The sequence below is a fragment of the Citrobacter amalonaticus Y19 genome, from assembly GCF_000981805.1.
Lineage (GTDB): Bacteria > Pseudomonadota > Gammaproteobacteria > Enterobacterales > Enterobacteriaceae > Citrobacter_A > Citrobacter_A amalonaticus_C.
Genome location: NZ_CP011132.1, coordinates 288357 through 346027 on the forward strand (window position 1 = coordinate 288357; position 57671 = coordinate 346027).

Consider the following 57671-nt stretch of genomic DNA (forward strand, 5'->3'; position numbering starts at 1 on the left):
CGTAAGCCTACGAAATAAAATTAATGACAACAGAAACTGGCCAAACGATGAAAGCAACAGTACAGTCAGCGAAATATCAGGTGATAAAGTCGGCATTGTTAGATGAAATCAGGAATGGCGTTTTTAAACCTGGTGAGAAATTCTATAGCGAATCAGAATTAAAAGAGCGCTATTCTGTCAGTTCTGCTACTGTAATTCGTGCTATCCACGAAATGGTCAATGAAGGTTATTTAATTCGCTATCAGGGCAAAGGAACTTTTGTTTCAAAAGCCAAGCGCAATGAGACAATTATTTTCTCAGAATCAGATAATGATTTAAAAGGGATACAGTCGGTTAAAGTCATCGACTGTGTTCTGGAGGACGATCCGAGTATTAAAGAAAAACTCGGATTGGGCCAGGAAGAAAGATATTACCGTATTGCCCGGTTGAAATTTGACAGTAACATACCTTACGCGTTGCAAATTTCCCATATTCCGGCCCGCTATTTTTCCAGTAAGCTGACAGTGAAGAATTCGGCACTCAGTTCTATCTATGAGGCCTTTAAGGTTAACAATGGTCTTGATATGTATACAATGCCCTATCGACAGACGATCTGCGCCCCGAGTGTGGCCGCGCCAGAGGTACTGGAGGCTCTTAAGCTTGACGCTCATCAGCCCGTTATCTTGATGAAGCGCTTTACCTTTGATGAGCAAGGTCTGGTCATTGAATATATTGAAACCTGGAAACGACTCGAGTCATTTTATATTGAAATAAGAACGCCAGATAAGGGAGCAGGATGAATCAACTATTATTAATCTCTCATGGGAGATTCGCCAGCGGTGCCAGACAAGCCACTGAATTGATTCTCGGAGTGCAGCCTAACCTCCATGTTGTTGAGTTAGAGGGTGATAAAGGGATAACGATATTTAAACAGGAACTTTTCGATAAAATAGCCTCGCTCAACGCAATAGACTCAAACATTATTATTCTCTCTGATTTAAAAAGTGGCTCACCGTATAACTCGGCGATGGAAATTATTGTCCGCAACAATCTCTGGGATAACGTTACGCTATTGTCCGGAATGAATTTGAATTTAATTCTTGAAATAGCAATGACCATCGATGAACAACATGATTCAGCCTCGCTGAATGAAATAATAACCACGGCGCGTGATGGTATTTACCATTTACAGCAAGCGGCGCTTACTGCGCCAACAGACGATGGAGACGAGTAAAAAATGGAGCATATTGCAGTCTGGCAGATAGCGTTACTGACGCTCTATTCAGGGCTGGCGATTTACGATGGCAATAACACCACGCTTGGGTTAGTCAAACCAAGCATGGCCGGTTTTTTTGCCGGGCTCATTATGGGCGATATGACCACAGGTCTTATCGTCGGCGGCACCCTGAATCTGCTGGTACTGGGCGTCGGTAACTTCGGCGGCGCATCCATCCCGGACTACATGACCGGCGCGGTACTGGGTACCACTTTCGCCATCATGAGCGGCCAGGGTGCGGCGTTTGGCGCCACCATCGCGGTGCCAATTGGTCTCTTAATGGTGCAGTTGGATATTCTCGCTCGCTTCACCAACACCTTTATTCACCATAAGGCAGATGCGCTGATTGAGGCAGGGCAGGTGAAGGCGGCGGCAAGAATGAACCTGCTGGGCCAGGTGCCGATTTCGCTGTCTCGTATGCTGCCGGTGCTGCTGGCGCTGATCCTCGGGGCCACCTTCGTTAATGACGTGGTGACCTGGATCCCGGAATCTATTATGAACGGTTTGAAAGTGGCTGGCGGAGTACTGCCTGCACTGGGGATCGCCATCCTGCTGCGTTATTTACCGATTAAAAAGAACATCTCTTTCCTGATTCTGGGCTTCTTTTTGGCGGCCTATCTGAAAGTGCCGGTATTGGGTGCCGCGCTACTGGGTCTGGCGATTGCGCTCTATGTCTTCAATTCAGAAAAGCAGGCTGCGCAACCTACCGAATCCCCTGCAAATGGAGCAATGGGTGATGAATAAAGTCTTAAAACGCGTGTTCTGGCGCTGGTTCTTGTTCGGTCAGTCTGGCTGGAACTACGAAAAAATGCAGGGTCTGGGCTATCTGTATAGCATCTACCCGTTCCTTGAGAAGAAGTATACAAAGCCTGAAGAGCAGAAAGAGGCCGCCAGGGTACATAGTCAGTTCTTTAATACCAACAACACCATGGCACCGGGGATCCTCGGGGTGAATATCGCGCTGGAAGAACAGACCGGGCTTGCGGGTAAAGATGCGGTTGCCGGGATTAAAACTGGCCTGATGGGGCCGCTGGCGGGCATCGGCGACACGCTGTTCTTTGTCATTCCGACCACGATCATTGGCTCTGTGGCCTCTTACCTCGCGCTGCAAGGCAATCCGGTAGGGCTTATCCTCTGGCTGCTGTTTTCCCTGGTCCGCATGCTGTTTATGCGTTTTAGCATCAGCAAAGGATATCAGGAAGGGGTAAACCTGCTGGGGTCGCTGACCAACAGCCTCAACAAAATTACCCGCGCCGCCAATATTCTTGGGCTGACGGTCATCGGGGCATTGATTCCCGCGGTAGTGAAGGCAAATCTCAATTTCGAATTCAGCTATGGCGAGGTGTCGCTCAAGCTACAGGACATTGCCAACCAGATTATGCCAGGGCTTATCCCCCTGCTGGTCGTGGCATTCACCTACTGGCTGCTGGGGCTAAAAAAGATGAACTCAACGCGGGTCATTTTTGTGCTGATCGCGTTAGGCATCGTTGGCTACAACCTGAAGATTCTCGGTTAAGTAACACATTGATTTAAGGAAGTTATTATGAAAGGCATTGTTCACATCCGCGTCGATGACCGACTGATTCACGGCCAGGTGGCTACCCGTTGGGTCAGCCATTTTAACGCCAATCGCATCATGGTGATTGACGATGCCGTGGCCGCGAACGACGTTGAGAAAATGCTGCTGCGTAGCGCCGCGCCGGAAGGCTGTAACACCTCCATTCTTTCCTTTGAGAAAGCCAGCGCAAATATCCTCGCTGGTAACTATGACGGTCAGCGAGTGCTGGTACTGCTGAAAACACCGGAGCTGGCGCTGAAACTGGTGAACTGTGGCATCGCGGTCACCCAACTCAACATCGGCAATATGTCGAACAAAGACGATCGCCGACAGATTAAGCGCTCGGTCAGCGTCAATGATGTTGAGATTGCCGCCATCAATACCCTGTTGGCAAAGGGTGTGGCGGTTACGGCGCAGATGACGCCGGAAGAGTCGAATACCAGTATCACCGAGTTTTTAAAAGCCGATAAGGGATAAGGGATAAGGAATGTCGCCACATCAGCAGCAGTATTATCAGCACGTGTTAGCGACTCTGGACCAGGTATTTCAGACCCAGAGCGCCGCTATTGAGGAGGCCGCGGCGTTATTCGCCGGGTGCGTCAAAGCCAATGGCATTATTCACGGTTTTGGCTCCGGCCACTCGTTTGCCGCCGCAGTCGAACTTGCCGGTCGCGCTGGCGGTCTGGTCAACACCAAAGCTATCGACCAGTTCTATGGCCCAACCGGCTGGTTCGATTCGCTTAAGGGGATTGGCGATATTTTCTCCGGGCTACTGGATCTGCGTGAGTCAGACTGCTTTGTGATTATCTCCAACTCCGGCACTAAGCCGCTGCACGTTGAACTGGCGCGCAAGGTGAAAGAGCAGGGACTGAAGCTGATGGTTATCACCAGCAACAACGGTGAATTGACGTCAGCCCGCGAAAGCATTCGTGACTTTGCCGACGTTGTGCTCGATAACGCCTGCCCGGCGGGTGACTGCACGCTGAGCATGAATAACGGCAATATTATGACCGGTCCGGTGTCGTCGCTCTCTGCGGCCTTCATCATTAATAACGTGGTGATCCGCTGCATCGAAATACTGCTGGAGCAGGACATTGCGCCGCCGGTGATGCGCAGCATCAATCTGCCGGGCGGCAAAGAATACAACGATTCACTGATGCGCCAGTACAAAGAGCGCGTGTTTACGCTCTAGGAGGAAATCATGAAAAACACTCAGTCGACGCGCAGCGTATCGCTACCGTTTCCTGCCCTTACTCTCGACGCCTGTCGCGACGAGCTGATGGCATGCGCGCATCGTATTACGCGCAATATCGCGGTCTATGGCGAGAAGTTTCCCTCCGCCTGCAGCCAGAATAACCGCTATGTGCTGAAAGAGAACAACGACTGGACCAACGGTTTCTGGACCGGAATGCAGGCCATCGCCTGGGAGTTCAGCGGCGAAACGGCGTATCTCGAGGGCGTTGAGCGCAACGTGGCGAGTTTCAAGGCGCGCCTGGCGGCGCACCACGTTCTGGATCACCACGATATCGGCTTCCTCTACAGCCTGTCAGCGGTTGCCCACTGGAAGCTGACGAAGCGTGACGCGTTAACGCCGTTTATCCTGGCGGCGGCAGACCTGCTGGTGAACCGTTTTCACGATAGCGCGGGTTTTATCCAGGCCTGGGGAATGCTTAACGACCCGCAGGAGTATCGCCTTATCATCGATTCCCTGATTAATCTCCCCTTGCTGCACGTGGCGGCGCGGATCAGCGGTGAGTCACGTTACCGTGAGGTCGCTGAGCGCCATTATGCCGCGGTCATCAATACTATCTTTCGCGAAGACGGCTCCACCTTCCATACCTTCTATTTTGATCCGAAGAGCGGAGCCCCTTCGCACGGGAAAACCTTCCAGGGCTATAGCGATCACTCCTGCTGGGCGCGCGGTCAGGCGTGGGCAATCCTCGGGATCCCTCTTCACTGGTCGGCCACCGGAGAAACTGACCACTATGCGCTGTGGCAGCAGGCCTGCGACTACTTCTTCCGCCATCTCCCCGAAGACGGCGTTCCCGCCTGGGATTTACTGCTCGCCGGGGATCCGGATGCGCCAAAAGACAGTTCGGCGCTGGCGATCGCCATCTGCGGCCTGCTGGAAGCGCACAAGCACTTCCCGGAGGCTGGCTACGAAAAACTGGCGCGTCAATTGTTGCAGGCACTCATGACAGGCGCTTCCGCTCGGGATGATGACGCCTGCGAAGGATTACTCAAACACGGTGTTTACGCATATGCCCTCGGTAAAGGCATTGATGAATGTACTCTCTGGGGCGATTACTTTTATATGGAAGCGTTATACCGAATCTACCAACCGCAATGGTCAGGATACTGGTTATGACAATGATTGATAGCTATCTGGATATCGTCCAAAAAAAACTTAATAACATCGCCCAACAGCAAAGCCATAAAATCACCGCCGCCGCCGAAAAACTGGCAAAGGTCATTAACCAGGGGGGCGTGATTTATATTTTCGGCTGCGGTCACTCCCATATCTTTGCTGAGGATGTATTTTATCGCGCCGGTGGTATTGCCCCCGTTCGTCCTATATTTATCGAGCCATTAATGTTGCATGAGGGCGCGGCGGCTTCATCGTATTATGAAAAACAGAATGACTATATTGCCAAATATCTCGAAAAATATGACCTGACGGATAAAGACGCATTAATTATTATCTCTACGTCCGGGATTAACCCGGCCCCGGTAGATGCGGCGCTTTGGGCGAAACAGTGTGGTGCATTTACCCTGGCGCTGACCAGTTTCCTGTATGCGAAAACCCAGCCGTCGAAGCACAAAGCCGGCCTTAAACTGCGGGATTGCGTAGAGATGGCGATAGACAACGAGGTGCCGATTGGGGACGCTGTGCTGTCGATCCCCGGTCACGCAACGCCGTTCGCGCCGGTTTCGTCAATGACGGGACTCTTTATTATGCACACCCTGTTTGCCGAAGTTATCGCGAACCTTGGGCGCGAAGAGAAATGTCTACCGGTATTTTTAAGCGGAAATATTGCTAACGCTGCTCAGCATAATGAAAGACTGCTGGAGAAATACGGCACACAAATTCCGGAACTCACGAATAATAATAATTTTAAATAAATAGTACATCCCTCACCCTACAATATAGAATTTAATAAGGTATATAATAATGATAGGTCATAAACTCAGAATATCTCTGTGTGCACCGCTGTTGCTTTTTATTGCCCCCCATGCCTTTGCGGAAGAGGAAACAGATTATGAAGCGCCTTCTCAGTTTGAGAAAGCGTTTTATGATGAAGGCAAATTAAACCTCAATACCTCGTTATATATTCGTCACCGTGCAGTGAAAAGCCCGAACTCCGGGAAATACGGACTCGGTCCGGCCGGGATCCAAAACCAGACCGGGAACGTCGCGATTAGCTACATTTCTGGCTATTACAAGGATGTGATTGGTTTTGACTTCTGGGGCAATGCCAACATCAAACTCGGACATACCGTCGGACAGTCTGAAATTCTCTATTACGACTATGAATGTGGCCGGACAGGTGAGTTCAGCCCGTGTGAAAAGTCCTACATGAGTGTGTCGGTTGCGGCGCTGAAGCTGAATCTTGGCGAGGAAGGCACAAACTTTAAGCTGGCGGCGGGCTATACCCCTATCAATTCCGGTACCGTCAAAAGCAGTTGGGGTCTTAACCCTCACGCGTTCCGTGGCTTTGACAGCGCCTTAACCCTCGACAAGCTGAAACTGACCTATGCCTGGGCTGACCGATTCAAGAACGACTGGAGCCGTGATTTTAAACCGATGACCACGACCTGGCACCAGAATAACGCCGATGGTCTTAATGACAACGGCACTACCATCAAAGCCGGCAAGATCATCGATTACATTCATACGGTGGGAGTGGTCTACAACTTCAGCAATACCGTACTCGATGTGGGATATGGTGAAGGTAAAGACTATCGCCGCAACTGGCAGGCGCTGGTTGAACGTAACGACACTCTGGCGGAAGACGTCTCACTACAAAGTAAGCTCTTCTACCAGGGGGCGCGCTATATCGAAGAGTTGTCGAAGATTAAGGATCCTTCGACGGAATACTACGTAGGGATTGGTTTTAACCTGAGCCACAACAACACCGTGTGGTCTCTCGGTTACAGCCAGAACTACGCGCCACATACCGGAGATTACAACTTCCGTTTAACCCCGTGGGCGAATTCAGATAAACGTGACTATCAGCCAACGCTGTCGCAACTTGAAGACTTCAACGTGTCGGGTGCCCGAGCGATCCGTGTGGGCGTGAGCTATAACTTCGCTGACTTTAATTTGCCGGAGTTAACCCTCGGCGGCGCCGGAACCTACGGCTGGCACGTCGTCACCGATGTCAGCAAGACGGGATCGGCGAGAAAGTATGACGGGAAGATGACGTCGTTCGACCTCTCCGCACGCTATCAGGTGACCGACGGTATCGCAAAAGGGCTTTCATTTACCCTTCTACCGGCGCTGTTCCGCGCGACGGACAGTAACTATAAAACCGACCGGAACGACGTGAAGTTTATCGTCGGTTACAGCATGACGATATTTTGAGGTTATCCCCGTCTGAATAGTTAATGTCCGTTGTCCAGATGACGCTAACATTGCAAGAGACAGGTTTTGCGGTGTTGGCGTCACGCGTGGACCCGGTGCGCGAGCACAAAAGGCTGCGCGCGCCGATGCGTATTTTAAAGAAAGGGGTTTTCAGACGCTGAATTATCGTGCATGCCACACGGTATTCGTTCTCATTCATAAGAGAAGGCCGCAAAAGTGCTGCGGCCCCGGGTGTCAGGCTGCCAGCTCAGGCATTTTCTCCTTCACAAAATGTAAAACTTTCTCTGCGTCCAGCGACGCATAGGGCAAACTTTCAATCACGGCGATTGGACGCGTGTTTCCGACAATGTCATAAATCTCAGAGAGCTTGTATTGAATATGCGGCGCAATGAGGAAACCGTCGAAAGCGGGAGCGACACTGGCGAAATTATCCAGTCCCACCGCGCTAATTATGAGAGGATCGCCGCGGCTTTCTGCCAGTACATGCATTTTTTTGGCAAGTGAATTTGCCGTATTCCCGAACAAACAACATATCAGAAGCTTTTTCATGTTTTTGACCTCCTGAAAACGGTTCCTAGAATAGGGCTGGTCATGCTCAAAAAATGAGCGCTATATCTTATTTGCATCATAAATATATTCCAGCGTTGGCAGCACAAAGCGGAAGTCTCTTCCACCGTTCAGGAAGTGTTGACTACACTTAAGCGGGTCTGAGTTCCTGACGGCTTCGGGATTCATGAATCAGGCTCATAAGGCCATGCCAGTGGATATCCTTAACGTCACTTCGTCTTAACGTTATTCTGCGCTAAGCATCGGCGCGTGATGAAAACGAAGCTCACGTACTGTTTCATTTCCCTTCATGCCACATGACCCATCATCCGGAGAAATTTCATGACGCTTAATGTAAAAGGTTACGCTGCGTTTGCTGCGAAAGAAGATTTGGTTCCTCATCATTTTGTTCGCCGCGATCCGCGTGACAATGATGTGGTTATCGAGATTTTGTATAGCGGAGTCTGTCACTCGGACATTCATAATGCGTTCAACGACTGGGGCGGCGCAAAATACCCGATGGTGCCGGGTCATGAGATTATTGGTCGCATTACGCATGTGGGCAAAGCCGTGACGAAATTCCGCGTCGGCGATTACGCTGGCGTGGGGTGTATGGTTGATTCCTGTCAGCATTGCAAACCTTGCGAGCAAGGGCTGGAACAGTATTGCGAAGAAGGAAGTACGCTGACCTATAACGATATTGATCGACACGATCAGATGCCGACCTACGGTGGCTATTCCGATAAGATCGTGGTGACGGAAAAATTCGTCATCAAAATTCCCGAGACGCTGGATCTGAAAGGCGCTGCGCCGCTGCTTTGCGCCGGTATTACCACCTGGTCGCCGCTTCGCCACTGGAAGGTGGGGCCGGGCAGTCAGGTTGCGGTGGTGGGATTGGGCGGTCTGGGCCATATGGCGATTAAACTGGCGAAAGCGCTGGGCGCGGAGGTGACGTTATTCAGTCGCTCCCCAAACAAAGAAGCGGATGCCCGTCGGCTGGGCGCTGCGCATATTGTGATTTCAACCGATGAAAAGCAAATGCAGGGCGTCTACAACCAGTTTGATTTAATTATTGATACCGTTCCGTATGTTCACGATCTGAAACCCTATATTCCTACGCTGGCACTGAATGGCACCCTCGTGCTGGTGGGGTATCTGGGCGATTTGGATCCTGTGCTGAACAGTACGCCGTTGATTCTGGGGCGGAAATCAGTGGCAGGATCGGTGATCGGCGGTATCGCCGAAACGCAGGAGATGATCGATTTCTGCGCCGAGCATCAGATCACGTCGGATATTGAACTTATTACAATCCAGGATATTAATGTCGCCTTGCAGCGAATGCTGAAAAGCGATGTGAAATATCGCTTCGTGATTGATATCGCCTCGCTGAATGCGTGACCAAAATGGCGGTACACAGTACCGCCTGTTTGATTATTCACGCCGTCAATCGGCGCATCAGTCGTTGTCGGGTTTCATGGTCAATAAAGCTGGCTTCCAGTGCGTGTTCGTTACAGCGATAGAAATCCGCTTCCGTCCAGCCAAACGTCTCATGTAATAGCTGATACTCATTATTTAGCGTGGTATTGGCGACCGTACGGGCGTCTGTATTCACATTCAGCCTAATCCCCATCTCTTTCAAATCGTTAATTGGATGACTTTCCAGCGTATCGAATACGTCGCAGACCACGTTACAACTCGGGCAGATCTCAAGCAGAATGTTTTCATCCCTGAGCCGTTCAATCACCCGCGGGTCTTCAATACACCGCACGCCGTGCCCGATTCGTGATACCTGCAGGCGGGTCAACGTCTCGTCAATACTCTCTGCGCCCCGCGCCTCGCCAGCATGGGCGATAACGCCGCCGCCTGCTTCCCTGATCTTCTGAAAGGCATGAATATGATTATCCAGAGGAAAGCGGGCTTCATCCGCCGCTAAATCGAGCCCGACAACGCCGCGCCCCAGGAAATCTAACACCAGATTTGCCGTTTGTTCGCTTCCCGCGCGATTAAAATGACGTAGCGTACACAGCAGCAAATTCGCGTCGATGTTGTAGCGCAAAGAGGCGCGTTGCATCGCGGCAACCACCGTTTCGACGACCTCTTCGCTGCGTAATCCCATTTCCAGGTGCAACAATGGCGCGAAACGGATTTCAGCATAGATGACATTATCTGCCGCCAGTTGTTTAAAGAGATCCTCGACGGCCTGGGCGATCGCCGCTCTGGTTTGTAAGATTTCAATCTGGGGAGCCACTTTGCGTAAGAAATGAGCAAGATCGCCACACTTCGACGGGGCAATAAAGATCCTGGTAAAGTCATCCTGCGTGATTCCTGGGCAAACTTGTTTTATATAATGAAAGCTCAGGCAGGTATCCAGGTGAACATGAAGTTCGACCTTCTTAATATTATTCGGGGAGAATGTCATCAGAAAACCTCGCATCCATTACGACAATAAGGAATAAAGTTTTTGCTTGAACATGCCCGATTTTAGGCGGGTGATAATTCTGGCATTGACGGGCAGACCGGTCAGTTGCGTCGAATCGATAACGAAGTGTCCGTAAGATTTATCACTTTTGTATTCGATCCACGTATGAGCCTCAAAAGAGGAATCAATAATTTCCGGATACAGCGCCACGGCCATCGTGGTGGGATCGGGCAAATCAAAGCCGATTTTGTTCATACGATTCGCATTGAACGCCATTAGCGTCTTGTTGCAACGAACGGAAAATCGGCCTAACTCGCTGAGCTCATTTAAAAACACAATATCTTCCTGATTGATAAAAGCCTCGCCCATACTAATTTCCCAGCCCACCACGGTTAACGGCAGTCCCGATTCAAGCACCAGGTGTACCGCTTCGGCATCCACGTAGAAATTAAATTCCGCTAAAGGGGTGATATTGCCCGGGGTGAGCCCGGCACCGCCCATCACATAAACATGTTTTATTTTTTGCACCAGTTCAGGCTCTTTTAAAATCGCCATGGCGAGATTGGTCAAAGGACCCAGCGTGACAATTTCCAGTTGACCATCAAAGCGGGAGGCAAATTCAATGATCGCATCGACGGCATGCATTTTTTCAACTCTCAGAGAGGGCTCGGGAAGTGCCATATCACCCATCCCATCCTCACCATGAATATGGTGCGAGTAATAACGTTCCCGGAACAGAGGTTTTGTCATGCCCGCGTAAACAGGGGGAAAATAAGTATCGCTTTTCTCCACGCAGATCAGTGCATTTTTGACACACTGGGGTAAGGGGCAATTACCCGCGACGGTGGTAATCGCTTCAACCTGAATATGAGAGGCTCTTAATGCCATCAAAAGGGCTACCGCATCGTCAGAGGCGGTGTCGGTATCTATCAGAAAATGTCTCATTGCAGTCACTCCGTTGATTATGTCCAGTCACGTTAAAATGCGCAGAGTTGGCGATAACAAAAAGGACATATGTCCTTTTTGTTATCGCCGCGTTCACTTTATTGTGCTATCCCATGAAAGGGAGACAGGAAAAGGGCGGAGGGGAAGATGAAAAATGTCAGCGACAGCGCCTTAAAAGAGCGCTTTATTTTAGCGCACGGGTTATCTGCCGTACTCAACGCTTCGCTGTTAGCCGCATTGCGTCTGATTAAAATTGACGCCGGGGAATATCTGACGACGCAAAGTACGCATTTGACACATCTCTTTTTCCTGGTTGACGGTAAGCTGCAAGTCGAACGCCAGAATCCAAACGGGGCTCACGCGGTCTATTCTTTTGAAACCGCTTTTTCGGTGATCGGTGAACTCGAACTTTTCTCAACAAAACAAAGTAAAGCCCTCAGTGCCGTCCAGGCATTATCGGACTCTCTGTTACTTTCCCTTCCGGTTGAGGTAGTAAGAGAGAACGCGATGCGCGATCCTGCGTTTCTTCTTTTTATGTGTCAGAATTTAAGTCATAAATTACTTAATATTTCACTGCTGCATTCGGTTGGTGCGATTTCGGTGGAATCTAAATTGCGTCAATTCTTATTATTTAAAACGCAAAACGAAGGCGAAATGATTCAACTGGAGAACAGGGAGTCGCTCGCCGCCATGTTGGGCGTTTCTGTCAGACAACTCAATCGCGCGCTGATAAAACTTGCGCAGCAGGAGATTATCCAATACAAAAATAAGTCCCTGAGGATTATCGATCCTGTCCGCTTATCCGATTTTCCTGCCGACAAGATCTGAACCGGGACTGGGGAACGTATTCCCGAGAGGATGAGATAATACTTTCGCTGTGAAGGAAGGCTGGAAGGATATCTCAGCCAATATACACATTACGATGAGATCAACGGATGAATCTTCTTGAACTGACTCTCCTGAGTGGACAACACGACAATCATGAAACGGGCGGCAAGATCCCGTGGAATGATCCGGACTTCAGCCGCAGAATGCTGGAAAACCATTTGTCCCAGGAGCACGACTGGGCCAGTCGTAAACTCTCTGTTATCGAGCAACAGGTTGACTGGATCGCCTGTCAACTTCCCGTGGGCGCAAAGATACTTGATCTGGGATGCGGACCCGGCTTTTACACGCAACGCCTCGCACAGCGCGGGTTTGATTGCACTGGCGTTGATTTTTCTCCGGCCTCTGTTCAGTGGGCGCGGGAACAGGCGCAGCGCGCAGGGCTGGACATTGATTATCAGGAACAGGATGTCCGCGACTACCAGCCCGGCGACACTTTTGACTTCATCATGATGACCTTCGGTGAAATCAATGTCTTCAGCATTGAGGATGCGCAACGGCTGGTGGCGCGCTGTCAGGCCTGGCTGAAACCAGGAGGCTTGCTGCTGATTGAGGTGCATACGTTTGATGAAGTCAAAAGGCAGGGGACGGCACAACCGTCCTGGCAGCGCTGTTCGCAGGGGCTGTTTCTCGCCGAACCGCATCTGTTGCTGAGCGAAAATAGCTGGAATGAGGAAATGCAAACCAGCACCACGACGTTCTGGGCGCTCAAGGCCGACGCCAGCGTCGTGCATTTTTGCAGCCAGACGCGCGCCTGGCGGGACGAAGAGTATCTGCAGTTGCTGGCGCAGTGCGGTTTTCACACCATAACCCGCGTTGCCGCTGACGACTGGCCGGTCAGTGACACCTTTGCCGGGAAGCTCTATGCGCTGATGGCCCGTCGCGAAACGGCGTAAACGGCAATCTGTCCGCTTTGTTTTCAGAGAAACCTGATGCCCGATGGCTCACGCTGTCGGGCATTTTTTTAGACCGGGGAGCCTTACAATGCGGGAAGTGATTCACTATCATGCCTGAATCCCGCTACCTGTCAGGATCCGTCCATGCTTAAAGAAAACTTCAATGAACTGCAGATCTTTCTGGTTGTCGCCAGAGAGCGGAGTTTTACCAAAGCCGCTGCGAAGATTGGCGTTTCACAATCGGCCCTCAGTCATGCCATGAAAGCGCTGGAGGAGCGTTTGAATCTGCGCCTTTTGACCCGCACCACCCGCAGCGTGGCGCCAACCGCCGCGGGTGAGAGAATTATTGCCTGCCTGGAACCCCGCATTGCCGACCTTGAACAGGAACTGGAAGCACTCATTCAACTGAACGGGACGACCTCGGGTCATATCCGCTTGTCCGCCGGGGAGCACGCGACGCGCAGTTTGCTGTGGCCGAGGCTGAAGCCCTTTCTTAAGGACTGGCCGCAAATTAGCGTCGAGCTGGTGGTCGATAACGGTTTTGTGGATATCGTCGAAGGCCGTTTCGACGCCGGGGTGCGTCTGGGTGAAAGCGTCGATAAAGATATGGTCGCGGTAAAAATCGGCCCGGATATGCGCATGGCGGTGGTGGGATCGCCAGACTATTTTGCTGAGCGCCCGGTGCCAGAAACGCCGCATGAATTGCAGAATCACCGGTGTATCAATATGCGCCTGCCAACCGCGGGCGGCCTGTACCACTGGGAATTTGAGCGGGACGGCAAGCCGCTGCGCGTCAGGGTGGACGGACAGTTGACGCTAAACTTGCTCACCGAACGTATCGATGCCGCGCTGTCCGGGTTTGGCCTCACCTGCGTGCCGGAAGATTCTGTCGCAGAGTACGTCAAATCCGGCGCGCTGGTGCAGGTTTTGCAGACATGGTGCCCTGAATTTCCGGGCTACTATCTTTACTACCCCAGCCGCAAACAGCATCCGCCTGCCTTCGCACGCATGATCGAGGCATTACGCTACCCCTGAGCCGTCAGGGGAGCTGGGCGTAGGCTTCCTCACTGACCGGCTCCAGCCATTCGTTTGAGGCTCCTTGCGCGGGCACCTCGACGGCAAGATGGGCAAACCAACTGTCTGCCGCCGCGCCGTGCCAGTGTTTTACGCCGGGGGGGATATTCACGACGTCTCCGGCGACCAGCGGCTGCGCCGGTTTATTCCACTCCTGATACCAGCCGCGCCCGCCGGTCACCAGCAGAATTTGTCCGCCCTTGTGGTGAATATGCCAGTGATTGCGACAGCCGGGTTCAAATACCACGTTGCCAATGTTGACCCCCTGTGTGGACAACATATTCAGGTAACTGGTCCCCTGAAAATAGCGCGCATACGCTTCGTTTTTCGGCCCTTTCGGGAAAATGCCATTACCTTCAAATTGTGCGTTCATGATTTCTCCGGGGTTGTCAGGTTAGCGGTCAGCGCCATTACGGCGCTGGCGTTCGTCGGGACAGGAAGATTGAGACGCAGTGTAGCGTTTTCGCACCCGGCGATAATGGTCGTCAGCGGGATAGCCACTATGAATATCATTCATAAATCTCAATCAGTAAAAAAAATGACAGAAAGATACGGGGCGACCATTTTCGTGCTTTTGGTGATAATATTTAAAGGTAAAGCATTGTTTATTAATGAATTGATGAGGAATAATTTGCACGCTTTCAATGTCAATCATTATCCTTTGCGATCAAACATAAAATCTACAAAACTAGACATCTATCGAGTTTTCATCTTAAAGTCCTGATGTTGGCACTAGACAAAACTGTCTTATGGTTATCAAATGGTTAAATAATATTTCACTGGATGTGAATGATCGGCCAGATATATGAATGGTCGGCGGGTAATTCAGTGGCTACAAGCAAGACAACACACCATTTCGGGAGAAATTATGCATTCCTCTGTTAATAAAAACGAAAGCCGAACGTTCTTCGGCCATCCTTATCCGCTGGGCTCACTGTTCTTCACGGAGATGTGGGAGCGGTTTTCGTTTTACGGCATTCGTCCGTTACTGATCCTGTTCATGGCCGCGACCGTCTATGACGGCGGCATGGGACTGGCGCGTGAAAATGCGTCCGCTATCGTCGGTATTTTTGCCGGCAGCATGTACCTGGCGGCATTGCCGGGTGGCTGGCTGGCGGACAACTGGCTCGGGCAACAGCGCGCGGTGTGGTACGGCTCGATTCTGATCGCGCTCGGCCATCTGTCTATTGCCCTGTCGGCCTGGATGGGTGACAACCTGTTCTTCATCGGCCTGATGTTTATCGTGCTGGGGTCGGGTCTGTTCAAAACCTGTATCTCAGTCATGGTGGGCACGCTTTACAAGAAAGGCGACGCCCGTCGTGACGGCGGTTTCTCGCTGTTCTACATGGGCATTAACATGGGGTCATTCATCGCCCCGCTGATCTCCGGCTGGTTGATCAAATCTCACGGCTGGCACTGGGGCTTTGGTATCGGCGGGATCGGGATGCTGGTCGCGCTGGTCATCTTCCGCGTGTTTGCCGTTCCCTCCATGAAACGCTACGACAGCGAAGTGGGGCTTGATTCGACATGGAACAGCCCGGTGGCGAAGAAAAACGGCGTGGGTGGCTGGTTGCTGGCGCTGAGCGTCGGCGTCGCTATTATCGTGGCGCTGATTGCCCAGGGGGTGATCGTCATTAACCCGGTCGCCGTTGCCAGCATGTTGGTCTACGTTATTGCCGCTTCTGTGGCGCTCTACTTTATCTACCTGTTTGTGTTTGCGGGTCTGACCCGTAAAGAGCGTGCCAGACTGCTGGTCTGCTTTATTCTGCTGGTGTCTGCGGCCTTCTTCTGGTCCGCATTTGAGCAGAAACCAACCTCGTTCAACCTGTTCGCGAACGATTACACCAACCGCATGATCGGGGATTTTGAAATTCCTGCCGTCTGGTTCCAGTCGATCAACGCCCTGTTCATCATCCTGCTGGCACCGGTATTCAGCTGGGCCTGGCCAGCGCTGGCGCGCAAAAATGTGCGTCTGAGCAGTATCACCAAATTTGTTATCGGTATTTTGTGCGCGGCGGCGGGCTTTGGCCTGATGATGATGGCCGCGCAGAACGTGCTGAGCAACGGTGGGGCGGGCGTATCGCCGTTCTGGCTGGTGGGCAGCATTCTGATGCTGACGCTGGGCGAGTTGTGTCTGAGCCCGATTGGTCTGGCGACCATGACGCTGTTAGCGCCAGAAAGAATGCGGGGCCAGATGATGGGCCTGTGGTTCTGTGCCAGCGCATTGGGTAACCTGGCGGCGGGTCTGATTGGTGGGCACGTCAAGGCTGACCAACTGGATATGCTGCCCGACCTCTTCGCCCGCTGCTCCATTGCGCTGCTGATTTGTGCCGCTGTGCTTATCGTATTAATTGTTCCGGTTCGTCGGATGCTGGAAAACGCGCAGGTGAAAACTGAGCAGAAACCCGCCACCAATGGCTGATCGATAATTATCCGTCTCTCACTCCGCCGGCGTTAAATACGCCGGTTTTTTTCACAATAAGTAAACGTCCACCCTCGCCATCCTCAATAATCCATGTGATTATTTCTTATATTATTTAAGGATCTCATCGTTCGTTCTTTTTGTGGTTTAATATTCTAAATTTAAGATTATTTAAAGAGTTATGCGCTGAGCTTTCGTCATTTATCAGATTGAGCATCTGAATCACGCTTAAGACTATTTCATTTGAGAATATTATATATTGGAGAGAAAATAGCCAAATCGGAAATCATTTGTTTATTAAATGCTACTGACTGGATTATTTCAACCTTTTTAATTTAAGGGGCGTTTGTCTGTGTCTGTAAAGTCTAAAAAAACAAATATATTCTTTTAAGTAGGGAACGGCTTATTATGAAATACTCTCTGTCTTTCGGGTTTAAACCGAATAAAATCGCATTATTGTTAAGTACTATTCTTTCTGCGTCATCGCTTCCTGTTTATGCGGAAGCGGAACGCATTTCGATTACTGATTCGGTTCCTGTCGACAAACGTACCGTGCAGGTCGCCGATGGTGCTGATGTCTCTTACATTGGCGTCGGGGCGACAGGTGCCAGCGTCACGGTCAACGGTAAAATTGACATGGTCAGCCCGGCAGGCAATACCGGATCGAGCGTGTATGTTTCTGCCGGGGATCTGGATTTAGGTAAAGGTTCATCTATCGATTATTCTACGTTATCCAGTTCTGTCGCCGATGCCGTCAGAGTTTACGGTGGTAGCCTTAAGGCTGAAGATTTAACGATTAAACAGTCTGGCGTACCGACGATTGGTCTTTACGTCAATAACGCGGCGAATGTTGTGTTAACCGGCGACACCCTGTTTGATTTAACGATTACCACCCCGGTCACTGTTTCATCCAGCATTATGTCTTCAGCTATTGTCGCGTATAAAGACTCGACCCTCACCGCGGAAAACATCACCGTGAAATACGCGGATAACAAATCCCCCAGCGAAGTGGGGACGACTACCGTGGAAGCGCTGGAACTAGAGGGGCTGAGCACCAGGATCACGGGGAATGTGAATGTTGATTTGCAGTCCACCTCGGCGGTTTACCTGGAAGGGATGAACGTCAGCAGCAATGCCGATATTATGGGTACAACCCAAATCAAGATTACGACAGACGCAGCGGAAGATGGTGTTAAAGGCCTGGTGCTGGAGGATCATCGTGACTCCGTATCGCTGCCAGCCAGAGCGAATATAATCAACTTTAATGATGTCAATATTGATGTCACTGATAACGCAACGGAATACGATTTTGGCTTGATTACCGGGCTGTCGTCGTTGGGGGCACTGTCGGATATTACGATGGATAATCTTAACATTAAGGCGCGGGCGAAAGGTGATGCGACCGTCATTGGCGCACTGTTTCATGGAAGCGAAGAGGCCAGCGTCAGAATCAACAACCTGAATATCGCGGTTTCCGGGGATGATACAACCGATCTGTACGGTATTCAGGGCGTGAGTGTGGAGGACATGACCTTCAATACGCTGAATGTGCAGTCAGAGGGCGGTAACCGGGTTGAACTTGTGCGTAATGCGAATGCTAAAATCCTCGGTGATGTCACGCTGGGGAGTTTGCAGGGCGTGCAGAGTGCGCAGGGTAACTTACTCGCTATCTATGGTTCCATCGATATCAGCAACAACAATAAATTCCAGGCGTGGGGGGATATTCAGTCCGAGAGCAATCACATCGTCAATATTAACACCGGCGATAACTCCTACCTTTACGGCAAAACGAAGAAGGTATCCAGCGGCATTATCGATCTGGCATTCAACGGCAGCCACAGTCGTTGGGATATGACTGGCGACTCCAGCCTGACAAATCTGACGCTGAACAACGCGACGCTGAACTTTATGGCGCCAGTCACGAGTACCAGTCAGCTGACGCGTGCTGCCACAACGTTCAAAACCCTGACCGTGAGCGGCGATTATACCGGGACTAACGGTAACATCGTGATGAACAGCCAACTGGGCGATGATACTTCTCCAACTGACCGCCTGGTTATTGCGGGTAACACCTCCGGCACCACTAACGTGAAGGTATTGAACGCGGGTGGGGCAGGTGGTCTCACGACGGAGGGTATTGAACTGATTAGTGTAGGCGGCAACTCCGACGGTGAGTTCACACAGAGCGGGCGTATTATTGCGGGTGCGTATGATTACACCCTGCAACGTGGTGAAGGCACGCAGGCGAGAAACTGGTTCCTGAGCAGTGCGCTGTCTCCGGAACCGCCAGAGCAGCCAGATCCGGTGGTTCCGGTAACGCCTGTTGACCCGGTTGATCCCGTAGACCCGCAGGATCCGGTCGAACCACACGCTCCGGTTCAGCCGCAGTCTCCGACCCCAACGCCGCGTGAACACGCGGTGCGTCCGGAAGCCGGTCTGTACGGTATGAACCTGCAGGCGGCGAATACGATGTTCAACACCCGTTTACAGGATCGTCTGGGCGAAACGCATTATGTTGACGCACTGACCGGCGAGCAGAAGGTGACCAGCCTGTGGCTGCGTAACGTGGGCGGGCATACCCGTCAGCACGACAGCAGCGACCAGTTGAACCTGCAGGCCAACCGCTATGTCATGCAACTCGGCGGCGATATTGCGCAGTGGTCTTCCGACAACACCGACCGCTACCATCTGGGGGTGATGGCGGGCTATGCCAACCAGAAAGCCCGTGCTGAAAATCAGCGTAACGGCAACCGTGCGCGCAGCGCCATCGACGGTTACAGCGTTGGCCTGTACGGCACCTGGCTTCAGGACAACGCGACCCATGAAGGCGCGTATGTCGATACCTGGGCACAGTACAGCTGGTTTGATAACACCCTTTCCGGCGACGGTGTGGAGTCAGAAGAGTATGACGCTAAAGGTTTCACCGCCTCTGTGGAATCCGGCTACACCTGGAAACTGGCGGACATCAGCGAGCGTAACGCGCTGTACATCCAGCCTAAAGCACAGGCCACCTGGATGGGCGTGAAGGCCGACGAGCACAAAGAAGTTAACGGTACCCGCGTGGAAGGTAACGGTGATGGCAACATCCAGACCCGCGTCGGCGTGCGTCTGTTCGGCAAGGGCCACAACCCGCTCGACGACGGTAAAGACCGCACCTTCCAGCCGTTTGTGGAAGCCAACTGGATCCACAACAGCAAAGACTTTGGCGTCTCAATGAACGGTGAAAACGTGGATCTGCAAGGAGCGCGCAATATTGGCGAAGTGAAAGCCGGTGTTGAAGGCCAGTTGACGAAGAACGTCGCCCTGTGGGGTAACGTCGCTCAGCAGGTTGGCAACAATGGCTACAGCGATACCTCCGCGATGATCGGAATTAAAGCAACGTTCTGATGTGAATTGCCGGATGGCGGCTGTGCCTTATCCGGCCTACAAGTGGTAAGTGTAGGCCGGATAAGCGCCAGCACCATCCGGCAATCAATAACACTTAAATAACGACTCCTCTTCATCCCCGGTAAAGTTCGGTTGCGGCAGACAGGTGTAAGCCCCCCAGTCATCCGCACGTATGGAGACGCTACTGATGCCCTGTACTCCCCACTCGGCTGAAGAATAATGCGTCTGGTCCTTTGCCCTGTCATGGTTGTCAGGGTGAGGGAGATTACCGCGCAAAACCATTATTGATACAGATCTGCCCGCTGGTGCGCAGGGTAAAGGCGATCGTTTCGGGATATTGACGGTAATAGTTATGCTCTTCTTCCAGTCCTTTTTCCTGCGCCAGTTTTACCGTCTCCAGTGAACAAGTACGGTATATTAAATCTTTTTCCATCAGTTTCTGTTTTTCAAGTTGTTGTGCGGGAGAAAGTGCCAACCATTTATCTGAAAGCGAATAATCGAAGACCACGCGCGGACCTTTTGCCTGAATGTTTTGCGCCGTAATGTACTCATCAATTTTCACACTGGATTGGCCGCGCATTTTTTTCTTTTCTTCTGTTGCGGCATATTTTGCCAGCGCGTCACTGTCCATACCGGCGATTTTTTCCTTATAGACTGCCACATAGCCCGCTGGCTGCTGGTAATGGTTGCTGTAAGCTTTACGCATATCGCTGTCGCTCATCGTACAACCGGTGAGAATAAGTGGTAATAAAAGGAGTGATCTGTTTTTTAACATCGGATTATTCCCATTTTGCTATTTTTATAAATAGTAAATCCCATTTCTCTCTGTGTTGAATTTATTTAAAAGAGAGTGGCTGTCTTTTGTGGTAATAATCTTTTACCGCAAAGGGGATGGCGGAGGCAAATACTGACCCCTGAAACTACTTTATTTCAGGGGGGAGGGATTTAGCGATGGGTAATGCCTTCGTAGATTAGCCGTAACGCCAGCAGGCCAATAATTGCCCCGATAATTCGACTGGCGACGCGCTGTATTCTGCCGTAGCTCCGGCGCACAGCGGGCAATGAAAAGGCCTGACTCAAAAAGACGCGCCAGATAACCGAAGAGAGTACGATCCCAGCCCAGGCCATCATCCTTGCCCACATGGGCGTGTCGGCACTCAACGTGACGGAGAAGATACTGATAAAAAACAGCACGGTTTGTGGATTCGACAGATCGGTCAATAAGCCGCGACGAAAGAACACCGTCCACGGCGCGCTGACGGGTTGCTGAAGCGTCGGCATTTGCGGCGTGGCCTGGTGACGAATGCTGTTCCAGGCGAACCACAGCAGATACGCGCCGCCGCCAATTTTGATCAGCGAAAATATCGCCTCGCACTGGGTAATTAACGTCGCCATGCCGAACAGTCCCAGCCCGGAATAAACGGCATCACCTGACGCGACGCCCAGACCGGTTAATACGCCTGCGCGCCGTCCGGAGGCCAGACTGGTTTGCACGACCACAAACAGATTAGCGCCTGGGTTGAAGAAGGTTAAGACAAACAGGCCGACGGTGAGGAAAACCGCGTGCAGAGGTTCCATAAACCACATTTCCCTGAACTGGATAAAGTAACTCCATCTTATTTATCACAAAACCAGGGGGATGCGAATGGGATCACAAAGGGAGAGGCGGGGAAGAAAACCACCCGTGTCGCCACGGGTGGTAGAGAGTCAGAAACTATATTTGATGCCTAACATGCCTTGCGTATCGCTGTAGCCATTGTCGCCAATCTGCTGGGCGACGTTACCCCACAGTTGTAGGCGCTGGTTAAGCTGGCCTTCAACGCCCACTTTCAGTTCGCCAATGTTGCGGGTGCCTTTCACTTCATTGCGAATGTCATCCATCTGCACGCTGTAGTTGTGCGTGTTGTAGATCCAGTTGGCTTCGACAAACGGCTGGAAGGTGCGGTCTTTCCCGTCATCAATCGCGTTATGCCCCTGCAGGTACGCTTTGACGCCCAGGCGCGTTTGCAGATTGCCGTCGGTTTTATCCACCACTCGGGTGCCGTTTTTCTCGATGTGCGTATCGGCCTGTACGTCCATCCAGGTCAGCTGCGCTTTGGGTTGAATGTACAGCGCATTACGCTCGCTGAACTCAGCCAGTTTCCAGGTGTAGCCCGTTTCGACAGAGGCGGTGATACCGTCTGAGTCATATTTTTCAGACGCCAGTCCCTGTCCGGAAACCGTGTTGTCAAACCAGTTGTAGAGCAGCCAGCCATCAACATAAGCACCGGTTTTATCGGTGTCGTTGGCATACCAGGTGCCGTACAGACCCGCGCTGTAGCCGCTGATTTCCCCACGAGAGCTGTATCCGGTCAGGCTGGAGTGGCTGCGGCTCTTGCTGTTGGCGTAACCGGCCATCAGACCCAGATGCCAGCGATCCAGACCGTCGGTGCTCCACTGTGCAATGTCGCCGCCCAGTTGCATCACATAACGGTTGCTCTGGGTGCTTACCTGCCCGGAACGCTCTTTAAAGCGGTTATGGCCGCCGATATGGCGCATCCACAGGCTGGTGACCTTTTGTTCGCCGGTTAACGCGTCGGTATACTGCGTTTCGCCGAGGCGATCGTGGAGGCGGGTGGTAAACAGCGTATTGGCGGCAAGGGTGTTTGCCAGATAGCTGCCGGTTTCCGGGCGGTACTGGTGCGGGCCTTCCGGTGTTGGAGGCACGGGAACAACGGGGTCTTCCGGGCCGCCCGGCGGGGTGGGGGGAACCGGGTCTGGCAATGCCACACTGGTCAGAAACCAGTTCTGGTTATCCCGTTTCACAAGGTCGTAGTCATATGCGCCCGCCACGATACGGCCTTCTTTCACAAAGGTGCCGTTAGATACGCCTTCAACGTCGACAATGCGGATGCCTTCAATCGTCGAGGCACCGCTGCCGCCAGCGTTGCTGACGCTGACGCGCGTGGTGCCGTGGGTATCGCCCTTCACAATCAGCTTATCGGTCGCGGAAAGGTCGTCACCCAGCACGGTGCGTAAGGCCAGCAGGCCGTTGTTACCGGTGTAATCGCCGTTAATCGTCAACGTGGTCGGGGTAAAGGCCGCTTTCACCCGCGACGGGGAAGAGAGGATCGCTATGCCTGCCAGTTCCAGCGAGTTCAGGGTTTGCGAATAGCCATTAAGATCCAGTTGCGCACCGCTGTCCACGCGGTAATCCGATCTTGCACTCAGCGTATTTTCTACCCCTGCGCGTAGTGTGCCGTTCGCGACGTGGGTCGGACCCTGGTAGCTGTTGGCACCTGTCAGCGTGGTCGTCCCCGAGCCGAAATGGTTTACTTCGCCAACGCCTGTGATTCTGGCCGAGAGCTCAAAGTCGTCGCTGTTGTGATTAAAGTTGAGTTCTGCCGTGTTAAGACCGCTGTTGTTGCCAAGGTAGATCCACGGCAGGTCCAGCGTTCCCGCAGCCTGTTGCGCTTCTCCTTTTGCACCGCCGATATTCAGGATGCCGGTGCTGCCTTGTCCCACCGCCAGCCAGATAAAGCTACCCGAGCTGACCGTTGCGCCATTGCTGACGGTCAGAATACCGGTGGCGTCATTGACTTCAGTGCTGTTGAAGCCGCCGAGATAAATGCCCTCTGTCACATCCAGCAGCGAGTTTTCACCGTCTACCAGGGTGACGCCATAGCCATTACGACTGGTGCTGCTCGTATTGCCGACGTAGCCGATGTTCATGTGTTCGCTTAAGGAGAGGGTGCCGCCGCGGGTAATCACCAGGTTGCCGCGCCCCTGATCGCCGACCACGCTCCAGGCGGATGAGACTGACGAATTTGCGCCGTCGATAGTCACCGTTCCCTGTGCGCTTGCGGCATATTCCCCAATGCGGAGTTCATCAATGCCGCTGATTTTACTGCCGTTACTCACCAGCAGGGTTCCTGAACCATCATGGGTCCCGAGCACCAGATTCAGATTGCCCAGCGTCCAGGTTGCGCCATTTGTCAGCGTCACGCTGCCGTTCGCGCCATTACCGATCATACCGGCGGAGGTGGCGATATCCCGGCCATCGATCAGCAGGGAACCGTCAGAGTTATCACCTACCCAGAGACTGCGGAAGTTATCCCATGCGGGATCGGTATTTTCCGTCGCAGAAAGCGTAATACTCTGACCATTATTAATAATGACGGTATCATCCACACCTGTTGGTGGAGATATATTATTTTGGGCTATCGCTGTGGGTGTTAAGGCAATTGAAATAGCAATGGCTAATAGTGAACCTGGTGGATGCACCGTATTTATTTTCATATATTGACTCTTCCTTAAGATTCAAATATTACTTCGTCGCATGGGCAAAAAAGGCCAGTCCTGAATATCAGGCTATTCGTGAATTTGCTCATGCAGATAAGGTGTTGACGATTATTAATGCTATTTGTCGCAGAGGAAATGGCGTAATCGTTTTGCCATCGGTTTGTATGAGATATTGATAGGCAGGGGCTATTAACTGTCGTTTATCGGCTGGAAAGGTGCGGTCAGTTGCTAATTATTTGATTATCAATATTTATTGGTTTCGGATTTTCCTCCAGGAATTATGCGAATTTAAAGCAAAAAACAATAAGATAGACGAGGTTTTTGATAAGTTGGTCTGAATGGATGCGCAGGTTTAACGTCAGTCCGGGTATTTGTTAAACGTTTTTAATTACGTGCGTAAATAATCTTTTTTGGGGTTTTTCATTTTGATTAATTATCATTGCTTTGATTAATGTCAATTTTCATATTGGTATTAATCTGAAGGTTTTTCTGTTGGTATTAAGATTATTATCAATATCTCTGGCGGTTTTTAATAATAATCTTAATTGAACGGGTTCTTAACAGACTCATTTCTGTCTGGTCGACACTTTGTGATTTATTAAAAACAGAGACAGTGTTGTCTGCGTATTTATAGTAAACAGACTGACTTAACTTTACAGTAGAATGTGAAAACCGTACTGATCAGGTTGAAACCACAAAAGCAACATATCCTGGAAAGGGTTCTGGATTTTTCCTGGAAGCTGAACTAGTTATTAAACATCCTTGAACCGGAGCGTGGATTCAGGGGTGATGATAGCGTCATAACATAACCTGGAGCTTTCTATGAAAACTGGATATAAAGTTTTGATTGGTGCGTTGGCTTTTGTGGCGACAAATGCGTTTGCAGCGGAGCTGTTAACAAAGGCTGAGTTTGAGAAGGTGGAATCGCAGTACACCCTGATTGGTAACATCAATACCAGTAATGAAACGTCTACTCAGGACGCGAAAGAAGATCTGCTCAAAAAAGCAGAGGAGAAAGGTGCGGATGTGGTCGTGCTGACCTCTGGTCAAACCGACAACAAAATTCATGGCACTGCCAATATCTACAAGAAAAAATAATGCGTGATGTTGCTGGATGATGACGTGAACCGGTCTACAGGGTCATAAATCTGTGTAGGCCGGATAAGCGCAGCGTCATCCGGCAATTCAGGTTTTCATTCTGCGCCAGAACGTCGTTCTGCTGATCCCAAGAAAACGTGCCGCAGCCGCTTTATCACCGTTAAACTGCGCCAGTACCTGCTGCGGCGTGGCTGAAGGGGCAGGGAATGACGGCGTTTCGATCTCCGCCAGTTCCGGCAACAACTGCCGTAATAAGTGCTCATCCAGTTGTGGCATAGGCTCAACGCTTAAAAACAGCGCCAGCCGTTCCATCATGTTACGTAATTCGCGAATATTCCCCGGCCAGTGATAGTGCAACAGAACGCGGGCGCTCTGCGCCAGTCCGGCGCGTACCGACTCGGTAAATGGCACACAGAGCGCGGCCAGCGACTGTTTTAAAAACCCTTCCGCCAGCGACAGGATATCTGCGGGGCGCTCGCGCAGAGCCGGCAGCGACAGACGTAAAATGCTCAGGCGATAAAACAGATCGCGACGAAACAACCCTCGTTTCATCTCGTCTTCCAGATTGCAGTGGGTGGCGCTGATCACCCGTACCGTCACCGGAATGGGGTGATGTCCGCCGACCCGTGTGACCTCTTTTTCTTCCAGTACGCGCAGCAGTCGGGTTTGCAGCGGCAGCGGCATTTCGCCGATCTCATCGAGAAACAGCGTCCCGCCGTGGGCGATTTCAAATAGCCCGGCACGGCCGCCGCGTCGTGACCCGGTAAAGGCGCCTTCCTCATAACCGAACAACTCCGCTTCAAGTAAAGATTCGGTAATCGCCCCACAGTTTACCGCGACGAACGGATGTGCAGACTTGTCGCCACGCGTGCCCGGACGCGCACAACACTCCCGGTGAATGGCCTGGGCCGCCAGTTCCTTCCCGGTGCCGGTTTCCCCCTGAATCAGGACAGAGGCGGGCGAGCGGGCATACAGCATAATGGTATGGCGCACCTGTTCCATCTGCGCGGATTCGCCGCGAATGTCCCCCAATTCATAGCGGGTACGCAGCGCCTGATCGGATGCATAATGACCGTGACGACGCTGGGTGTGGCGGGTCATGTCCAGCGCATCGCTGAACGCCTGGCGCACCGTGGCGGCGGAATAGATAAAGATACCGGTCATTCCGGCCTCTTCCGCCAGATCGGTTATTAGCCCCGCGCCGACCACCGCCTCAATGCCGCTGGCTTTCAGTTCGTTGATCTGTCCACGCGCATCTTCTTCAGTGATATAGCTGCGCTGTTCCAGTTGCAGGCTGAAGGTTTTTTGAAAGGCCATCAGCGCCGGTAGTGTCTCCTGGTAGGTCACCACGCCAATGGATGCGGTCAGTTTGCCGGCCTTTGCCAGCGCGTGCAGGACGTCAAAACCGCTGGGTTTGATCAGGATCACCGGAATCGACAGGCGGCTTTTCAGATACGCGCCGTTAGATCCGGCGGCGATGATCGCATCACAGCGTTCGGTCGCCAGCTTTTTACGAATGTAGGTGACCGCCTTTTCAAAACCGAGCTGGATTGGGGTGATGGTCGCCAGGTGATCGAATTCGAGGCTGATGTCGCGAAACAGATCGAACAGTCGCGTCACCGAGACCGTCCAGATAACCGGTTTGTCATCATTCACCCGTGGGGGAAGATTTGTCGTCGCCATAGCCAACCCAAAATAAAAGGACAGAGTATTGGGTGTAGCCTTGTTTCATAATTGTTGCAATGAAACAGCGACACGCGTTTCATGAAACGTTAGCTGACACGCTTATTTTCGCGCATCGCGGCACGATGAATTTTATCGTATTGTTATATAATGGATTATTGAAAATAACCTCTGGCAAACCGCCTTTGGCATAGCCCTTGCTTTATGTGAATCAACGGTAAGTAACAAGTTGATAACACGAGGATGGACTATGTCTCTGGATTCTCCGGGTCAGGCGTTTCGCGCTGCACTCACCAAAGAAAACCCCTTACAAATTGTCGGCGCCATCAACGCCAACCATGCGCTGCTGGCTCAGCGCGCCGGGTATCAGGCGATTTATCTCTCTGGCGGCGGCGTCGCGGCTGGTTCGCTGGGACTGCCGGATCTGGGGATCTCCACCCTGGACGATGTATTGACCGACATTCGCCGCATCACCGACGTCTGTCCGCTGCCGCTGCTGGTGGATGCCGATATTGGCTTTGGCTCTTCGGCATTTAACGTCGCGCGCACCGTGAAGTCGATGATCAAAGCCGGCGCAGCGGCGCTACACATTGAAGATCAGATCGGCGCCAAGCGCTGCGGCCATCGTCCGAATAAAGCGATCGTGTCGAAAGACGAGATGGTCGATCGCATTCGTGCGGCAGTAGATGCCCGTACCGATCCCAACTTTGTTGTCATGGCGCGTACCGATGCCCTGGCGGTGGAAGGGTTAGACGCGGCGATCGATCGTGCGCAGGCCTATGTCGACGCCGGGGCCGACATGCTGTTCCCGGAGGCGATCACAGAGCTTTCGATGTACCGCCAGTTTGCCGACGCGGTCCAGGTTCCCATTCTCGCCAATATCACCGAATTTGGCGCCACGCCGTTGTTCACGACCGACGAACTGCGCAGCGCTAATGTGGCAATGGCGCTCTATCCGCTCTCGGCATTCCGCGCCATGAACCGGGCCGCCGAAAAGGTCTACAACGTGCTGCGCCAGGAAGGGACGCAAAAGAGCGTCATCGACATTATGCAGACCCGCAACGAACTGTACGAAAGCATCAATTACTACCAGTACGAAGAGAAGTTGGATGCCCTGAACCTGAAACCGTAGGCCGGATAAACGCAGTGCCATCCGGCAGTGCCTGATGGCGGCTACGCCTTATCAGGCCTGGACGAAAACCCTCAGTACCCTACATATGACAATAATGACGAGGACAACATGAGCGACACAACGATCCTGCAAAATAATACCCATGTCATTAAGCCGAAAAAATCCGTCGCGCTGTCCGGCGTACCGGCGGGCAATACCGCGCTGTGCACCGTCGGTAAAAGCGGCAACGATCTCCACTATCGCGGCTACGATATTCTCGATCTCGCCCAACAGTGCGAATTTGAAGAAGTGGCGCATCTGCTGATTCACGGAAAACTCCCGACCCGTGACGAACTTCAGGCATACAAAATCAAACTCAAAGCGCTGCGCGGATTACCGGCCAACGTCCGTACCGTGCTGGAAGCGCTGCCTGCGGCGTCGCACCCGATGGACGTCATGCGCACCGGCGTATCGGCACTGGGTTGTACGCTGCCGGAAAAAGAAGGGCATACCGTTTCCGGCGCGCGCGATATCGCCGACAAGCTACTGGCCTCGCTCAGTTCCATTCTTCTTTACTGGTATCACTACAGCCACAACGGCGAGCGTATCCAGCCGGAAACTGATGACGACTCCATCGGCGGCCATTTCCTGCACCTGCTGCACGGCGAAAAGCCGTCGCAGAGCTGGGAAAAAGCGATGCACATTTCGCTGGTGCTGTACGCCGAGCATGAGTTTAACGCCTCCACTTTTACCAGCCGGGTGATTGCCGGGACGGGCTCTGATGTCTATTCGGCGATTATCGGCGCGATTGGCGCCCTGCGTGGCCCGAAGCACGGCGGGGCGAACGAAGTGTCGCTGGAAATTCAGCAGCGTTACGAAACGCCGGACGAAGCCGAAGTCGATATCCGTAAACGAGTGGAAAACAAAGAGGTGGTGATTGGTTTCGGTCACCCGGTCTACACCCTTGCCGATCCGCGTCATCAGGTGATCAAGAAGGTGGCAAAGCAGCTTTCCGAAGAGGGCGGCTCGCTGAAGATGTACAACATTGCCGATCGTCTGGAAGCGGTGATGTGGGAAACGAAAAAGATGTTCCCGAATCTCGACTGGTTCTCGGCGGTCTCCTACAACATGATGGGCGTTCCCACCGAAATGTTTACCCCGCTGTTTGTTATCGCCCGCGTCACCGGCTGGGCGGCGCACATCATCGAGCAGCGCCAGGACAACAAAATCATCCGTCCATCCGCCAATTACACCGGGCCAGAAGACCGCGTCTTCGTGCCTGTTGATCAGCGCCAGTAATTCATTACCTCTAAAGATAAAAAACAGGAAACGTACCTTATGTCCGCTCAAATTTTAAATATTCGCCCGGAATTCGATCGTGAAATCGTTGATATCGTGGATTACGTCATCAACTATGACATCACCTCAAACGTGGCGTATGACACCGCACACTACTGTCTGCTTGATACGCTGGGCTGCGGTCTGGAAGCACTGGAGTATCCGGCCTGTAAAAAACTGATGGGGCCGATTGTGCCGGGAACCGTCGTGCCCAACGGCGTGCGCGTGCCGGGTACTCAGTTTCAGCTCGACCCGGTACAGGCCGCGTTTAACATCGGCGCGATGATCCGCTGGCTCGACTTCAATGACACCTGGCTGGCGGCGGAATGGGGCCATCCTTCCGATAACCTCGGCGGGATCCTGGCGACGGCGGACTGGCTGTCGCGCAACGCGGTTGCGGCGGGTAAAGCGCCGCTGACGATGAAGCAGGTGCTGACTGGGATGATCAAAGCCCACGAGATTCAGGGCTGTATCGCGCTGGAAAACGCCTTTAACCGCGTGGGGCTTGACCACGTTCTGCTGGTCAAAGTGGCCTCTACCGCAGTGGTCGCCGAACTGCTGGGGCTGACGCGTGATGAGATCCTCAACGCGGTCTCGCTGGCGTGGGTTGACGGACAATCGCTGCGCACCTATCGCCATGCGCCGAACACCGGCACGCGTAAATCCTGGGCGGCAGGCGATGCGACCTCGCGCGCGGTGCGTCTGGCGCTGATGGCGAAAACCGGTGAGATGGGCTATCCGTCGGCGCTGACGGCGAAAACCTGGGGCTTTTATGACGTCTCATTCAAAGGGGAGTCGTTCCGCTTCCAGCGCCCGTACGGCTCTTACGTAATGGAAAACGTGCTGTTCAAAATCTCTTTCCCGGCAGAGTTCCACTCGCAGACGGCGGTTGAAGCGGCAATGACCCTGTACGCGCAGATGCAGGCGGCAGGTAAGAGCGCCGCGGATATCGAGAAGGTGACCATCCGCACGCACGAAGCCTGCATTCGCATCATCGACAAGCAGGGGCCGCTGAATAACCCGGCTGACCGCGACCACTGTATTCAGTACATGGTGGCGATCCCGCTGCTGTTCGGACGCTTAACGGCGGCAGATTATGAGGACGGCGTGGCGCAGGACAAGCGGATTGACTCCCTGCGCGCGAAGATCCGCTGCGTTGAAGATCCGGCGTTTACCGCGGACTATCACGATCCGGAAAAACGCGCCATTGCTAACGCCATTACTCTTGAATTTACCGATGGCTCTCGTTTTGACGAGGTGGCGGTGGCGTACCCGATTGGTCACGCGCGTCGCCGTACCGACGGGATCCCTAAACTTATCGAAAAATTCAAAATTAACCTGGCGCGCCAGTTCCCGACCCGCCAACAGCAGCGCATCCTGGATGTCTCCCTGGACAGAACTCGCCTGGAGCAGATGCCGGTCAATGAGTACATGGACCTTTATGTCATCTAGCACCCGCCTCATCAGGCGTAAGTTCAACAGGAGAGCGTTATGTCTTTTAGCGAATTTTATCAGCGTTCCATTACGCAACCGGAGACGTTCTGGGCCGAGCAGGCGCGGCGCATCGACTGGCAGCAGCCGTTTACCCGCACGCTGGACCACAGCAATCCGCCGTTTGCTCGCTGGTTTTGCGGCGGCACGACGAATCTGTGTCATAACGCCATTGACCGCTGGCTGGCTAGTCAACCGGATGCGCTGGCGCTGGTCGCCGTCTCATCCGAGACCGAAGAGGAGCGCACCTTTACCTTCCGTCAGCTCTATGACGAAGTGAACGTGGTGGCGTCGATGCTGCAATCGCTTGGCGTGCAGCGTGGCGATCGGGTGCTGGTTTACATGCCGATGATCGCGGAGGCGCATATCACGCTGCTGGCCTGCGCGCGGATTGGCGCGATCCACTCGGTGGTGTTCGGCGGTTTTGCTTCGCATAGCGTGGCGGCGCGGATCGATGACGCGAAGCCGGTACTGATTGTCTCCGCCGATGCGGGGGCGCGCGGCGGTAAAGTGTTGCCCTACAAAAAGCTGCTCGATGATGCGATCGATCAGGCGCAGCATCAGCCGAAACAGGTGCTGTTGGTGGATCGGGGACTGGCGAAAATGGCGCGCGTTGCCGGTCGCGATCTCGATTTCGCCACTCTGCGCCAGCAGCATCTCGGCGCACGGGTGCCGGTGACGTGGCTGGAGTCCAACGAAACCTCCTGTATTCTCTATACCTCTGGCACCACCGGCAAACCCAAAGGCGTACAGCGAGACGTCGGTGGCTATGCGGTGGCGCTGGCGACCTCAATGGACACTATTTTTGGCGGTAAAGCGGGCGGCGTGTTCTTCTGCGCGTCGGACATTGGTTGGGTTGTTGGACATTCTTATATTGTCTACGCGCCACTGTTAGCGGGAATGGCAACCATTGTGTATGAAGGGCTGCCGACGTATCCGGACTGCGGCGTGTGGTGGAAAATCGTCGAAAAATATCAGGTCAACCGGATGTTCTCAGCGCCGACCGCCATTCGCGTGCTGAAGAAGTTTCCAACCGCGCAGATCCGCAATCACGATCTCTCTTCACTGGAAGTGCTCTATCTGGCGGGTGAACCGCTGGATGAACCGACCGCAAGTTGGGTGACCGAAACGCTGGGTGTGCCGGTGGTCGATAACTACTGGCAGACCGAATCCGGCTGGCCAATTATGGCGCTGGCCCGCGCGCTGGATGACCGACCGTCGCGCCTCGGCAGTCCCGGTGTGCCGATGTACGGCTATAACGTGCAGTTGCTCAATGAGGTAACCGGCGAACCCTGCGGCGCCAACGAAAAGGGGATGGTGGTCATCGAAGGGCCGCTGCCCCCGGGTTGTATTCAGACCATCTGGGGCGACGACGCGCGGTTTGTGAATACCTACTGGTCGCTGTTCAATCGTCAGGTGTATGCCACGTTTGACTGGGGGATTCGCGACGCTGACGGCTACTACTTCATCCTTGGACGCACGGATGATGTGATTAACGTCGCCGGGCATCGACTGGGTACGCGGGAAATTGAGGAGAGCATCTCCAGCTATCCGAATGTGGCGGAAGTGGCGGTGGTGGGAGTGAAAGATGCGCTGAAAGGGCAGGTGGCGGTGGCGTTTGTCATTCCCAAACAGAGCGATAGCCTCGAGGACCCGGACGTGGCGCATTCGGAAGAGAAGGCGATTATGGCGCTGGTGGACAGTCAGATTGGCAACTTTGGACGTCCCGCCCACGTCTGGTTTGTCTCGCAGCTGCCGAAGACTCGATCTGGCAAGATGCTCCGCCGGACGATCCAGGCGATTTGTGAAGGTCGCGATCCGGGCGATCTCACCACCCTCGACGATCCGGCGGCGCTACAGCAAATTCGCCAGGCGATGGAGGAGTAACCTGAGGGCCCGGTGGCGCTGTGCTGCCGGGCCAGAAGACTGACTCTGCATCGACGATATTGTTCTTCACCTCCGCCGGGCAGAGATTGAGCCGCGCCCGGTGATCAGCGATATTCTTACGCAGTTTGAGAAGGTCGTGGGTCAGTTTTCTGCGGGGAGCCAGATTTGCCCTGAGCTGTTAAAGATTGGCTGCGCAAAGTATCGCGAATTTAATCACGCAGCCGGTTACCGCGTTCTGTATTCCATCGAAGGAACGCACGTCACTGCCCATGCGATTCTGGCGCATCGGCAGGATGTGCAGCAACTGCTGTTCAAGCGGCTGATTATCGTGTAATTCCCGAACCCCAGCGCCATCAGGCAACGCTATGGCGCCGTTGCCGGATGGCGGCGTAAACGCCTTATCCGGCCTACAGGTCAAGCCGCACTCCAGCTTACGCGGTAGTGATAACGCCCGGCGCTGAGCTGATATTCCGGTGATACCGACGGGCTCCAGGAGTCGTCGCCGCCGACGCCCATATGGAAACCATCAATATTCAGCCAGCTTCCGGCTTCCGGTTGCAGCAGGTGGCGGTGGCTGGTCGCCATCAGTTGCTGCTGGCTGTAGCGACTGAGGTTGAACTGGAAGTCGCCACGCCAGACGTGCGCGCCGTACTTCAGTTCACGCGTGCCGCAGCGCAGGCCGTTTTCGCTCGGGAAGACATACGGCGTATACATCTCATCCAGTGACAAATCCCAACGGTCAAAACAGGCGGCAGACAGGCGGTCCGGGTAGTTTTCATGGGGACCGAGCCCCAGCCAGTTCACCCGTTCTGCTACCTGCGCCAGTTGGCAGGTCAGGCCGATACGCGCCGGATGCGGTGTACCGCTGGCGACATCGACATCAACGGTAATCTGCATTTCGCCGTGACCGTCGATGCGCCAGGTTTTACGGCTGATAAACAAGGTTTCGCCCTGATACTGCCAGGCGTGAACGGTGTCGATCAGTACCGCATCAGCAAGGGGGTTGGCATCGCACTGTAGCAATACCGCCTGGAGCTGATAATGCCCGGCGGCTTTCCAGCGCTCGACCCAGGCATGGGGGTCAATGCGGGTCGCCTCGCTGACGCCAATATCGTTATCCAGTGGCGCACGGGTGAATTGATCGCTTAGCGGCGACAAAAGCTGGGCGTCATCGCCAATCCAGTATTGCGTTAACGTGCCCTGCTGGCGGCAGAACGCCCAACGCTTTTTGTCGAGCGTCACGGTAAAGACCGTGTCACTGACGCTGAGTTGTGGTGCCGTGCTGGTTCGCGGTGAGCCGATGACATTCAGTTTTTCCTCCAGCGGCCACTGTTGCCAGGCGCTGACATGACCAGCGGGCGCCCACGCGGTTGCCTGTGGTTGTACCACGCGCACCGTTAGCCAGAGCTGGCCCGCGTTGTCGGGCTGCGCAATGTCCGGCAGGGTGATGACCTGTCGCCCCTGTGGAGCAATATCAAGCGTGACTTCACCGGCAGCCATCGGGTTGCCTTCTTGTGCAATCGACCAGTGCAGGATCTCGTTATCGCTATGGCGAAACAGGTATTCGCTGGTGACCGCAATCTGGCGCTCAGCGCCCGGTAGCAATGTGAACTGGAAAAACTGCTGCGCGTGTTTCGCCTCAAACAGCGACGGATGCGCGGTGCGGTCAGCAAACACCAGACCGTTCATGCAGAACTGACGATCGTTAGGCGTATCGCCAAAGTCGCCACCGTACGCGGACCAGGGGTTGCCGTTGTCATCGTATTTAATCAACGACTGATCGACCCAATCCCAGACGAAGCCGCCCTGCAAACGTGGATACTGGCGAAATGCCTGCCAGTATTTGGCGAATCCGCCCAGACTGTTGCCCATCGCGTGGGCATATTCGCACAAGATGAGCGGGCGCTGTTCGCCGGGCAGCGACAGCCATTTTTTGATTGACCACTTCGGCACTGCCGGGAACGGCTGATCCTGATCGACGCGCGCATACATAGGGCAAATGATATCCGTCGCCGTGGTGTCCGCGCCGCCGCCTTCATACTGCACTGGGCGTGACGGATCGTCTGATTTCAGCCAGCGGTACAGCGCGTCATGGTTGGCACCGTGACCCGATTCATTCCCCAGCGACCAGATGATAATGCTCGGATGGTTGCGATCGCGCTGTACCATGCGCGTGACGCGCTGGCTCATGGCGGGCAGCCAGGTCGGATCGTCGCTCAGGCGATTCATCGGCACCATGCCGTGGGTCTCGATGCTGGCCTCATCCACCACGTACAGGCCATAGCGATCGCAGAGGGTGTACCACCGTGGATGGTTTGGATAGTGGGAGCAGCGCACGGCGTTAAAGTTGTTTTGTTTCATCAGCATGATGTCCTGCACCATCGTCTCTTCGTCCATCACCTGGCCGTTTTCAGGATGATGTTCATGACGATTGGCGCCGCGAATCAGCAGTGGCTTACCGTTCAACAACAGCAGGCCGTTTTCAATGCTGACCTGACGGAAGCCGACATCGCAGGCCTCGGCTTCAATGAGCGTGCCGTCCGCGGTATGGAGCTGTACGACCGCGCGATAAAGATGCGGTGTTTCGGCGCTCCACAGCGAAGGATGGCCGACATTCAGACGCAGCGTCATGCGATCGCCGTACGCACCGCGCTCATCAATAATCTCACTGCCGAAAGGGGCGGTGCTTTCGCCGGTCAACACGTCGCCATTCCACAGTTGAACGGTCACACGCAGGCTGTCGCGCCACTCACCGCGCATTCTGACCTCGGCGGCAAAGATTGCCCGGCTGAAATCTTCGTTGAGGTGGGTGGTGATGCGGAGATCGCTGATGTGGGTGGCGGGTTTGTTTAACAGAGAGACATCGCGGAAGATGCCGCTCATTCGCCACATATCCTGATCTTCCAGATAGCTGCCGTCGCTCCAGCGCAGCACCATCACCGCCAGACGGTTCTCGCCGCTGACCAGATACTCGCTGAGATCAAATTCGGACGGCAGGCGACTGTCCTGACCGTAGCCCACCCAGCGCCCGTTGCACCAGAGATGAAAAGCGGAATTCACGCCATCAAGGATAATTCGCGTCTGCCCATCACAACGTTCGGCGTCGCTGACAGTGAATGTGAGCGAGTAACATCCTGTCGCGTTTTCATGAGGCACATACGGCGGATTCACCGGGATCGGATAGGTCACGTTGGTATAGATGGGCGCGTCATAGCCGTGCATCTGCCAGTTTGATGGCACGACGATCGTATCGGCATCATCCAGATCGCGCAGTCGCCAACTTTCCGGCACCGCTTCCGGCGAAGCGAACCAGTTGAATTTCCATGCGCCGTTGAGACTGCGAACACTGGATGAGGGATGGTTATCACGCGCCTCTGCACCATCGCGCCAACTGGCAAAAGGAGGATGCGCCTCCAGGCGGTTAAACTGTGTGACGCCGGGATTTTCCCAGTCGCGGCGGGCCAGTACGGCGGCGAGGGAGTCCGTATTCAGAGGCATGGCGGTATCCTGTTAAGCATATTGTTCGTTCGCAGGTTGCTGAAGATACGGTGCGCAGTGAAAGCCTGTAAAGATGAGAAAGAGGAATGAGTGAAGTCACTCACTCAGAATTTGCGTTCATACCGCCGCGAAAGGTTTTTCGCCATTCCGCCGGGCTGACGCCGTAACGGGACTTAAAATGCTGACGCCAGGTCACCGGGGACAGAAAACCGACCTCCCCGGCGATGCGTTCGACGGGAAGGGGGGTGGATTCCAGCAGTTCCTGGCTGCGGCGCAGGCGTTCATTGATAATCCACTCTGCAACGCTTGAGCCGGTGGCTTGCATAAAGTGACGGCTCAGGGTGCGGCGACTCATCATCACCCTTTTGGCCAGTGAATCCAGATCGTGCTGTTCGTGACTGTGCTGGCGCAGATAGTCCAGCAGGCCGTTAATTCGTTGATCCTGCGTATTTTTCGCCACCGGTTGGGCAATAAACTGCGCCTGACCGCCCTCGCGATGCGGTGGCACAATCATCCGGCGCGCAATCTGATTCGCCACCGTGCTGCCAAACCGCTGGCGAATGAGATACAGACAGCAGTCGAGCGCGGCGGCGGTGCCTGCCGAAGTGATGATCCCGTCATCGTCGACGTACAGGGCGTTGATGTCCAGGTGCGCGTCGGGAAAACGCGCCTGAAAATCGGCTTCAAACTCCCAGTGGGTAGCGGCGCGTCTGCCGTCGAGCAGTCCTGCATAACCGAGTACAAATGCGCCGAGGCACAGCCCAACCACCTGCGCACCGTTTTGTCGGGCCTGAACCAGCGCATTGAGCAGCGACGGTGACGGGCGACGCGCGGTCGTTCCCCACCAGGGGACAATCACGATATCGGCAGCGGTCACCGCCTCCAGTCCCAGAGGGGCGGTGACGGAAAAGCCTTCCGCAGAGGTGATGACGCCTGGGACTTCAGCGCAAATCTGCACCTCAAAGCGTTTCTGCGCCGCGGCTTTTTCACTGAACATAATGCACGGCACCGAGAAGTGAAACGGACTGAAATCTTCAACGGCGACGATCGCGACGGTGACGGGGCGCATACCTTTCCTCGGCTGAGAGTTAGAACGTCAGGGTTTCCCCATCTTCCGGTACCCGGACAAATTCTGCAATCTGGTTATCGCGGACGTATTCCCTGAGCGCGGTACGCGTCAACAGGCAGTGGTTTAGCGCTTCCATGTGAATCGCCACAATCTGCGCATCGGGCAGAACAAAGTGGGTTTTCAGCACATCTTCTGCCCCCATGATGATGGCGCCAAAACCGATCACATGCGCAAACCCGGCGTTCAGTACCACCACATCCGGCTGGAACGTGACCATATTGGCTTCGACCTCATCGCGCCAGAGGGTATCACCGACCAGATACAGCGTTTTTTCTTGCGGATGCTGAAAAACAACCCCGCAGGCATCGCCCATCCGTTCAGCCATGGCGGGAATGGCGTACAGCCGGTCGGAACCGTGCTGGCCACCCGTTTTACGCAGAGTGATCTCACCAAGCCGGGTATTGTCCGTCAGGAGGGTGAGTTGGCTAAAACCCTGCTCCCGCAGGGTTTGCGCGTCCTGTTCGTTTTGTACATAAATCGGCTTCTCTTTCGGCACCACCTTTGCGGCGACGTCGTCCCAGTGGTCCGCATGGAGATGGGTGACGATCAGCGCATCGGCCTGCAACAGGGTGTTGAGATCGCAGGGGAGTTCCACCGTCGGATTACGGATCCCGGCCCGCGCCGTGCCGGGAAAGCCGGGATACGCACCTTGCGGGGCGAGCATCGGATCGACGAGAAAGGTTTTTCCACCAAAGGTGATCAACTGGGTGGCGTTGCGGATATGGGTGATGTTCATGGTGATACTCCACGTAATGGGCCGTGGTGTCATCCTGGCGTGTTGACCAGAGTCTGAATAGGGGCAAATGGGCGAATAACGATGGGATTGGGCCAACAGGGTTAAGTCCTGCGATGAAGCAGGGGAGTGTCATATTGCTTTCCCATACCGGAGATATTTACCACACGATAGCCAGGAGAGGTTATATCTTCAGCCAGTAACATCAATGAGCGATTCCGGAAAAATTGGTGATATAAAAATCCGAACATCTTTTCTAAATTTCCCATCTTATTTAACGAACAACAGATGAAATAAAGAAATATAAGGATTTAAAGAGGTGCTGCTTTATATTGTCGTGTATGCGATGTAACGTCCTGTTTTTATCAAGGATTAAATTTGTCTTTTTGCTCTGATGATTATTGTCTCACTGATAATAGGGTTATTTGTCTTCGCCTTATGTCATTGATTTTTCGTTGTTAAGAATGTGATGCGATAAAATATAAAGTTATTTAAGATTTTTTTGTCATTTTTTCGGCCATTTACTCAATGATGGGGGAGTGGTAGTTTTCAAATACTATCTTTGCTACTCATTAAACGTTGAGCAAAATTCCATTATTTTAGTATTAACTGTTTTTATTACTCTTTAGTTTTTTCAGACTTGTTTATTATCTAAGTAACACGCTGAAATAAATTAAATGTTGTAGAAACTAACAAGGGAGTTATTTATGCAACATTTTAATAAAAATAGAATAGCTTTATTGCTTGCATCAGTATTCATATCATCCGCACCAGCAACAGGTGCCACGATTTATGTTGATGGTTCATTTCCTTATACGGCGCAATCCAACACGGGGACGCACGGGGTTAATGGCGGCAGTGAAGGCGCCGGGGCCGGGTATGTCTTATCACCGAACCTGGAATCGAGCGCGGCGGATAACAGCGTAAGCGTCGGTAGTGGCATCACAATAACCGGCGGTAATGGTGACGCGGGCGGCGACGGCGGCGACGGAATGTCCGGTAACAATGCAACCATCAGCAACAGCGGAAAGATTATTGGTGGTGAGGGTAGCTATGGCGTTAGCGGCATTGGTGCAGGCGGTGTGGGAATATCGGGTACTGACCTGTCGATAACCAATTCTCGTACCGGCTCCATCACCGGTGGCGAAGGGGATAGATATTCCGCTAGCGGTGCGGGTATCTCTGGTGACCGTCTCATGATAACCAACGATGGCGCGATTACCGGAGGCGATGGCAGTTTCGGATTTGATGGCAACGATGGTACGGGCGGCATTGGCGGCGCTGGAATATCAGGTACCGATCTGACAATTATTAATACGTACCGTATTACCGGTGGTGACGGTGATTTCAGTGGCGAGGGAGGCGATGCCATATCGGGTTCCGCGCTGACCATCACCAACAGCGGCGCTATTCTCGGCGGCGGAGGGGGATATGGCTACGATGGAGCTGAAGGTGGCAATGCCGGTGCCGGAATTACCGGCAGCAATATGGTCATTGACAATATTGCCCGTGGGTCAATTACGGGTGGCCGAGGCAATTCCGGAAGCTTAGGAGGCGATGCCATATCGGGTTCCGCTTTGACCATAACCAACGGCGGATCCATTGTCGGCGGCGAAGGAGGATATGGCTATGGAGCGCTCGGTGGCAATGCCGGGGCGGGAATATCGGGTACCGGTCTGAGAATCACCAACGGCGGATCCATTGTCGGTGGCGAAGGGGGGTTTAGCGGCGGAGGCAATGGCGGAAATGCTGGCGCTGGAATATCGGGTAGCGAGATCATCCTTGATAATTTAGCCGGAGGTTCTATTACCGGCGGTGAAGGCGGCAGTGGCGGTTCGAACGGCCTTGGCGGCGCCGGAATGCCAACCGCAGGCGGCACGGGAATACTTGGCGATAATCTGACCATCACCAACGGCGGTTCCATCACCGGTGGCAAAGGCGCCTTTGCCGGCGGCGACACGACAAGCCCAGATGGTGCAGACGGCGGCACGGCGATATCCGGTCACAACCTGACCATCAGCAATCTGGCTGGCGGCACCATCACTGGCGGAGAGGGCCATTATAGCGGCAGCAGAAATAATACGAACAGCAGCAGCGGCGGCAACGGCGGCGTCGGAATATTCGGTGACAGTCTGAGGATTAACAACAGCGGTTCTATCGTCGGGGGTAAAGGCAGTTACGGTAGCAACGGCGGCGCTGACGGTGCAGGTGGCGCAGCGATATCCGGCAGTAATCTGGCGATCATTAATAACCACGCTATTACTGGCGGTGCGCCCTACCGGAGCGGTGGCGAAGCTGGCGCGGCTCTTAGTCTTACCGGCGGCAGCAATATGCTGACGCTGAATACCGGCTCGACTATCACCGGCGATATCCGGCTGGCCGACGGTGCGACAACGTTGCAGATTGTCAGTAATGATGCAACAAGCAGAGCTATCAACGGTAATCTGACGGTGGGTCAGGCGGCAAGCGTCACGCTGGCGGAACAACCGATTGAATTTTCCGGTAATGCGTCGTTTGCTGAAGGGGCGTCGCTCACCCTTGGCGAAGGCGTCAGCCTCAAGGCGGCGTCTCTCTCTGTTGGCGATAACGCGTCGCTTAATGCCAACATTACCCACTGGGATATGCAGGACATTCTGCTGGTTGAAACCACGAACGGTATTACGGGCGCGTTTTCTTACAATAATGCCCTCGTCGCGGGCATGAGCCAACCGGACTTTGCCTATATCAACGCCGGTTCCCGGATAATTCAATACTCCCTGTACTGGAACGGTCTGGATGCCGATGCGCACGGGACGTTCACGCTTGATGAGGGCAGAACCTTCGATCTCGGCGTCGCCCTGGCTGACAATACGGCGCACCTCAACCCGGCCTGGGATGGTAAAAGCCTGACCAAAGCGGGAGAAGGCACGCTGATACTGTCAGCGGAAAATACCTATACGGGCTCGACCCAAATCAGCGAAGGGATGCTGAAGACGACGACGGCGAATGCATTCGCCAATACCTCCGGCGTAACCGTCGGCGAGGAAGGGACGCTTAACCTTAACGGCAACAGTCAGACCGTCAACGCGTTGGATAACCGTGGAACCCTGCTGATTGATGATGATGGCGTTCCGCCTTCTTCTCCGCTCAGCGTTATGCTGACGGGCGATGTGACGAACAGTGGCAATATTATTCTCAACAACAGCGCAACCAGCGCCGGGAATACGCTGACCATCAATGGCGACTATGTGGGTAACGGCGGCAACCTTTCGCTGGGCACCGTTCTCGGCGGCGACAGCAGCCTGACGGATAAGCTGGTGGTTACCGGCAACGCGACCGGCACGACCTATGTGCAGGTTAACAATGAGAATGGCTCAGGGGCGTTGCTGCATGAAGGGATTAAAATCATTGAGACCGGCAGTTCTACGGCAGATGCATTTGTACAACGAGGCCGTATCGTGGCGGGAAGCTATGAATATCACGTGAAGCAGGGTACGGCTTCCGGTAGTGACAGGAATAACTGGTATTTAACCAGTCTGACGGACACTCCTGATCCTGACGATTCCTCTGATGTTGTCGATGACGATCGGCCTGAACCGGGTGATTCCTCTGATGTTGTCAACGACGATCGGCCTGCGCCAGGTGATACCTCTGATGCAGTCCACATCTATCGCCCTGAGGCAGGAAGCTATGCCAGCAACCTGGCGGCAGCGAATACGCTGTTCAATACCCGGTTGCAGGACCGTCAGGGGGGCTCCTGGTATACCGACCCCGCCACCGGTGAACGTCATATGACCAACCTGTGGTTGCGCACGTCAGGCGGGCGCAACAAGAGCCGGATGTCTGATGATCAGAATACGTCCTCGTCCAACCGCGTTGTCGTGCAGGTCGGTGGCGCGTTGCTCCATGGCAGTTCGAATGGTACCGATAGCTATCAACTGGGCGTAATGGCGGGCTATGGTAAGCAGGATAACGATACCCATAACAGCGTGTCAGGCTACGATTCTCGTGGCGAGGTGAGCGGTTACAGTGCCGGTTTGTACGGAACCTGGTACCAGAACGCCGTCGATAAAACCGGTCTGTATGTCGATTCCTGGGTACTCTATAACTGGTTTGACAATACGGTTAAAGGCGATGAGATTGCTGACGAGAGCTACAAAAGCAAGGGGCTGACGGCGTCGCTGGAGTCGGGTTACGCTTTCCACATGGGGTCATTCACGACGGCAGGCGACATGGAAAGTAACGTCTATCTTCGTCCACAGGCGCAGGTCACCTGGATGGGCGTGAAGGCTAACGACCATACGGAGAAAAACGGCACGCGGGTTCAGGGCCAGGGCGACAACAATATTCAGACCCGTCTGGGGATGCGTCTTTACGTCAATGGCAAAAGCGCCGCGGAAAAAGGCGCTGACCGCGAGTTTGAACCCTTCATTGAGGCGAACTGGATACACAACTCGAAGCAGTATGGCGTCAGAATGAATGACACGAGTACCTCCCTGCAGGGAAGTCGAAACGTCGGTGAGGTGAAAGTGGGCGTTGAGGGACGGTTGACCCGGGATCTGAGCGTGTGGGGCAATGTGGCTCAACAAGTGGGTAATAACGGCTTTCACGACACGAGCGGCGTGCTGGGGATAAAATACCAGTTCTAGTCATACGATGTGTCCCCCGTCATCCCGGTTTTTCAGCCGGGATGACGTTTTATCGCTTACCCCACGTCGCGCGGTAAATATTCACTGAAATTTGCGAATACCTTCTCTGCTCTCACTCTGTTGTATGAACACGCGCGCAGCATTCCCACTTTCGTTTTAGTGCCGGGTGACCAGGCCACTGCCAGAGTATAGATAACTCCCTGAACTGGAGGCGTTATGAGCTGGCGACCTTTTCTTTTCCTTATTGTTAATTCATCTCCACTATTAAGCGCACCGCGCGGGCAGTTACGGCTGGTGTAGGGCCTACGTTATGTTATTTTTGAGAAGGGTTCCGTTCGCTTTTTGTTCATTGCTTCTTTGGAACTCACTCACCCGCGAACGTGTTAAGGGCGTTCTCCGCCACGCCCTTAACAATCCCGGCTCCCGGCAAGGAAAATCGCCACGTCGTGGTCCATTCGCCTTATGCCGTCTGCCTGTCGGGTCGGGGCCGAGCCTGCATCCCTGCAGGCCGTCCCCTCCGCCCGCATCCCTGCGGGCGGACCCGGTCAGCCGTCAACGGCTCATCGATTTTCACGCCGGACCAACGGCATCGCTTCGATTCTCTGCCTTTCAGATAGCTTCTTTTCGCTTTGAGTAACAGTGTTGTAGGTCTGATAAGCGCAGCGCCATCAGGCATGTCATGACTGAGTTTCAGTAATTGCCGGATGACGGCTGACGCCTTATCCGGCCTACGGTTGTGCCATTTCGTCGTGCTGTAGGCCTGATAAGCGCAGCGCCATCAGGCATGACATGGCTGCGTTTCAGTAATTGCCGGATGACGGCTGACGCCTTATCCGGCCTACGGTTGTGCCATTTCGTCGTGTTGTAGGCCTGATAAGCGTAGCGTCATCAGGCATGACATGGCTGAGTTTCAGTAATTGCCGGATGACGGCTGGTGCCTTATCCGGCCTACGGTTGTGCCATTTCGTCGTGTTGTAGGCCTGATAAGCGTAGCGCCATCAGGCATGACATGGTTGAGTTTCAGTAATTGCCGGATGACGGCATAAATGCCTTATCCGGCCTACGGTTGTGCCGTTTCGTCGTGTTGTAGGCCTGATAAGCGCAGCGCCATCAGGCGTGTCATGACTGCGTTTCAGTAATTGCCGGATGACGGCATGAATGCCTTATCCGGCCTACGGTTGTGCCGTTTCGTCGTTTTGTAGGCCTGATAAGCGCAGCGCCATCAGGCATGACATCGCTGAGTTTCAGTAATTGCCGGATGACGGCTGACGCCTTATCCGGCCTATGGTTGTGTTGTTTCGTCGTGCTGTAGGCCTGATAAGCGCAGCGCCATCAGGCATGACATCGCTGAGTTTCAGTTGCAACTGCCGGATGACGGCATAAATGCCTTATCCGGCCTACGATGCTACAAAACAACGAAAGCCTACCCCGCATCCGCCAGTACAAACATGCCATACGGGTGGATTTCGAGGAAATACTGCTCGCCAGTATCCGGTTGCAGGCGAGTGGCATTGACCTGCAACAGAATTTCCTGCCCGTGCCACTCCACCGTCACCTCATACTGTGGCCCCATATAGGCCACATGACGAATCACACAGCGCTGACTCTCCTCACCGCGATCGCTTAAGGTAATCGCTTCCGGACGTACGCCCACGGTGCCATTCCCCTGAGAGGCAAAGTGCGCGGGGCGGGGCAGACGATAGCCGTAGATATCGACCGCGTCCTCGCTGAAATGGGCCGGGAACAGGTTGGCGTCGCCCATGAAGCTGGCCATAAAGCGGGACGCAGGCTGACGATAGAGATCCTGCGGCGAACCTATCTGCATGATATGTCCCTTGTTCATCACCAGCACGGTGTCGGAAACCGCAAAGGCTTCGCTTTGATCGTGGGTAACGTACAGTGAGGTGATATCAAACTGCTTTTGCAGCTCGCGGATCTTATCGCGCATGCTGCGGCGCAGGTTGGCGTCGAGGTTGCTCAGCGGTTCGTCAAACAGCAGCACCTTCGGTTTAAGGATCAGCGCACGCGCCAGCGCCACGCGCTGCTGTTGGCCGCCGGAGATCTGATCCACATAGCGGTCCTCGAATCCTTCCAGATCGACCATCGCCAGCGCCTCTTTCACCCGCGTCTTCACATCGGCACGCGACACGCCCAGCATCTTCAGACCGTAGCCGACGTTTTCTCCCAGCGACATATGCGGGAACAGGGCATACGACTGGAACACCATGCAGATATCGCGCTGCTGAATAGAACGATGGGTGACGTCCTCGCCATCAATAAAAATCTGTCCTTCGCTCGGTTTTTCCAGACCGGCGACCAGGCGCAGAATGGTGGTTTTGCCACAGCCGGACGGGCCGAGCAGCGTCACCATCTGTCCTTGCGGGATGGTGAGATTGATATTGTCGATGACCGTGTTACTGCCGAATCGTTTGGTGACGTTGCGCAGTTCAACGAAATTTTTCTGACTCATAGTGCGCTCCATTACGCCTGGTTTTTGGCTTTGGACCGGGAAATACGCGCTTCCCCAATCAGCCAGTCAAAGATGAAAATAATCGCCAGCATCACCACGATCAGAATCGACCCGTAGGCAATCGCCACGCCGTATTCGCCGTCTTCCACGCGGTTCAGAATGTAGGCCGTTGCCACACGGGTGTCCGGGGTGACGAGGAAGACAATGGCGCTGACGGTCGTGATGGCGCGCACGAAGCTGTAGATCAGCGCCGAGAGAATCGCCGGGCGCAGCAGCGGCAGCAGAATATGCGTGATGGTGCGTAAGCTTCCGGCGCGCAGACTGAGCGAGGCTTCATCCAGTGATTTGTCGATCTGGCCGAGTCCGGCGATCCCGGCGCGAATACCGACCGGCACGTTACGCATCACCATTGAGATAATGACAATCGCCGCGGTGCCGGTGAGGTATACCGGGGCGCTGTTAAAGGCGAGGATGTAGGATACGCCCGCCACAGTGCCCGGTACGGCAAAGCACAGCATGGTGGTGAACTCGATGGTCTTTTTGCCTTTGAACTGCTGGCGCACCACAACCCAGGCAATCAGCAGGCCGAAGGCGGCGGTGATTGGCGCGGCAATTCCGGCATACAGCAGGGTATCGAGCAGCGAAGGCCAGGCACCGTCGCTCATCCCCTGACCAAACAGCTTGATGAAGTTATCCAGCGTCAGGGTGTAGTCCACGCCCCAGTTCACGGTGAAACTGCCGTAGAAAATACTGCCGTAGAGCAGGGCGTTAAAGGCAATCCATATCGCCAGGATCGCCACCACGCTCCAGACCAGAGTGACCGGCAGCGGCTGCACGTCGCCACGGTATGATTTCCCGGAGACGGTGACGTAAGAGCGCTTGCCAATCCACATATACTGTACGCAGAACACCAGCAGCGAGAACAGCAACAGGAAGGCGCCCAGCGTACTGGCAGCCTGGTAATCGAGCTGTGAACCGGTGATGTAGAAGTAAATTTGCGTCGCCAGCACGTCGAAGTTACCGCCGAGCACCAGTGGGTTACTGAAGTCAGCCAGCGACTGGACAATAACAATTAAGAACGCATTCGCCAGCGCCGGTTTAAGCAGCGGGACAAACACGCCGTTAAACGTCTGCCAGCGACTGGCGCGCAGGGTGTATGACGCTTCTTCCAGCGACGGGTGAATGGTTTTGATCGCGCCGTCAAGGATCATAAACGCCATTGGGGTAAACGCCAGCACCTGCGCCAGCCAGATACCGGTAAACCCGTACAGCCAGTTGGTATTGGTCAGCCCGAACCACTCCACCATCAGTTCGGTTACGTAGCCAGAACGGCCCATCATCAGCGTAACGCCCAGCCCCACGACAAACGGCGGCGTGACGATCGGCAGGATTGAGAAGATACGGCCGATAACGGCGCTGCGTTGGGCGATACGGGTGGTGTAAATCGCCAGCACCAGGCCGAAGAAGGTGCAGCCGACGCCCACGGCAATTGACAGGGCGATCGAGTTGAGGATCACCTGAATGATATGCGCCTGAGACAGCACATTCATAAACGCCAGCGGCGCGAATGCTCCGGCGTCGTTGGTGAACATGGGGATGAAAATGGCAATGCTCGGCCAGACGATAAAGATGCCGATGAGCGCCACGATAGTGACCAGCGAGCCGATCACAAACCGGTCGCCGCCCAGCCATTCGAGGCGGGTCAGCGCCAGGGTCATGATCGCGCCCAGTGCGACAAATAGCACGATGGTGGCGTAGCCTAAACCACGTCCTTCAACGGTCGCGCTGATGACGATAAAGGCGATGCACAAAAACGCCCAACTGGCGTCGAGGTAGTGGCGGCTACGCTGTTCGCGTCTGGCTTCGTGGAACGGACGAACCAGTAGCAGGCTCGGCAGCAGATACCATAGCCAACTGATATTGAACTGTGACCAGCCGTAGGCCTCGAGGATTTCATCGCCCGTGGACTCCAGCAGACCGTAATCCAGGCTCCAGCTCGGCAACAGGACGAATGCCAGCCAGCCGAGTAAAACCCAAAGGAATATCGCATCCCGCTTTTTCACGGGATGGAGTGCAAGTGTGTGTGACATACGTTTTCCGGTGTTCAATCCCGAACAGGCCGGATAAGCGTGAGCGCCATCCGGCATTCAGGGTGACGATGATTGCCGGGTGGCGGCATTGCCTTACCCGGCCTACGTAACCTTAACGTCAGGAAGTCATCGTGTGGGTTTATTTACCCATCTTCACTTCGCTAACCCATTTATTGATCAACGCCTTACGGACGTCAGTTGAGCCGTATTTATCCATGTCGTAGTTGATAAGCTTCAGGTCGTCGAGTTTCAGCGAGTTCGGCGAGGTTTCGGCGGTGGTGTTGGTCAGGATCTGATAGGACTTGCCTTTCTTCCACGCCAGCTCCTGTGCGTCTTTCGACAGTACCCAGTCGACGAACAGTTTGGCGTTGTCGAGGTTGCGCGCCCCTTTCAGGATGCTGACGCCGCCGATCTCATAGCCGGTACCTTCACACGGAGAAATCAGCTCCAGCGGCGCGCCCTGTTCTTTTTCCAGCGAGTAGTCGTGCAGGAAGCCGATGCCGATGGCCGTTTCACCACGCGCGGCGTTACGTGCCGGGGCAATACCGGATTTGGTGTACTGTGAGACGTTGGCGTTCAGCTGTTTCAGGTAATCAAAGGCCTGATCTTCACCCCACAGTTGGGCGAACGTTGCCAGTGCGGTGTAGGCCGTGCCGGAGCTTTGCGGATCGGCAATCTGAATTTCGCCTTTGTATTCCGGTTTGGTCAGATCTTTCCAGCATTTCGGCACCGGCAGGTTTTTCTCTTTCAGGCGCTGGGTGTTGACGCCGAAGCCGAGGATCCCCACGTAGACCGCCGATGAGAGGTTGCCCTTCACTTTCGCTGGATCGCGGAATTTTTCCATCACCTGTTCCAGGTTCGGGGATTTGTACGGCTGCAGCAGACCCATTTCACCGGCCTGTGACTGCGGGTCCAGCGTGCCGCCGTACCAGACGTCAGCCTGCGGGTTTTTCTTCTCGGCATCGACCTTCGCCAGCGTGCTGCCGGAACCGTTGCGGATAAACGACGTTTTCACGTCATATTTTTCGCCAAAGGCTTTGGTTTCCGCTTCGCACATCTCGTTGGTGGCGCTGCAATACACCACCAGACGACCTTTGGCGTGCGCCGCGCCCGATAAGGTCGCCAGCGCAACGGCGGAGGCAATCAGAGTAGAGGTAAGGGTCATTTTCATTGTTTTATCCTTTGACTGAGAGTGGTGGTGATGCCCGCCATCAGCAGCGGCATCAGCAGTAAACCCATAAGTACCGCGACGACCGAGAGCAAACTGAACATTCCCGACCAGCCGTAGCGTTCAATGACCAGCGACAGAGGCCAGCCCGCCAGCGCTGCCCCCAGATAGGCGAACAGGCCGAGAAAACCCGTGATTGAACCTGCCGCCGCTTTGTGTCCACATTCCACCGCCGCCAGGCCAATCAACATTTGTGGGCCAAAGACAAAAAAGCCCACCGTAAAGAAACAGACTGCCAGCAGGGCGTAATGATGAACCGGCGCCAGCCATAACGCGGCGACGGAGACCATCAGTCCCAGCGTAAACAGCAAAATCATTGGCGCCCGCTGACCGCTAAACAGCAGGTCCGAACCCCAGCCGGCAAACAGCGCGCCGAGGAGTCCGCCGACTTCAAACAGCATCACCGTGGCGTTGGCGCTGAGCAGGTTGACGCCGTGACTTTCCGTCAGCCAGATGTTGCCCCAGTCGTTGAGCGCAATGCGGATCAGATAGACCAGCACATACGAAACGCCCAGCAGCCAGATCATCGGGTTTTTCAGCATCGTGGTACGCAGCATTTGCCACAGCCCCATCGGCGGGCTCTGCTGCTCCTGGCGCAGTTCCAGCGGATCGTTACGCCAGTGGCCGACGGACGGTAACCCCTCTTCCTGGGGCGTGCCTTTCAGTTGCAGCGTTAACCAGACTCCCAGAGCCATGCTGATTACCCCTGGCATCAGCATCGCGGCCTGCCAGCCCCACCAGTGAGCGGCGAAGGCGCTAATGAGCGGGATAATCGCCCCGCCAATGTTGATAGACATATTCCAGCAGCCCCACCAGAAACCGCGTTCGTTGCGCGAGTACCAGTGGGTCAGCAGGCGAGCGCAGGGAGGCCATCCCCAGCCCTGAAAAAATCCGTTGAGCGTCCAGACCGCCAGCAGCAGCGTCAGCGACTCGCCAAAGGCAAACACCACGTTCAGCAGGCCGGTCGCGAACAGGCCAACGCCCATAAACCCACGCTGTCCGTGGCTGTCATGCCACAGCCCGGCGGTAAATTTCGACAGGCCGTAGGTCAGATAAAACAGGGAACCCAGCAGCCCAATGTCGCTTTTATCCAGCCCAAGATCGGTTTGCAGCGCTGGCAGCACGTAGTTCACGCTTTTACGCGTCAGATAAAACGCGGCGTAACCGATAACCATGCACATCAGCAGTCGCGGACGCAGCGTGCGGTAACGTTGATTGATTTCAGTTGCTGCGCCTGCGTGCATAGCCGTCTCCGTTTTGCTGACTATAAGAAAGAGAAATCAAAAGGGGATGAGAGAAAGTCCGGAGTGACTAAGACTTTTTCCTGGTCAGAAGGCGATTTGTTGCAAATTTGTGGGCAAGTTAACACTTACCCGCGTACCGTGCCGCGACTCCAGCGCCAGTTCGCCCCCGAGGGCGCTGACCCGCTCGCGCATCCCCTGAATGCCAAAACCGGCTATTTTGTCGGCACTGATCCCCACGCCATTGTCAGTCACGTCCAGATGCAGCACCTCTCCCTGCTGGCGCAGGACAATCCGTACCTCGCTGGCTCCGGCGTGTTTACAGACGTTGTTGAGTAACTCCTGTAACAACCGGTAAAGCGTGAAGCGCACCGTTTCATTCTCGGGCGTGGCGGTGAGTTGATAATCAAACTGGCAGCGAATACCGCGCTCTGTAAAGGCAAACTCGTTGAGCAGATGGAGCAATGCCTCTTTGAACGACAGTTCGTCCAGCGCGGGTGGGCGAAGCTGGCGCAACAACTGGCGGGTAGAGTGGTGGATCCGGCGGGCGAGATCGTTGATCTGGCTGGCGGCGGCCTGGGCTTGCGCCGGATCGTGCGCCCGTTTCACCAGCTGCGACTGAATCTGAATGGCGGTGATGTTCTGTCCAATCTCGTCATGCAGTTCGCGCGCCAGGCTCTTGCGCGTATCCTCTTCGGTATGCACCAGCTTCTCGGCCAGCGCCCGCCGCGCCATCAGTTCCGCCTCCAGACGCTGGCGGTAATGGTGCAGGTTTTGCGCCAGATGTTGCTGACGACTGATAGCGATCCCCAGTCCAATGCCGAGCAGCGACTGGGTCGCGAGAAAGATCTCCAGTTCAACCAGGTTGCTAAACCCTATGCCTACCTGGCGGGCGATGGTGATCATCATGCTGCCCAGCAGCCCGGAGAGCACGCCGCCCTGCCAGCCGAACTTCCACGCCATCACCACATTGGGCAGAAACACCACGATCAGCAGCAGGCGCTCAATCTCTGGCGACAGCACCATCTGGGTACCAATGCCAATGATAAAAAACAGACTGCACCAGATGATTAACGAGGTACGCAACGGCGGGTTATTGGTGTCCAGCCCCAGCAGGTGATAGCGATGCTGTTGGCGCAGAAACTCGAAGATCAGATAGACAAACGGCGTCAGCAATACGCCACCGGTAAACGACGCCAGGCCGAGCAGCATCGCCGGACTTTTGACAAACGGCGACAACAGGGCAGTATTGAGCAATGAGGCCGCCGTTACCGTGGCCAGCAGCAGCGTCAGCCGCTGCCAGTAAAGGGGAAAACGGTACCAGAAGGTCTGCGCGAGACTGGCGGGAATCACGCTGATGAGCGGCGTGGCCAGCAGAATATAGCCATTGAGCAGTTGCTCACTGTGCAGCCAGAGCAGCATCAGCATCGGCGGCAGCACCAGCGCTGGCCAGTAGCGGCGCGAAAGCAGGATTAGCAGCGCCAGATAGACGCCGTGCGGCAGGAACAGCGCCGCCTGCTGACCGTTATGGGTCAGATAAAAACCGAGCGTCCACAGCATCAGCCAGCCGGTGCCCCATGCCAGCACAATAAACAGCGAGATGACGGCGTGGCGGAGATTGCGTGACATTAATGCCCCGCCAGCAGTTGGTGGTCGAGGGCGAAATGGACCAGCTCGATGGTGCTGTGACAGTTCAGTTTGCCCAGCACGTTGGCCCGATGAACATGCACCGTTTTATGGCTGAGATCGAGTTTGAAGGCGATCTCTTTAACGCTGTCGCCTTTAATCAGTAAATCAAACACTTCCCGTTCGCGCGGGGTCAGTTCCGCCAGTACCGGTGATGACGCTTCACCGCCGCGCAACGCCCGCAGGGCATCGGCACAAAGATAGTGCCCACCCAGCCCAACGGAACGGACGGCCTGCACTAACTCTTCCGGCCCGCAGCGTTTGGTCAGATAGCCGCTGGCGCCAGCATCCAGCGCGCTCTGCACGAAGGTCGGCGTGTCATAGATGCTGAGAATAATGGCGCGAAACTGTGGCCTCTGGGCCCGCAGGCGTTTCAACAGGCTCAGACCGTTTTCGTCTGGCATGGCGATATCCATCACCGCAACGTTAACGTCGTCCTGTAATAAAGCAGGCCAGGCTTCCGCCGCGCTGCTGTACTGGCCTGCAACGTCGAGGTCTTCTTCGAGACTGAGTAATTGCGCAAAGCCAGAACGCACCACCACATGGTCGTCCACCAGCACCACTCGTATCATGATTTTGCTCTCTTGCCGGATGATGGCTCTATGATGCCTGGCGCCGCTGCGCTGGCAATCAATCAGGTACAGTTATGGAATGAATGTAACAAAAACGTAATGTTTAGGGGCGCTGGGTTATGCGTTTTTCATGTCACTTTGGTAAAAGGTTCCGTTCGCTTATGTGTTTCGTACTGGGGGCGGGTGTTTTTCATGTCACTTCGGTAAAAGGTTCCGTTCGCCCTACGAGCAGTGATTCTCTGAACGTAAACCTCCCGCGAACGTGTTAAGGAGGCTCGTCGCCGCCTCCTTAACAATCCAGGCTCCCGGCGGGAAAATTGTCGCTTCGCGAATTATTCGCCCCATCCATGGGGCTCACCCCTTCGGGGCCAGCACAAGTGCTGTTCAAAATTGCTCCCGGCAATTTTGTCCTCCGCTTATTCCTTCAGGCTACCGGGTCGGGCGCGACTCAGCATCCCTGCTTCGCGCGCCCTGAACCCGCATCCCTGCGGGTTCCCCCGGCCCTCCGGAAACACGTCGGCAATTTTCAGCCGGACCCATCCACACCTGACTATCACTGCGGTTTGCTTTTTTTACAGCGAGAAGAATTTGTTTGTAGAGCAGAGAATCGAAGCGAGGCTGTTGGTCCGGCGTGAAAATCGATGAGGCGTTGACGGCTGACCGGGTCCGCCCGCAGGGATGCGGGCGGAGGGGACGGCCTGCAAGGATGCAGGCTCGGCCCCGACCCGACAGGCAGACGGCATAAGGCGAATGGACCACGACGTGGCGATTTTCCTCGCCGGGAGCCGGGATTGTTAAGGGCGTGGCGGAGAACGCCCTTAACACGTTCGCGGGTGAGTGAGTTCCAAAGAAGCAATGAACAAAAAGCGAACGGAACCCTTATCCATAGCGACATATAAGGAGATACCTCGTCGCATACGCCTTCTCCATAGCGACATATAAGGCATAGCTAAATATTGAAAATCGCTAACCATTTCCACTTTTTTTCTAAAAACGCTTTGTTCTTAGCAAGAATTTTTAATTCCTTTATCAAATCCGGCCGCAACGAAATACTGCCCCCATAACAAGACAAGGGAGCAGACAATATGGCACGTTCATCGCGTAATACACTTCTTGCCGCACTGGCATTCCTCACCTTTCAGGCGCAGGCGGTGAACGTCACCGTCGCGTATCAAACCTCCGCCGAACCGGCGAAAGTGGCGCAGGCGGATAACACCTTCGCCAAAGAAAGTGGGGCCACCGTCGACTGGCGCAAATTCGACAGCGGCGCGAGCATCGTGCGCGCCCTGGCCTCCGGCGATGTGCAGATCGGCAACCTCGGCTCCAGCCCGCTGGCGGTCGCTGCCAGTCAGCAGGTGCCGATTGAGGTTTTCCTGCTGGCGTCAAAACTCGGTAACTCTGAGGCGCTGGTGGTGAAGAAAAATATCAGCAAACCCGAGGACCTGATCGGCAAACGCATCGCCGTGCCGTTTATCTCCACCACCCACTACAGCCTGTTGGCGGCACTGAAACACTGGGGGATTAAACCCGGTCAGGTGGAGATTGTGAACCTGCAGCCGCCAGCGATTATCGCCGCCTGGCAGCGCGGGGATATTGACGGTGCTTACGTCTGGGCTCCTGCCGTTAATGCACTGGAAAAAGATGGCAAGGTGCTGACCGACTCGGAAAAAGTCGGCGAGTGGGGGGCTCCGACTCTTGATGTGTGGGTGGTGCGCAAAGACTTTGCCGAGAAGTACCCGGAAGTGGTGAAAGCCTTCGCGAAAAGCGCTATCGACGCGCAGCAGCCCTATATTGCGAATCCCGACGAATGGCTGAAACAGCCGGAGAACATCAGCAAGCTGTCGCGCCTGAGCGGCGTGCCGGAAGCCGATGTGCCGGGACTGGTGAAAGGCAATACCTATCTCACGCCTCAGCAGCAGACGGCTGAACTGACCGGACCGGTGAACAAAGCGATTATCGACACCGCGCAATTTCTGAAAGAGCAGGGCAAGGTGCCTGCGGTGGCAAGTGATTACAGCCAGTACGTCACCGATCGCTTCGTGCAATAAAGGAGGCGCTGATGCTGCAACTCTCTCATCTGTATGCCGATTACGGCGGTAAACCGGCGCTGGAAGACATTAATCTGACGCTCGACAGCGGCGAACTGCTGGTGGTGCTGGGGCCGTCGGGATGTGGCAAAACGACACTGTTGAACCTGATTGCCGGATTTGTGCCGTATCAGCATGGCAGCATTCAACTGGCAGGTAAACGCGTCGACGGACCGGGGGCGGAGCGCGGAGTGGTGTTTCAGCATGAAGGGCTGCTGCCGTGGCGCAACGTGCAGGATAACGTCGCGTTGAGCCTGCAACTGGCAGGCGTCGGGAAAGCGCAGCGTGTCAGCATCGCGCAGGAAATGTTGAAAAAAGTGGGGCTGGAAGGGGCGGGAAAACGCTTTATCTGGCAGCTTTCCGGCGGTCAGCGCCAGCGCGTCGGGATTGCTCGCGCGCTGGCGGCGAATCCACAGCTATTGCTGCTGGATGAACCCTTTGGCGCGCTGGATGCCTTTACCCGCGAACAGATGCAAACCCTGCTGCTGAAACTCTGGCATGAGACCGGCAAGCAGGTGCTGCTGATTACGCATGATATTGAAGAAGCGGTGTTTATGGCGACCGAGCTCGTGCTGCTGTCCCCAGGACCGGGTCGGGTGCTGGAGCGTTTGCCGCTAACCTTTGCCCGCCGTTTTGTGGCAGGTGAAGCGAGCCGCAGCATTAAGTCCGATCCGCAGTTTATTGCGACCCGTGAATACGTCTTAAGCCGCGTCTTTGAACAACGGGAGGCCTTCTCATGAGTGTGGTGATCAACGACAAACCGCGCCAACGGCCGCTGAAGTGGCGCTGGCCGTTCTCGCGCCAGATAACCCTGAGCCTTGCGACGCTGACGGTGATTCTGGCGGTGTGGTGGACGGTTGCGGCGCTGCAACTGATAAGCCCCCTGTTTTTGCCACCGCCTGACCAGGTGCTGCAAAAGCTTATCACCATCGCCGGTCCGCAAGGGTTTATGGATGCCACGCTGTGGCAGCATCTGGCCGCCAGCCTGACCCGCATCCTGCTGGCGCTGCTGGCCGCGGTGGCTTTCGGCATTCCGGTCGGGATTGCGATGGGGCTCAGCCCGACGCTACGCGGCATTCTCGATCCGATTATTGAGCTTTATCGTCCGGTACCTCCGCTGGCCTATTTGCCGCTGATGGTTATCTGGTTCGGGATTGGTGAAACGTCCAAGATCCTGCTGATCTACCTGGCGATTTTTGCTCCGGTCGCAATGTCTGCGTTGGCTGGCGTGAAGAGCGCGCAGCAGGTGCGGATCCGCGCCGCTCAATCGCTGGGCGCGAGCCGGGCGCAGGTGTTGTGGTGGGTTATCCTGCCAGGTGCGCTGCCGGAGATCCTCACCGGACTACGCATTGGGCTCGGCGTGGGCTGGTCAACGCTGGTCGCGGCGGAACTGATTGCGGCGACGAGGGGGTTAGGGTTTATGGTGCAGTCGGCCGGTGAGTTTCTGGCAACCGACGTGGTGCTGGCGGGGATCGCGGTGATTGCGATTATCGCCTTTATTCTGGAACTGGGTTTGCGTGCGCTTCAGCGTCGCCTGACACCCTGGCATGGAGAAGTCCAATGAGTGAACGTCTGAGCATTACCCCGTTGGGGCCGTACATCGGCGCGCAGATCGCGGGTGCGGACTTGACCCGTCCGCTGAGCGACAATCAGTTTGAGCAGCTTTACCATGCGGTGCTGCGACATCAGGTGGTGTTCCTGCGCGAACAGGCCATCACACCGCAACAGCAGCGCGCGCTGGCCCAGCGTTTTGGCGATCTGCACATTCATCCGGTTTATCCTCATGCAGAAGGCGTGGAGGAGATTATCGTGCTGGATACGCACAACGATAATCCACCGGATAACGACAACTGGCACACCGATGTCACCTTTATTGAGACACCGCCTGCCGGGGCGATTCTGGCGGCAAAGGAATTACCGTCAACCGGCGGCGATACGCTGTGGACCAGCGGCATTGCGGCGTATGAGGCGCTGTCGGAGCCGTTTCGCCAGCTGTTGAATGGCCTGCGGGCGGAACATGACTTCCGTAAATCCTTCCAGGAATACAAGTACCGTAAGACAGAAGAGGAGCATCAGCGCTGGCGTGAAGCGGTGGCGAAGCATCCGCCGCTGTTGCATCCGGTGGTGCGAACTCATCCGGTGAGCGGTAAACAGGCGCTGTTTGTCAACGAAGGCTTCACCACGCGCATTGTCGATGTGACGGAGAAAGAGAGTGAGGCGCTGCTCGGCTTCCTGTTTGCCCATATTACAAAACCAGAGTTTCAGGTGCGCTGGCGCTGGCAGCCAAATGATGTGGCTATCTGGGATAACCGCGTGACGCAGCATTATGCCAATGCCGATTACCTGCCGCAGCGGCGCATTATGCATCGGGCGACGATCCTGGGGGATAAACCTTATTTCCGTGCAGGCTGATTGCCTGATGGCGCTTTGCTTATCAGGCCTACGAAACGGTAGGGCTGATTGCCTGATGGCACTTTGCTTATCAGGCCTGTGAAACGGTAGGGCTGATTGCCTGATGGCGCTTTGCTTATCAGGCCTACGAAACGGTAGGGCTGACTGCCTGATGGCGCTTTGCTTATCAGACCTGTGAAACGGTAGGGCTGATTGCCTGATGGCGCTTTGCCTATCAGGCCTGTGAAGCGGTAGGGCTGAGTGCCTGATGGCGCTTTGCTTATCAGGCCTGTAAAACGGTAGAGCTGATTGCCTGCTGGCGCTTTGCTTATCAGGCCTGTAAAACGGTAGAGCTGATTGCCTGATGGCGCTTTGCTTATCAGGCCTGTGAACTGTAGGCCGGGTAAGGCGAAGCCACCACCCGGCAAAAATCACAGATGCTCGCCAATATAGCGCTGATAGCGATTAGCCTTCAGATACGTCAGATCCACCAGTACCAGACCATCTACGCAGTGGTTAAAATCCGGATCGCTGCCGAAATCTATAAACTGTACGCCGCCGGGTTCGCAGAGCTCTGAGTATTGCTTGTAAAGCGGAGGAATGCCGCAGCCGAGATTTCCCAGCAGCGACTTCAGCCGTGTCAAATCTTCGCCGTAGTTGTTTCCCGCAAACTGTGCCAGCACATCCGGTAGTGAAGCGGGATAGGGTTGGCGCGAGACGGCCAGCGGGTGCGTTGGCGGGAACCAGAGTCGATAGAAGGCAACTAACAGATCGCGCGCATCCGGCGGCAGTCCTCCGGAGATAGACACCGGCCCGAACAGGTAACGATATTGTGGGTAACGTGCCAGGTATGCGCCGATTCCGGACCAGAGATAATCCAGCCCGCGACGTCCCCAGTAGCGCGGCTGAATAAAGCTGCGTCCCAGCTCAATACCGTGCTGCATGATGTCCGCCATTCGCTCGTCGTAATCAAACAGACTGTGGCTGTAGAGTCCCTCCAGCCCCTGTTTTTCCAGCTGCTGCGCGCAGGGGATAAACCGGTAAGCGCCGACGATTT

The 57671-nt window shown here is 54.6% G+C and carries 44 protein-coding genes and 1 pseudogene (1 of these 45 only partly in view); 26 read left to right on the plus strand and 19 right to left on the minus strand.

Annotated features, from left to right (window positions below):
- Window positions 1–23 precede the first annotated feature (23 nt).
- Genes F384_RS01300 through F384_RS01340 form a run of 9 tightly spaced genes read left to right on the plus strand, consistent with a single transcriptional unit; the run spans window position 24 to window position 7398 of the window.
- Window positions 24–779, plus strand: coding sequence for a GntR family transcriptional regulator (locus F384_RS01300; RefSeq protein WP_226991623.1), 756 nt, complete (start codon window positions 24–26; stop codon window positions 777–779).
- Window positions 776–1213 carry a PTS sugar transporter subunit IIA gene (locus tag F384_RS01305; protein WP_046475976.1) on the plus strand — a complete coding sequence of 146 codons (438 nt, stop codon included), beginning with the start codon at window positions 776–778 and terminating at the stop codon, window positions 1211–1213. Before F384_RS01300 ends, F384_RS01305 begins: the two co-directional genes overlap by 4 nt.
- 3 nt (window positions 1214–1216) lie before the next feature.
- Window positions 1217–1999: a PTS mannose/fructose/sorbose/N-acetylgalactosamine transporter subunit IIC gene (locus F384_RS01310; RefSeq protein ID WP_046475978.1), complete on the plus strand. Its 783-nt coding sequence runs from the start codon at window positions 1217–1219 to the stop codon at window positions 1997–1999.
- Window positions 1992–2771 (plus strand): PTS system mannose/fructose/sorbose family transporter subunit IID, encoded by a 780-nt coding sequence (locus tag F384_RS01315; RefSeq protein ID WP_046475982.1) that lies wholly within the window; start codon window positions 1992–1994, stop codon window positions 2769–2771. Before F384_RS01310 ends, F384_RS01315 begins: the two co-directional genes overlap by 8 nt.
- A 27-nt stretch (window positions 2772–2798) precedes the next feature.
- Complete coding sequence (locus F384_RS01320) at window positions 2799–3290, plus strand: PTS system mannose/fructose/N-acetylgalactosamine-transporter subunit IIB (RefSeq protein WP_046475985.1); 492 nt, start codon at window positions 2799–2801, stop codon at window positions 3288–3290.
- A gap of 10 nt (window positions 3291–3300) precedes the next feature.
- Window positions 3301–4005 carry a sugar isomerase domain-containing protein gene (locus F384_RS01325; RefSeq protein WP_046475988.1) on the plus strand — a complete coding sequence of 235 codons (705 nt, stop codon included), beginning with the start codon at window positions 3301–3303 and terminating at the stop codon, window positions 4003–4005.
- 9 nt (window positions 4006–4014) lie between these two features.
- On the plus strand, window positions 4015–5181 hold the full coding sequence (locus tag F384_RS01330) for a glycoside hydrolase family 88 protein (RefSeq protein ID WP_046475991.1): 1167 nt from the start codon (window positions 4015–4017) through the stop codon (window positions 5179–5181).
- The gene (locus F384_RS01335; protein WP_046475993.1) at window positions 5178–5936 is read left to right on the plus strand and encodes an SIS domain-containing protein; all 759 of its coding nucleotides are present in this window, start codon (window positions 5178–5180) and stop codon (window positions 5934–5936) included. Before F384_RS01330 ends, F384_RS01335 begins: the two co-directional genes overlap by 4 nt.
- 49 nt (window positions 5937–5985) lie before the next feature.
- Complete coding sequence (locus F384_RS01340) at window positions 5986–7398, plus strand: OprD family outer membrane porin (protein ID WP_046475996.1); 1413 nt, start codon at window positions 5986–5988, stop codon at window positions 7396–7398.
- 234 nt (window positions 7399–7632) lie between these two features.
- On the opposite strand, the gene F384_RS01345 is transcribed toward F384_RS01340, so the two are convergent.
- A complete protein-coding gene (locus tag F384_RS01345; RefSeq protein WP_046475998.1) occupies window positions 7633–7947 on the minus strand; it encodes a PTS sugar transporter subunit IIB in 315 nt (104 codons plus the stop codon).
- Between the two features lie 339 nt (window positions 7948–8286).
- Here F384_RS01345 and F384_RS01350 point away from each other — a divergent pair, with 339 nt between their 5' ends.
- Window positions 8287–9342: an NAD(P)-dependent alcohol dehydrogenase gene (locus F384_RS01350; RefSeq protein ID WP_046476001.1), complete on the plus strand. Its 1056-nt coding sequence runs from the start codon at window positions 8287–8289 to the stop codon at window positions 9340–9342.
- 37 nt (window positions 9343–9379) lie between these two features.
- Here F384_RS01350 and add read toward each other — a convergent pair whose 3' ends face one another.
- Both add and F384_RS01360 read right to left on the minus strand, forming a co-directional pair.
- Entirely contained in the window at window positions 9380–10363 is a 984-nt protein-coding gene (gene add / locus F384_RS01355; RefSeq protein ID WP_046476004.1) for an adenosine deaminase, read from the minus strand.
- A gap of 18 nt (window positions 10364–10381) precedes the next feature.
- Window positions 10382–11308: a nucleoside hydrolase gene (locus tag F384_RS01360; protein WP_046476006.1), complete on the minus strand. Its 927-nt coding sequence runs from the start codon at window positions 11306–11308 to the stop codon at window positions 10382–10384.
- A 147-nt stretch (window positions 11309–11455) separates the two neighbouring features.
- Here F384_RS01360 and F384_RS01365 point away from each other — a divergent pair, with 147 nt between their 5' ends.
- The 3 genes and pseudogenes from F384_RS01365 (at window position 11456) to F384_RS01375 (ending at window position 14124) form a co-directional block, all read left to right on the plus strand.
- A complete protein-coding gene (locus F384_RS01365) occupies window positions 11456–12136 on the plus strand; it encodes a Crp/Fnr family transcriptional regulator (RefSeq protein WP_046476009.1) in 681 nt (226 codons plus the stop codon).
- A gap of 107 nt (window positions 12137–12243) precedes the next feature.
- A pseudogene (locus F384_RS01370) lies at window positions 12244–13077 on the plus strand (class I SAM-dependent methyltransferase); the annotation flags it as partial.
- Window positions 13078–13233: 156 nt separating this feature from the next.
- Window positions 13234–14124 (plus strand): LysR family transcriptional regulator, encoded by an 891-nt coding sequence (locus F384_RS01375; protein WP_046476014.1) that lies wholly within the window; start codon window positions 13234–13236, stop codon window positions 14122–14124.
- A gap of 4 nt (window positions 14125–14128) precedes the next feature.
- On the opposite strand, the gene F384_RS01380 is transcribed toward F384_RS01375, so the two are convergent.
- Together F384_RS01380 and F384_RS29735 are read right to left on the minus strand one after the other, a co-directional pair.
- Entirely contained in the window at window positions 14129–14536 is a 408-nt protein-coding gene (locus F384_RS01380; RefSeq protein WP_046476016.1) for a cupin domain-containing protein, read from the minus strand.
- The gene (locus F384_RS29735; RefSeq protein WP_155403968.1) at window positions 14533–14676 is read right to left on the minus strand and encodes a hypothetical protein; all 144 of its coding nucleotides are present in this window, start codon (window positions 14674–14676) and stop codon (window positions 14533–14535) included. Before F384_RS29735 ends, F384_RS01380 begins: the two co-directional genes overlap by 4 nt.
- A 355-nt stretch (window positions 14677–15031) precedes the next feature.
- Between F384_RS29735 and F384_RS01390 the strand changes: the two genes are divergently transcribed.
- Window positions 15032–16585, plus strand: coding sequence for a peptide MFS transporter (locus F384_RS01390; protein WP_046476021.1), 1554 nt, complete (start codon window positions 15032–15034; stop codon window positions 16583–16585).
- Between the two features lie 408 nt (window positions 16586–16993).
- On the plus strand, window positions 16994–19972 hold the full coding sequence (locus F384_RS01395; RefSeq protein ID WP_052746869.1) for an autotransporter outer membrane beta-barrel domain-containing protein: 2979 nt from the start codon (window positions 16994–16996) through the stop codon (window positions 19970–19972).
- A gap of 265 nt (window positions 19973–20237) precedes the next feature.
- On the opposite strand, the gene F384_RS01400 is transcribed toward F384_RS01395, so the two are convergent.
- The 3 genes from F384_RS01400 to F384_RS01410 form a co-directional block, all read right to left on the minus strand.
- The gene (locus tag F384_RS01400; RefSeq protein WP_226991624.1) at window positions 20238–20693 is read right to left on the minus strand and encodes a hypothetical protein; all 456 of its coding nucleotides are present in this window, start codon (window positions 20691–20693) and stop codon (window positions 20238–20240) included.
- A gap of 224 nt (window positions 20694–20917) precedes the next feature.
- A complete protein-coding gene (locus tag F384_RS01405) occupies window positions 20918–21550 on the minus strand; it encodes a LysE family transporter (RefSeq protein WP_046497582.1) in 633 nt (210 codons plus the stop codon).
- Between the two features lie 129 nt (window positions 21551–21679).
- Window positions 21680–24250 carry an autotransporter outer membrane beta-barrel domain-containing protein gene (locus F384_RS01410; RefSeq protein ID WP_080949852.1) on the minus strand — a complete coding sequence of 857 codons (2571 nt, stop codon included), beginning with the start codon at window positions 24248–24250 and terminating at the stop codon, window positions 21680–21682.
- 825 nt (window positions 24251–25075) lie between these two features.
- On the opposite strand from F384_RS01410, the gene yahO reads away from it, so the two are divergent.
- Window positions 25076–25351 (plus strand): DUF1471 family periplasmic protein YahO, encoded by a 276-nt coding sequence (yahO, locus tag F384_RS01415; protein WP_046476027.1) that lies wholly within the window; start codon window positions 25076–25078, stop codon window positions 25349–25351.
- Between the two features lie 87 nt (window positions 25352–25438).
- Here the strand turns inward: yahO and prpR are convergent, their stop codons facing one another.
- Window positions 25439–27034 carry a propionate catabolism operon regulatory protein PrpR gene (gene prpR / locus F384_RS01420; protein WP_046476028.1) on the minus strand — a complete coding sequence of 532 codons (1596 nt, stop codon included), beginning with the start codon at window positions 27032–27034 and terminating at the stop codon, window positions 25439–25441.
- A 250-nt stretch (window positions 27035–27284) separates the two neighbouring features.
- Between prpR and prpB the strand changes: the two genes are divergently transcribed.
- The 5 genes from prpB (at window position 27285) to F384_RS01445 (ending at window position 33195) form a co-directional block, all read left to right on the plus strand.
- A complete protein-coding gene (prpB, locus tag F384_RS01425; protein ID WP_046476030.1) occupies window positions 27285–28166 on the plus strand; it encodes a methylisocitrate lyase in 882 nt (293 codons plus the stop codon).
- 108 nt (window positions 28167–28274) lie between these two features.
- Complete coding sequence (gene prpC, locus F384_RS01430; RefSeq protein WP_046497593.1) at window positions 28275–29444, plus strand: 2-methylcitrate synthase; 1170 nt, start codon at window positions 28275–28277, stop codon at window positions 29442–29444.
- A 39-nt stretch (window positions 29445–29483) separates the two neighbouring features.
- A complete protein-coding gene (locus tag F384_RS01435) occupies window positions 29484–30935 on the plus strand; it encodes a bifunctional 2-methylcitrate dehydratase/aconitate hydratase (RefSeq protein WP_046476033.1) in 1452 nt (483 codons plus the stop codon).
- Window positions 30936–30974: 39 nt separating this feature from the next.
- Entirely contained in the window at window positions 30975–32861 is a 1887-nt protein-coding gene (gene prpE / locus F384_RS01440; protein ID WP_046476036.1) for a propionate--CoA ligase, read from the plus strand.
- 49 nt (window positions 32862–32910) lie between these two features.
- Window positions 32911–33195: a hypothetical protein gene (locus F384_RS01445; protein WP_046476040.1), complete on the plus strand. Its 285-nt coding sequence runs from the start codon at window positions 32911–32913 to the stop codon at window positions 33193–33195.
- Window positions 33196–33275: 80 nt separating this feature from the next.
- On the opposite strand, the gene F384_RS01450 is transcribed toward F384_RS01445, so the two are convergent.
- The 3 genes from F384_RS01450 to F384_RS01460 form a co-directional block, all read right to left on the minus strand.
- The gene (locus F384_RS01450) at window positions 33276–36359 is read right to left on the minus strand and encodes a beta-galactosidase (protein ID WP_046476043.1); all 3084 of its coding nucleotides are present in this window, start codon (window positions 36357–36359) and stop codon (window positions 33276–33278) included.
- A 100-nt stretch (window positions 36360–36459) separates the two neighbouring features.
- Window positions 36460–37428, minus strand: coding sequence for a GlxA family transcriptional regulator (locus F384_RS01455; protein ID WP_046476045.1), 969 nt, complete (start codon window positions 37426–37428; stop codon window positions 36460–36462).
- A gap of 19 nt (window positions 37429–37447) precedes the next feature.
- Complete coding sequence (locus tag F384_RS01460; protein ID WP_046476048.1) at window positions 37448–38224, minus strand: MBL fold metallo-hydrolase; 777 nt, start codon at window positions 38222–38224, stop codon at window positions 37448–37450.
- A 704-nt stretch (window positions 38225–38928) separates the two neighbouring features.
- Here F384_RS01460 and F384_RS01465 point away from each other — a divergent pair.
- A complete protein-coding gene (locus tag F384_RS01465) occupies window positions 38929–42849 on the plus strand; it encodes an autotransporter outer membrane beta-barrel domain-containing protein (protein WP_052746871.1) in 3921 nt (1306 codons plus the stop codon).
- Between the two features lie 1423 nt (window positions 42850–44272).
- On the opposite strand, the gene fbpC is transcribed toward F384_RS01465, so the two are convergent.
- The 6 genes from fbpC to F384_RS01495 form a co-directional block, all read right to left on the minus strand.
- Window positions 44273–45319 (minus strand): ferric ABC transporter ATP-binding protein, encoded by a 1047-nt coding sequence (gene fbpC / locus F384_RS01470; protein WP_046476049.1) that lies wholly within the window; start codon window positions 45317–45319, stop codon window positions 44273–44275.
- A gap of 11 nt (window positions 45320–45330) precedes the next feature.
- Window positions 45331–47409: an ABC transporter permease gene (locus F384_RS01475; protein ID WP_046476050.1), complete on the minus strand. Its 2079-nt coding sequence runs from the start codon at window positions 47407–47409 to the stop codon at window positions 45331–45333.
- Between the two features lie 139 nt (window positions 47410–47548).
- Window positions 47549–48580 (minus strand): ABC transporter substrate-binding protein, encoded by a 1032-nt coding sequence (locus F384_RS01480; protein WP_046476053.1) that lies wholly within the window; start codon window positions 48578–48580, stop codon window positions 47549–47551.
- Window positions 48577–49905 carry an MFS transporter family glucose-6-phosphate receptor UhpC gene (gene uhpC / locus F384_RS01485; protein WP_226991653.1) on the minus strand — a complete coding sequence of 443 codons (1329 nt, stop codon included), beginning with the start codon at window positions 49903–49905 and terminating at the stop codon, window positions 48577–48579. Before uhpC ends, F384_RS01480 begins: the two co-directional genes overlap by 4 nt.
- Before the next feature lie 60 nt (window positions 49906–49965).
- A complete protein-coding gene (locus F384_RS01490) occupies window positions 49966–51507 on the minus strand; it encodes an MASE1 domain-containing protein (RefSeq protein ID WP_046476057.1) in 1542 nt (513 codons plus the stop codon).
- Window positions 51507–52136 (minus strand): response regulator transcription factor, encoded by a 630-nt coding sequence (locus F384_RS01495; protein ID WP_046476059.1) that lies wholly within the window; start codon window positions 52134–52136, stop codon window positions 51507–51509. Before F384_RS01495 ends, F384_RS01490 begins: the two co-directional genes overlap by 1 nt.
- A gap of 1085 nt (window positions 52137–53221) precedes the next feature.
- On the opposite strand from F384_RS01495, the gene tauA reads away from it, so the two are divergent.
- The 4 genes from tauA to tauD are packed head-to-tail and all read left to right on the plus strand — an operon-like array spanning window position 53222 to window position 56635.
- Window positions 53222–54184: a taurine ABC transporter substrate-binding protein gene (gene tauA, locus F384_RS01500; protein WP_046476061.1), complete on the plus strand. Its 963-nt coding sequence runs from the start codon at window positions 53222–53224 to the stop codon at window positions 54182–54184.
- Window positions 54185–54195: 11 nt separating this feature from the next.
- Window positions 54196–54963 carry a taurine ABC transporter ATP-binding subunit gene (gene tauB / locus F384_RS01505; protein ID WP_046476064.1) on the plus strand — a complete coding sequence of 256 codons (768 nt, stop codon included), beginning with the start codon at window positions 54196–54198 and terminating at the stop codon, window positions 54961–54963.
- Window positions 54960–55787: a taurine ABC transporter permease TauC gene (gene tauC / locus F384_RS01510; RefSeq protein WP_046476066.1), complete on the plus strand. Its 828-nt coding sequence runs from the start codon at window positions 54960–54962 to the stop codon at window positions 55785–55787. Before tauB ends, tauC begins: the two co-directional genes overlap by 4 nt.
- Complete coding sequence (gene tauD / locus F384_RS01515) at window positions 55784–56635, plus strand: taurine dioxygenase (RefSeq protein ID WP_046476068.1); 852 nt, start codon at window positions 55784–55786, stop codon at window positions 56633–56635. The genes tauC and tauD overlap by 4 nt, the downstream gene beginning before the upstream one ends.
- Before the next feature lie 410 nt (window positions 56636–57045).
- Here the strand turns inward: tauD and F384_RS01520 are convergent, their stop codons facing one another.
- Window positions 57046–57671, minus strand: the 3' end of a protein-coding gene (locus F384_RS01520; RefSeq protein ID WP_046476071.1) for a lysophospholipid acyltransferase family protein. Its footprint extends 1075 nt past the window's final position; only the last 626 of its 1701 coding nucleotides appear in the window; the start codon falls outside the window, past its right edge — the gene reads right to left on this strand; the stop codon is at window positions 57046–57048.

Coding starts and splice junctions, on each gene's coding strand:
- F384_RS01300 (WP_226991623.1), top strand. CDS start 24: ATGACAACAGAAACTGGCCAAACGATGAAAGCAACAGTACAGTCAGCG.
- prpE (WP_046476036.1), top strand. CDS start 30,975: ATGTCTTTTAGCGAATTTTATCAGCGTTCCATTACGCAACCGGAGACG.
- F384_RS01460 (WP_046476048.1), bottom strand. CDS start 38,224: ATGAACATCACCCATATCCGCAACGCCACCCAGTTGATCACCTTTGGT.
- tauA (WP_046476061.1), top strand. CDS start 53,222: ATGGCACGTTCATCGCGTAATACACTTCTTGCCGCACTGGCATTCCTC.
- F384_RS01495 (WP_046476059.1), bottom strand. CDS start 52,136: ATGATACGAGTGGTGCTGGTGGACGACCATGTGGTGGTGCGTTCTGGC.
- F384_RS01450 (WP_046476043.1), bottom strand. CDS start 36,359: ATGCCTCTGAATACGGACTCCCTCGCCGCCGTACTGGCCCGCCGCGAC.
- F384_RS01375 (WP_046476014.1), top strand. CDS start 13,234: ATGCTTAAAGAAAACTTCAATGAACTGCAGATCTTTCTGGTTGTCGCC.
- F384_RS01330 (WP_046475991.1), top strand. CDS start 4,015: ATGAAAAACACTCAGTCGACGCGCAGCGTATCGCTACCGTTTCCTGCC.
- F384_RS01395 (WP_052746869.1), top strand. CDS start 16,994: ATGAAATACTCTCTGTCTTTCGGGTTTAAACCGAATAAAATCGCATTA.
- tauC (WP_046476066.1), top strand. CDS start 54,960: ATGAGTGTGGTGATCAACGACAAACCGCGCCAACGGCCGCTGAAGTGG.
- tauD (WP_046476068.1), top strand. CDS start 55,784: ATGAGTGAACGTCTGAGCATTACCCCGTTGGGGCCGTACATCGGCGCG.
- F384_RS01380 (WP_046476016.1), bottom strand. CDS start 14,536: ATGAACGCACAATTTGAAGGTAATGGCATTTTCCCGAAAGGGCCGAAA.
- F384_RS01335 (WP_046475993.1), top strand. CDS start 5,178: ATGACAATGATTGATAGCTATCTGGATATCGTCCAAAAAAAACTTAAT.
- F384_RS01325 (WP_046475988.1), top strand. CDS start 3,301: ATGTCGCCACATCAGCAGCAGTATTATCAGCACGTGTTAGCGACTCTG.
- F384_RS01350 (WP_046476001.1), top strand. CDS start 8,287: ATGACGCTTAATGTAAAAGGTTACGCTGCGTTTGCTGCGAAAGAAGAT.
- F384_RS01360 (WP_046476006.1), bottom strand. CDS start 11,308: ATGAGACATTTTCTGATAGATACCGACACCGCCTCTGACGATGCGGTA.
- F384_RS01315 (WP_046475982.1), top strand. CDS start 1,992: ATGAATAAAGTCTTAAAACGCGTGTTCTGGCGCTGGTTCTTGTTCGGT.
- F384_RS01390 (WP_046476021.1), top strand. CDS start 15,032: ATGCATTCCTCTGTTAATAAAAACGAAAGCCGAACGTTCTTCGGCCAT.
- F384_RS01365 (WP_046476009.1), top strand. CDS start 11,456: ATGAAAAATGTCAGCGACAGCGCCTTAAAAGAGCGCTTTATTTTAGCG.
- yahO (WP_046476027.1), top strand. CDS start 25,076: ATGAAAACTGGATATAAAGTTTTGATTGGTGCGTTGGCTTTTGTGGCG.
- F384_RS01305 (WP_046475976.1), top strand. CDS start 776: ATGAATCAACTATTATTAATCTCTCATGGGAGATTCGCCAGCGGTGCC.
- prpR (WP_046476028.1), bottom strand. CDS start 27,034: ATGGCGACGACAAATCTTCCCCCACGGGTGAATGATGACAAACCGGTT.
- prpC (WP_046497593.1), top strand. CDS start 28,275: ATGAGCGACACAACGATCCTGCAAAATAATACCCATGTCATTAAGCCG.
- F384_RS01480 (WP_046476053.1), bottom strand. CDS start 48,580: ATGAAAATGACCCTTACCTCTACTCTGATTGCCTCCGCCGTTGCGCTG.
- F384_RS01345 (WP_046475998.1), bottom strand. CDS start 7,947: ATGAAAAAGCTTCTGATATGTTGTTTGTTCGGGAATACGGCAAATTCA.
- add (WP_046476004.1), bottom strand. CDS start 10,363: ATGACATTCTCCCCGAATAATATTAAGAAGGTCGAACTTCATGTTCAC.
- F384_RS01465 (WP_052746871.1), top strand. CDS start 38,929: ATGCAACATTTTAATAAAAATAGAATAGCTTTATTGCTTGCATCAGTA.
- F384_RS01320 (WP_046475985.1), top strand. CDS start 2,799: ATGAAAGGCATTGTTCACATCCGCGTCGATGACCGACTGATTCACGGC.
- F384_RS01310 (WP_046475978.1), top strand. CDS start 1,217: ATGGAGCATATTGCAGTCTGGCAGATAGCGTTACTGACGCTCTATTCA.
- F384_RS01410 (WP_080949852.1), bottom strand. CDS start 24,250: ATGAAAATAAATACGGTGCATCCACCAGGTTCACTATTAGCCATTGCT.
- F384_RS01490 (WP_046476057.1), bottom strand. CDS start 51,507: ATGTCACGCAATCTCCGCCACGCCGTCATCTCGCTGTTTATTGTGCTG.
- F384_RS01435 (WP_046476033.1), top strand. CDS start 29,484: ATGTCCGCTCAAATTTTAAATATTCGCCCGGAATTCGATCGTGAAATC.
- F384_RS29735 (WP_155403968.1), bottom strand. CDS start 14,676: ATGATATTCATAGTGGCTATCCCGCTGACGACCATTATCGCCGGGTGC.
- tauB (WP_046476064.1), top strand. CDS start 54,196: ATGCTGCAACTCTCTCATCTGTATGCCGATTACGGCGGTAAACCGGCG.
- fbpC (WP_046476049.1), bottom strand. CDS start 45,319: ATGAGTCAGAAAAATTTCGTTGAACTGCGCAACGTCACCAAACGATTC.
- prpB (WP_046476030.1), top strand. CDS start 27,285: ATGTCTCTGGATTCTCCGGGTCAGGCGTTTCGCGCTGCACTCACCAAA.
- F384_RS01405 (WP_046497582.1), bottom strand. CDS start 21,550: ATGGAACCTCTGCACGCGGTTTTCCTCACCGTCGGCCTGTTTGTCTTA.
- F384_RS01455 (WP_046476045.1), bottom strand. CDS start 37,428: ATGCGCCCCGTCACCGTCGCGATCGTCGCCGTTGAAGATTTCAGTCCG.
- F384_RS01340 (WP_046475996.1), top strand. CDS start 5,986: ATGATAGGTCATAAACTCAGAATATCTCTGTGTGCACCGCTGTTGCTT.
- F384_RS01475 (WP_046476050.1), bottom strand. CDS start 47,409: ATGTCACACACACTTGCACTCCATCCCGTGAAAAAGCGGGATGCGATA.
- F384_RS01400 (WP_226991624.1), bottom strand. CDS start 20,693: ATGAGCGACAGCGATATGCGTAAAGCTTACAGCAACCATTACCAGCAG.